Source organism: Streptomyces sp. NPDC093586 (assembly GCF_044764905.1).
Taxonomy (GTDB): domain Bacteria; phylum Actinomycetota; class Actinomycetes; order Streptomycetales; family Streptomycetaceae; genus Streptomyces.
The window spans coordinates 1-56,480 of record NZ_JBIWJA010000046.1 but is presented as its reverse complement, the minus strand read 5'-3'; the positions used below and the strand labels follow the sequence as shown (position 1 = coordinate 56,480).

The window sequence follows — 56,480 nt, the reverse complement described above, 5'->3', positions numbered from 1 at the left end:
AACGTCCTCTACCCGATGAAGGACGCGCTGCGCGCCCGGGCGACGGTGGGCGAGGTGTGCAACGCGCTGCGCGAGGTGTGGGGGACGTACGTGCCCTCGGACGCCTTCTGAGCGAGTCCCCGACCGCCCGTCGGACGCGCCGCGCGGGCTCTTGACCACCCGTCGGACGCGCCGCGCGGGCGTCCGTGCCGACGGCTGGAACGCCGGGGCGGAGTGTCGCACTCCCGTGCGACACTCCCTCCATGTTCGGCGTCATCGACCTCCCCACCTACCTGGCGGGCCTGGCCCTCATCGTCCTGCTGCCCGGCCCCAACTCCCTCTACGTCCTCTCCGTGGCCGCCCGCCGGGGCGTACGCGCCGGGTACACGGCCGCCGCCGGGGTCTGGTGCGGGGACACGGTGCTGATGACCCTGTCGGCCGCCGGGGTGGCCTCGCTGCTCCAGGCCAACGCCGTGCTGTTCGGGATCGTGAAGTACGCCGGCGCCGGATACCTCACCTGGCTCGCGGTCGGGATGATGCGGGCCGCGTGGACGATGTGGCGGACGCGGCGGGAACAGGCGGCGCCGGACGCCGCCGCCCCCGTGGCCGGGGACGAACGGCCCTTCCGCCGGGCGCTGGTCGTCAGCCTCTTCAACCCGAAGGCGATCCTCTTCTTCGTCGCCTTCTTCGTGCAGTTCGTCGACCCGGGCTACGCCTACCCCGCCCTGTCCTTCGTCGTCCTCGGCGCCTTCGCCCAGTTCTTCAGCTTCCTCTACCTCAGCGCGCTGATCTTCAGCGGCACCAGGCTGGCCGCCGCCTTCCGCCGCCGCAAGCGGCTGTCGGCGGGGGCCACCTCGGCGGCGGGCGCGCTGTTCCTGGGCTTCGCGGTGAAGCTGTCGGTGGCGAGCGCGTAGCCGGCGCCCGTCAGCGCAGGCCGATGCGGGACAGGTACTCCGCGAAGCCGTCCGCGGTCCCGGCCGCCCATCCGACGTAGCCGTCCGGCCGGACCAGGAAAGCCCCCGTCCCGTACGCCCCGTGGGCCGGTCCGCGCACGACCCGTACCGCTCCGAGGTCCTCGGCCGGGGCGTCCGTGCCCAGCGCCAGCAGCGTCCAGTGCGGCCCCCGGAACGCGTCGAAGAGCCGTACGCCGGCCACCCTCCCGTCGGGCGCGCGGTCACCGGCCCGCAGCGCACCCTCGTCGACGGCGCCCCGCGTCTCCACCGTCAGCGACGAGTCCCGGTACCCGATCCCCAGCTGCCGGGTCGCCGCGCCGCGCCGCACCTCGCCGCGGTGGACGGCGGTCGACAGGGCGAGCATCTCCGCGGCGACGGGGCGCCGTTCCTCCTCGTAGCTGTCCAGGAGCGTGGCCGGGGCGCTGCCCGTCAGCACCGCGTCCAGCTTCCAGCCCAGGTTGTAGGCGTCCTGGACGCTGGTGTTCAGCCCCTGACCGCCCGCGGGCGAGTGCACGTGCGCCGCGTCGCCGGCGAGGAAGACCCGGCCCGAGCGGAAACGGTCGGCCAGGGCCGCCCGCGGCCGGAAGTCGGAGGTCCAGCGGACCTCGGTCACGTCCTCGGCGGCGATGTGCGAGCGCTCCGCGACGACCTCGCGGACGCCGTCCGGGGAGGTGTCCACGTCCGCGCCCTCCGGGAACCGCGCCATCACCTGGAAGTCCTCGGTGCCGGCCAGGGGGCAGACGGCGAGGAGGTCGTCGCCTTCGCGCGGCGGGAAGACGTGCCAGTTGTCCCGGTCCAGGCCGTTGATCCGGACGTCCGCCACCAGCGTCGGGCCCGGGTCGACGGTCTCGCCGGTCATGCCGACGCCCAGCGCGCGGCGCACCGCCGACCGGCCGCCGTCCGCCGCGACCAGGTAGCGGGCGCGCACCGTCCGGCCCGAGGCGAGGTGCGCGGTGACGCTCTCGTCGTCCTGCGAGACACCGACGACCTCGTGGTCGAAGGCGACCTCGCCGCCCAGTTCCGCGAGCCGTGCCGCCAGGATCTCCTGCGTGCGCCACTGCGGCACCATCCACGCCCTGTTGTACGGCGAGTCCTCGCTCGGCTCGGCCGGGTCGAACATGTGGTGCTCGCCGACCCGCTCGCCGTTCTTCCAGATCATGCCGATCGGGTAGGTGCCGCCCGCCGCGTGGATCGCGTCGACGACGCCGAGGTCGTCGAAGACCTCCATCGTGCGGGGCTGGAAGCCCTTGCCGCGCGAGCCGGGGAAGAGCGCCTGCGCGCGCTCCACGACCAGCGCGTCCACTCCGCGCCGGGCCAGGTCGATGCCGAGGGTCAGGCCGGCGGGGCCCGCGCCGACGATCAGAACGTCCGTGTCCATCACGCTCTCCTTAACGCCGTTAAGTGGCTGTCGCGCCCGAGCATCCCCTTAACGTTGTTAAGCTGTCAAGCTGTCTCCCGTGAGAACGGAACGACGCGCCCCCCTCGACCGTCGGCGGGTCGCGGACACGGCGCTGAAACTGCTGAACGAGGTGGGCCTGGACGGCCTCACCCTGCGCGCCATCGCCAAGGAGCTGGACGTGAAGGCGCCCGCCCTGTACTGGCACTTCAAGGACAAGCGGGCCCTGCTCGACGAGATGGCGACCGAGATGTACCGCCGTATGGTCGCCGGCGCCGCGCTCGATCCGGACGACACCTGGCGGGAGCGGCTGCTCAAGGCCAACCGGGGCCTGCGCACGGCGCTGCTCGGCTACCGCGACGGCGCGAAGGTGTTCAGCGGATCACGCTTCACCGGCGCGGACCACGCCGAGCAGCTGGAGGACAACCTGCGCCTGTTCACCGCCGCGGGCCTCAGCCTCGCCCAGGCGGTCCGGGCGTTCACGACGGCGTACCTCTTCACCCTCGGCTTCGTCACCGAGGAACAGGGCGCCCGGCCCCTGCCCGACGAGCACCGCGAGGGCTTCGACCTGGTGGCGGAACGCGCCCGCCGACTGGCCGGCTACCCGCTGACGGCGGCGGCGGGCACGGAGCTCTTCACGGACTACGACCGGCACTTCGAGGAGGGGCTGGCACTGGTGATCGCGGGCATCGGGGCGCGCTACGGCCTCGACTGAGCCGCCCCGCCCGCCTTCGCCCGGCGCACCGCCCGGTGCCGGCGCACCGTCCGGGTGACCACCGGCGGCAGCGGGTCCAGGGCGAGCGGGCGGCCCCGGCCGGAAACGGCGCCGCCGAACGGGCCACCGGGGAAATTCCCCGGAAATGCCGGACGGCGGAACGACGGCGGCCGTCCCTCCCGCGCGGCCCGCTTTCCCGTCGTCCGGCATCACCTCAGCGTCCGACCGAGCGCCGAATGGCCCGCGCCCGCCGCACCACCTTCCGCGCGGCGGAATTGTGCGGCAGAAAGGCCAGCCGTTCCGGAATTCCGCCGGGCAGTCCCAGCGAGGTGAGCCGACGTTTCTTGAAATACCGCCGGGTGTGAGTGTTCAGGTTCCCGCGCAGGAATTCCTCCGCGTCCGGCCGCAGGCCGGTCAGGATCTTCGGCTGCATCGCGAAACCCACGGCCCGCACCAGGGCGCCGAGGGTCTCCGTGTCCAGGCCCCGGCGCCGCCCGGTGACGGCCGCCGCGTCGTCCGGCTCGGGCAGCAGCGCGTCGACGATCGTCACGGGCACCCGGTTGCTGTTCTCGTACGGCGTCAGCCGGTCCAGCAGCGTCCCGGTGCCGACCCGGGCGACCGGCAGCCCGTACAGCGCGGACGCGGTGAGCAGCGCCGTGGAGAAGCAGCCGATCACCAGCGCCGGGCGCGTCCGCTGGTACAGCACCTCGGCGAGCACCGGCGTGTCCACCACCGTGAGGGCGACGCCGAGCCGCTCCGCCTCCTCCTCCAGGGTGCGGGTGAAGCGGGCCGGGGCCGTGGGGTGCGGCTTGAACACCACCCGGGTGTGCCCGAGGCCGACGGCGCCGGTGAGCATCCGCACGTGCAGCGCCTCCTCCTCCTCGGCGGAGAGGATGCCCAGCGCCGACAGGTACTGGCCGAGCAGCAGCGCGGGCCCTTCGACGTCCGGCACACCGGCGCCGGTGTCCGCCAGCTCGGCCAGCACCTTCGTGAACGCCGGGGTCGGCACCAGCTCCGGTTCCACCCCGAACTCGGTCAGCAGCAACGGGGTGAGTCCCGGCACCAGGTCCAGGTGGAGCAGCCGTTCCACGCGGGTGCCGACCAGCGGATCCAGCTTGTTGCGGGTCGGTCCGTAGCTCATCAGGCCGTCCGCGTACACGGTCAGGGGCGCGTCCGGGAACATCTGCGCCACCCCCAGCGCCGGCTGCACCTGGATCGACTCCACGGCCAGCGCCACGTCGTCGTCCCCCAGCCCCCAGGCCAGCCGCAGGTACCGCTCCCACATCGGGGCGTCGTCCACGCGCGGCGCCCAGCCGCCCGGGTGGAACGGGAAGACCGCCTCGTTCCACGACACCACGTCGTCGAACCGGTCCCGCAGCCGCTCGAACCCCGGCATCGCGTCCAGGGACGGCGTCGTCTCGGGCGTCGCCGCGTTGTTGGACACCAGCAGGATCCGCCGGTCGGCCGCGTCGAAGCAGCCCGCGTCCAGGGCGGCGGCCAGCGTGGCCGTGCCGTACAGCGTCGACGCCAGGAAGATCTGCGTGCTCACGCCGCCACCTCCGCGGCCGGCACCGGACGGCGGCGCAGCCGGCGCAGCCGCGTCGCCCGCTCGGCGTCCATCGAGGCGAGCACCTCGTCGAGCGCGTCCTTCGGCATCCGCCGCAGCGCGGCGGCGCTCATCGCCTTCAGCCTACGGGCCACGGCCGGCTCGAACCTCTCGATGGAACCCAGGTGGTGGGAGATGATCGCGCAGTACGTGCGCACCGCCTTCGGCAGCAGCCGCGCCGCGTCCGTGTCGGCGGCCGTCTCGGCGACGACCTGGTCGAAGGCGCGGATGAAGTCCAGCTGGCGCACGTCCCCGATCTGGGTGAGCGAGGACGCCACCCCGCGCCGGTAGAACACGCCGAGCAGCCCGGTCACCGCGAAGGACTCCGCCTCCCGGTGCAGCCTCCAGATCCACGGCCGGTCCTCGGCCGTGCGCAGCCCGTCGGTGAAGTGCAGCAGACCCCGGTCGGCCAGCCGGCGGTGGTAGATCCCGGCCCAGGCGTACGCGTAGTCGACCGAGGTGGAACGGTGCGCGGGCAGGATCGCGTCGCGCGGACGCAGCGAGACGTTCCTGAGGCCGTGCGGCACCCGGAACACCGTCCGGGACCTGGCCGTGCACTGCACGTGGTCGGTGCGTACGAAGTCGCAGCCCAGGCCCTCGATCGCGGCGACCAGGCGGCCGTAGTGGCCGGGGGCCAGCCAGTCGTCGCCGTCCAGGAAGGTCAGGTACTCGCCGCGCGCCCGGTCGATGCCGGTGTTGCGGGCGGTCGCCAGACCGCCGTTGCGCTCATGACGGACCAGCACCGCCCCCGGCAGCTCGTCCTCCGCGCGCGCGAGGAGGTCCGCGGTGCCGTCGGACGAACAGTCGTCGACGAGAATGAATTCGAAGTCGTCCCGCGCGTTCGCGCGCAGACTCCGCAGGGTGTCGGGTGCGTATTGCCGCACGTTGTAGAACGGCACGATGACGGAGAGCTTGGGCACGTCCGCGACATTAGGCGCCGTGCCCGGCATACGGATTTTCCGGTGCCTTGATGCGGGGTGAACGAGGCGTGGCGAATCCGTGACGCGGACGGTGTTCCCGGCGCCCGGCGGCCTGTTCCACCATCCGGCGATGTGCTGTTCACCGTTCGTTGCCTTCCGATTGGGCGGTTCCTAGAAATGGCTCCCTAGCGTCCTCGGCGTGCCAGCAAGTGCAACGAAAGCCCGGCGAGTCGCCGTCCTCGCGGATTCCGACACCCGGTGGAAATGGGGTGCGCTCACCGCGGCCCGCATCTCCCCGGGCGGTGCGGACGCCCACCTGGACGGCTACCTCCTGCGGGGCCGAGCCACTCCCACCGCCCGCCAGTTGGCGGAGGTCGGCGCCGACGCGGACTCGCTCCGCGAGGTGACCGCCGCCGAGTTCCTGCGCACCATGGCCGGGGAGCCGTACGACGTGCTCGTCCTCGCCCTGGTCGGCGGCGGCGTCCAGGCCATGCTGCACGGCCTGGGACGCGTGTGGGAAGGCCGCACCGACCGGCCCGTCGTCGTCACCGGCTACGTCGGCGTCGTCTACGAGAAGCTCACCGACGGCCTGCTGCTGCGCCACGGCGCCGACCTCGTCCTCGCCAACTCCCGCCAGGACGCCGACCGTTTCCGCGCCGTGTACGAGGGGGTCGGCGCCGACGCCGCCGCGGTGACCGAGGTCGCGCTGCCCTTCCTGGGCGGGGCGGAACGCACCGGCGGGCACGGCCACCCGTACACGGTGGTCTTCGCCGCCCAGCCCTCCGTCCCCGACGGCCGCCGGGACCGTACGTACCTCCTCGACCGGCTCATCGGGCACGCCCGCCGGCACCCCGACCGCGACGTGCTGCTCAAGCTGCGCTCCAAGCCCGGCGAACACACCACGCACATCGAGGAACTGCCCTACCAGAAGCTGGTGCAGAAGGCCGACCCACCGCCCAACTTCCGCCTGGTCTACGGGCACATGGGAGACGTCCTCGACCGCACCGACCTGCTGGTCACCGTCAGCTCCACGGCCGCCCTGGAGGCCCTGCACCGCCGCATCCCGACGGCCGTGCTGACCGACCTCGGGGTGCGCGAGGCCCTCGGCAACCACCACTTCGTCGGCTCCGGCTGCCTCGCTTCCTGGGACCAGCTCGACGACGGCCACCGGCCCGTGCCGGACGAGGAGTGGGTGGCCCGGCAGGGCGTCGCGGCGGACGGGGGGTACGCGAGGGCGTTCGACACCGCCCGCGAGCGCATCACCCAGCTGCTCGGCCGGCCCGGCGGCCTGCCCCCGCTCGCCCCGTACTACACACCCGTCACCGCCCCCGGCTACCTGCCCGGCGTCCTCGCCCGCCACCACCTCGCCCCGGACGGCACCCCGCTGCCCGGCGCCCCCGCCGCCGACCGCCCGCCCGGCCCCGTCCGGCAGCTCGTGCGCCGCGCCGCACGCGGCGCCTACCGGCACGGCGTCCAGCGCGTCGCCCCGGTGATCCGGCGGGTGGGGGAGCTGTGACCGGCCCGCGCCCCGCCGAGCCCAGTCCCGAGTTCCCGTCCAAGGAGCCCCACCCATGACCCAGCCGGACGACCCGCGAGCGGGCCGCGACGCCTCGGTGCGCCGCGTGCTCGCCGTCATCCCCGCGCGCGGCGGCTCCAAGGGCGTGCCCGCGAAGAACCTCGCCCCGGTCGGCGGTGTCCCCCTCGTCACCCGTGCCGTCCGCGAGTGCCGGGCCACCCGCCTGGTGACGGACGTCGTGGTCTCCACCGACGACCGGGCCATCGCCGCGGCGGCCCGGGAGGCCGGCGCCGAGGTCGTGCTGCGCCCCGCCGCCATCGCCGGGGACACGGCCACCTCCGAGGCCGCGGTGCTGCACGCCATGGACACCCACGAGGCCCTGCACGGCGCCGCCGTCGACGTGGTGCTGCTCGTGCAGTGCACCAGCCCCTTCCTCGTCCGCGAGGACGTCGACGCGGTGGCCGCCGCGGTCGCCGAGGACGGTGCCGACACCGCGGTGACCGTCGCCCCCTTCCACGGCTTCGTCTGGCGGGACGGTGAGGGCGAGGGCGACGGCGGCCACGGCGTCAACCACGACAAGGCGTACCGCCCCCGCCGCCAGGACCGCCCCCAGGACCTGCTGGAGACCGGCGCCGCCTACGCCATGGACGCGGCGGGCTTCCGCGAGCACGGCCACCGCTTCTTCGGCCGCACCGAACTGGTCCGCACCGACCCGGCCCGCGTCCTGGAGATCGACGACCCGCACGACCTGGCCCGCGCCCGCGCCCTCGCGCCCCTCCTCGACGGCGCCCGGCCCAGCGCCCTCCCGACCGCCGAGGACATCGACGCGGTCGTCCTCGACTTCGACGGCACCCAGACCGACGACCGGGTGCTGATCGACTCCGACGGACGGGAGTTCGTCTCCGTGCACCGCGGCGACGGACTCGGCATCGCCGCCCTGCGCCGCAGCGGCCTGCGGATGCTGATCCTGTCCACCGAGGCGAACCCGGTCGTCGCCGCCCGCGCCCGCAAGCTCCGGCTTCCCGTGCTGCACGGCATCGACCGCAAGGACCTCGCGCTCAAGCAGTGGTGCGAGGAACAGGGCATCGCCCCCGAGCGCGTGCTCTACGCCGGCAACGACGTCAACGACCTCCCGTGCTTCGCCCTCGTCGGCTGGCCCGTGGCCGTCGCCGACGCCCACGACGCCGTCCGCGGCGCCGCCCGCGCCGTCACCACCGTCCCCGGCGGCGAGGGCGCGATCCGCGAGATCGCGAGCTGGCTCCTCGGCCCCTCCCTCGACGTACCCGACCCCCTCTGATCCCCCACGCCCACCCGGCCCACGTAAGGAACCCCCTGCCATGAGCACCGACTCCCGCATCCGCACCTTCGGCACCCGCGAGGCCGGCCCCGGCCGCCCCGTCTACATCACCGGCGAGATCGGCATCAACCACAACGGCGACATCGAGAACGCCTTCCGGCTGATCGACGCCGCCGCCGAGGCCGGCTGCGACGCCGTCAAGTTCCAGAAGCGCACCCCCGAGATCTGCACCCCGCGCGACCAGTGGGACATCGAGCGCGACACCCCCTGGGGCCGGATGACGTACATCGACTACCGCCACCGCGTCGAGTTCGGCGAGGAGGAGTACCGCCAGATCGACGACTACTGCAGGAGCCGGAACATCGACTGGTTCGCCTCCCCGTGGGACACCGAGGCCGTCGCCTTCCTGGAGAAGTTCGACGTCCCCGCCCACAAGGTCGCCTCCGCCTCCCTGACCGACGACGAGCTGCTGCGCGCCCTGCGCGCCACGGGCCGCACGATCATCCTGTCCACGGGCATGTCCACCCCCCGGCAGATCCGCCACGCGGTCGAGGTCCTCGGCAGCGACAACATCCTGCTCTGCCACGCGACGTCCACCTATCCGGCGAAGGCCGAGGAGCTGAACCTCCGCGTGATCAACACCCTCCAGCAGGAGTACCCGAACGTCCCGATCGGCTACTCCGGCCACGAGACCGGTCTGCAGACCACCCTCGCCGCCGTCGCCCTCGGCGCCACCTTCGTCGAGCGCCACATCACCCTCGACCGTGCCATGTGGGGCTCCGACCAGGCCGCCTCCGTCGAGCCGCAGGGCCTGACCCGCCTCGTCCGCGACATCCGCACCATCGAGGCCTCCCTCGGCGACGGCGTCAAGAAGGTCTACGACTCCGAGCTCGGCCCCATGAAGAAGCTGCGCCGCGTCACCGGCGTCGTCGCCGAGGCGGAGATCGCCGCGGCGGCCGGCGAGCCGGTCACGGTCTGACCTCACCCCCACCCCCACCACGACGGGACGGTCGCACGCCGATGAGCCCCCGTGCCGGGAACACCGGCCCCCGCACCCTCGCCTTCGTCGAGAGCCCGGTGCAACTGCTGAACGTGCTGGAGTGGGCACACACCCGTGCACCCGGCGCGGAGCTCACCCTCGTCGTCCTGTCCCCGCTGGACCCGATGACCCGCGGCCAGCTGCGCCGCATGGCGGAACTGGCCCGTCGCGAGGGCCATGAGGTCCGCTGGGAGGAGGCCCGGGACGGCGCCACGGCCCCCTTGCGCACCGTGGGGAGCCTGACGACGCCCCTGTGCCGCGCGGACCGCGTCGTCATGGGCGACCCCTTCTCCCGCTACGTCCAACTGCTCCTGACCATCACCCGCGCCCGCGACCTGGTCGTCGTCGACGACGGCACGGCCACCATGGAGTTCGTCACCCAGATCGCCCGCGGTGAACGCCTGGTCCGCTGGCACCGCAAGGGCAGCCGTCCCGGCCCCCGCGACCTCCTCCTCGCCCCCGTGTCCGGGATCGCCCGGCGCCGACTGACCCCGGCCGGGGGCCGCGCCGTGGAGGTCTTCTCCGCCATGCCCGTGGCGGAGACTCCGGACGGCGTCACCGTCACCCCCAACGCCTTCGCCTGGACCCGCGCCCGCTTCGGCCCGCCCCGCATCACCAAGGGCGCCGACCTGGTCGGCACCTCCCTGGTGGAGACGGGCGTCGTGGACGCCGGCCACTACCTGGACGCCGTACGCTCCCTGGCGAAGACCCACGGGGCGACCCGCTACTTCGCCCACCGCCGCGAGAGCGTGGACAAGCTCCACCGCCTGGCCGTCGAGACCGGCCTGGAGATCGTCCGCCCCGACCTCCCCCTGGAACTGATCGCCCGCCGCGGCCCCATCGGCCGCACGGTCCTCAGCTTCCCGTCCACGGTCGTCCACACCCTGCCGCTGGCCCTCGCCGGCACGGACGTCCGCGTCGCCGTCTGCGACATCGACCCCGCCTGGCTCACCCGCTCCGCCTCACCCCGGGCGAGCGGCTTCCTCTCCGGCGTCACGGGGACGGCCAGGGGGGTGCACCGGCTGTCGGCGGTGGCGGGATAGGAAGGAGCGGCCACCCGGGCGGATCGCGCGACGGCGCTCCCACGGGACGTGCCGTCCGGCCGGGCCCGAGGCTTGTTCCCGCCTGAGTACAGATACTCAGACGCTGTGGTGCACGAGACAGGTGGGCTCCCGGCGACGAGACGATAGCGTTCGTCTCGATCATGTGCAGCACCGCCGGCGTACACACGTGTCCGCATGCCGGCGTACGCCAGGGAACCGGGGAGGAACCACGCATGGCGTGGGACGAGTGGGAGCAGCTCAAGGCCGCGGCAGCCGAGCGGCAGTCCGCACACATGCAGCTCAACCAGCTGCCGGCCGACCAGGGGGGAACGGGCGGCGGCGGTACCTATGGTCCCCCGTCGGGCAGGCTGAGGTCGGACAAGTCCGCATGGTCCAAGGCGGGGGAGGGCCTCGGCGAGCTGAAGACCGCCATCGGCAAGGCGTTGACGAAGCTGGAGGAGTCCCAGACCGGTCTCGGCGAGGGTTCCGCGTTTCTGACCGCCGCTGCGCAGAAGGGGGTCTTCGACTCGTGGGCGCGCCGCGTGAAGGACATCGACGAGTGGTGCGACGGGCTCGCCGGTGTCCTGGAGAAGACGGGGAACGACCAGCTGAGGACGGACCAGGCGATCGAGGCCGAGATCGCCGCGCTGAGCGTCGGTTCCCAGGACGCGTCCGCCGGCCACGGCAAGGGCCGGTGACCGGTCGTGGACATCAAGACCCTCAAGGCGCTCAAGCCGGCCGAGTACGCGGAAGCCGCGGACGGATACCGCGCGGTGAGCGATGCGGCCGACGCGTCCAAGGAACGCATCGACAAGCAGATCACCAAGGCCATGGACGAGGCCAACGAGGGAAAGGCCGCGGACGCCGCGCAGAAACAGCTGAAGAAGCTCTCGGAGAACCTCCACTACACCCAGGTGGAGTGCGGCCTGGTCAGCGGGGCGCTCAACGGCTTCTCGTCCGAGATCGCCGCCCCCAGACGCCGCCTGATCGAGGCGTTGGACGACGCGGCGGCTCTGGGATACCCGGTCAGCGCGAACGGTGACGTCACCTTCCCCGCCGGCGGAGAGAGCAAGCTGACCGGGGAACCGGTCCCCGGCGGCACGGCCGTGGGTAACAACGGCATGCTGGCCCCCAGCAACAGGGCCCTGTACGGCCCCGGAAGCAACGGGCTGTACTCGCCGGACGCGGGAATCAGCGGTATCAACCCCTACCTGGAAAATCCGCACCACGCGAAGGCCCAGGACATCGCCGACCGCATCGCCCACGCCCTGCGGGAAGCCACGGAGATCGACGAGCGCTACAGCGAGGCCCTGGGCAAGCTCAAGGCGGCGCCAGGACTGAGCGTCACCACGAAGACGTGGGCGGACGTGGCCCACGACGTGGACGCTGTCAGCTCGGCCGCGCGCGATTACCTACAGGACACCATCCCTTTCGACAAGTCCCCCGCCGACCGAAAAGAGTGGTGGGACACCCTCACCGACGAACAGCGCGAAGAATACAAGATCGCATTCCCTGAGATCATCGGAAGCCTGGACGGAATTCCGGCCGCGGTACGTGATGAAGTGAACCGCGAGAATCTGCATGTACTCATCGCCAAACTCGAAGGGCAGCACGACGAAATTTCCAAGGCGCAACTGGAGGGCATGAAAGGAATTCAGGAGAAACTGGCCGGTCCCAGTCAACCACCCATGTTGCTGCTCGGCATCGGGGACGAAGGAAATGGTCGTGCAATCGTAAGCTACGGGAACCCGGACACTTCAAGGAACGTATCCGCTTACGCTCCAGGACTGGGGACAGCGCTTGACGGTGACTTCGCAGACGACACGGTCCGGCGAGCATTTCAGACCGCAAAAGGGGCATACAAGTACGACCACTCCACCGCTTCCATCGTCTGGTTGGGTTATGACGCTCCCGGTTTCACCGAAGTGACGTCCACAACTCTCGCCGACAGGGGCGCTCCCGCTTACCGAAGCTTCATGGAAGGTATACAGGCCACCAACGAGAACGCCGATCCGCACGTCACAGCCATTGGCCATTCCTATGGCTCACTCTTGGTGGGAACGGCGGCAAGAGAGCAGGGCGGTATACCCGGAGTCGACGACATCGTACTCCTGGGCAGCCCCGGCACCGGCGCGCAGACCGCCGACGAACTCAACGTCGGGAAAGGTCACGTATTCGCCGCATCAGCCGGAAATGATCCAGTTTCCTGGCTCCCGGCCCCCAGCAGCCTTATCGGCCCCGTACCTGCCATCGTCAACGCACTCGACGACGAACGCTGGTTCGGCAGGGACCCCGTCAGCGAGAGTTTTGGCGCCACGCGCATACAATCGGGCGACGGCCCACTGCCTCTTTGGCTCTCCGGTGAGGGCCCGACCCCGGCCCACTCGGGGTACTTCGATTCCGAGAGGAATCCGTCCGCTGCAAACAATATCGCCAAGATTGTCTCCGGAAGAGCAGATCTAGTCACGACAGAAGAGTCACGATGAAAAGGTTTCCCATCGGAGTGATCGGAATCTCATTCGCACTCCTCGCCGTCGTCGGTTGCGGCGGTGACCATGGACGTTCGGAAGGCGCGCGGAAGGGTTTGAATGTGAACATGCAGGAGGCGGCGGACAAGGCCGACGCGCTTGTTTACGAAACTTTCTCGACGGTGAAGCCTCCCATCGAGTGGACACACGACGTGTCGGATCACGGCAGCTGTGGTGGAGAGTCGACCGGGCTGGGGGACGTTACGCGCCGCGCGGTTGTCATGACGAAGGTTTCGAAAGAGAGGAGGGGTGCCCTGCTCGGCATCATCGAGCGTCATTGGAAGAAGAACGGAAGCAAAATCACCGACGTCAAGCCGAGTGTCGATTTCCCGGAAATGTACGCCGAAAGCGGTGACGGACTGCTACGCATGAGCTTGGTGGTCGGCGGGGAGGGCCAGTTCTTTCTGGACGTCCAAACCTCCTGTGTCAAGGAGTCGAGTGTGGCCCCGCCGGCGACAAAAGTGAACGGCCGCAGTTACTACGGTGAGGCGATTCCGAGGCCCAACGTGGAAGACGCCTTCTGGTCGTCCAGCGAACCCCTCTCATAGACGTCTTCGGGTTGAGAAACCAGACCGCCTTCTGAAGGCCGACCTGCGCGCTCGGACCGACGACGAGCCGAAGTTCCCGTACTGCGCTGCGCGCCGAGTACGACCATGGCTTTCTCGTGGGATGTCATGCCGAGCTACTGCGGTTATATCCGTCGCACTGCTCCTCACAGTGGGGTGCGGCGCTCCTTGGCTACGGGGAGGGAGACGCCGAGATGGGCATGCAAAAGGCATGCTGAGCATGCCGACGAGATCCTCGACGATACGCTCGCCGCTGTCGAGCCCTCTGTTCGCCGGACTCACGGGAAAACCACTGTGGAGCACCCGGTCGCGCGCCCGACGCCCCGCTGTACGGAGAAGCGCGGCATGGTCAGCGGTCGGCGGTGCCGGGGGGAACGACCCATTCGGTGGGCTGGCCCGTGAGGGAGGCGATCATGTCGAAGTCGCCGTCATAGTGGAGGACCGTCAGCCGGTTCAGCTCCGCGGTGGCGGCGATGAGGAGATCGGGTAGGGAGAGCGCGTGGTGGAAGCCCGCGTTGAGCGCGTGACGCTGGACTTCCAGAGCGCGGACGAAGGCGTCGTCGTCGGTGCGCAGATAGTCGAAGGCGTGGAGCCACGTGCTGATGCGCACCGCCTCCGCGCCGTCCCGCGCGGAGTGGACCATCTCGTACTCGGTCGGTTGGCACACCGCGAGCAGGCAGCGCTCGTGGAGGGGCTTGAGGACTTCCCTCACACCGGGCTTCGTCCAGCGCGCCAGGGCGGACTTGTCGATCAGATAGCGGTCCTGCATCAGGCGGCGCGGCCGTCGTCGTGGCCGTTGCCGCGCTTGAGGGAGCCGTCGGCGTTCCGCGGGCCGGTGGTCTCGACGATCTCGCTGAAGTCGAGTTCTCCGGAGTCCATGGCGTCGAAGAACTCCTGCCGCAGGTGACGCTTGACAGCGTCCTCCATGGCGAGACGTACAGCCTTGGCCTTGGTCCTGGTGCCGAAGATGCGCATGGCCTCGGCGACCATGTCCTCGTCGAGGTCGATGACGGTCCTGGCCATGTGAATGCTCCTTCGGCGATGCTCCCGCTCCGTAAACGATATCGGATTTGTCATACGGGCGATATCGTTTTGGTGGTGGGAGTGGTGCCGTACCCGCGAGGCCGTTGTCGTGGCTGAGCGGGTGGAGACGCGTGGGCTCCACGGAGCGTGGTATCCGTGGAGGGAGCAAGGAAAGCAAGGAAAGCAAGGAAGCGGAGACGGGTACGGCGGTCAAAGTGGGAGAGCTTACCCACCTCCGTCGGCCCCTATGCGCCGTACGGCCAACTTTTCTTCCCCTAACGGGTTGAACTTTTGTTGATCGCAGGACAGTTGGCCGTCTCGGCGTCCTACCCTTCAAAGGGTGAAGCAATTGACGTCCCGAGAGTCCGAGGTCGATCCGTCCGGGGAAGCGCTGCTTCCCGGCACCCTGCCCGAGGCGCTGCGCGCTGAGTTCGTGGCCTTCCGCCGCGACCTGCACATGCATCCCGAGCTGGGCAATCAGGAGTTCCGCACCACCGCAGCGATCAAGGAGCGGCTCGAACGGGCCGGTCTGAAGCCCCGGGTGCTTCCCGTCGGCACCGGACTCGTCTGCGACATCGGCACCGACTCGGGACAGTGGGCCGGCGGACCGCGCATGCTCGCGCTGCGGGCCGACATCGACGCGCTGCCCATCCCGGACACCAAGAGCGAGTGCCCGTACCGCTCGATCGTCCCGGACCGCGCCCACGCCTGCGGACACGACGTGCACACCACCGTCGTCCTCGGCGCCGGCCTCGTGCTCGCCGCCCTGCACGAGCAGGGCCTGCTGCCCCGGCCCGTGCGGCTGATCTTCCAGCCCGCCGAGGAGGTGCTGCCCGGCGGCGCCGCCGACGCCATCGAGGGTGGCGCGCTCGACGGGGTGCGCCGGATCCTGGCCGTGCACTGCGACCCCCGGGTGGACGCCGGGAGGGTCGGGCTGCGGGTGGGCCCCATCACCTCCGCCTGCGACCGGCTGGAGATCTCCCTGAACGGGCCCGGCGGGCACACCGCCCGGCCGCACCTGACGACCGACCTGGTCACCGCCGCCGCCCGCGTCGTCGTCGACGTGCCCGCGATCGTCGCCCGGCGGGTGGACAGCCGCAGCGGCCTCGCCATGACCTGGGGCCGGATCGACTGCGGCCACGCCCCGAACGTCATCCCGCAGCACGCCGAGCTCGCGGGCACCGTGCGCTGCCTCGACCTCGACGCCTGGCGGCAGGCGCCCGACCTCGTGGTCGGTGCCATCGACGAGGTCGCCAACCTGCACCGGGCCAAGTCCGAGATCACCTACGTCCGGGGCGTGCCCCCCGTCGTCAACGAGGTGACGAGCACCGAACTGCTCCAGGCCGCCATGGCCGCCCGGCGCGGCACGGACGCCATCGAGAGCACCGAGCAGAGCCTCGGCGGAGAGGACTTCTCCTGGTACCTGGAGCACGTGCCCGGCGCGATGGCCCGGCTCGGCGTCCGGCCGCCCGGCGAGCGCACGGTGCGGGACCTGCACCAGGGCGACTTCGACGTGGACGAGCACGCCATCACCGTCGGCGTGGAGATGTTCACCGCGGCGGCGCTCATCGACGCCGTCCAGTAGCCCGCTTCGGCATGGTCGGGTCGCGTTCGGCCCGGTGGTTCACCGGGCTGTGACCGGCCAGCGGCACGAATGGGTAACGGCCCCGCGGAACCCCGTTCCCAGGAGTTTCTACGCGCGTTAATGTGCGCCGAACCGAGCGCCCGCTGCGGGGCTTTGGAGAATGGGGAACTTCAGATGCGTCGGATATCGAGACTGACCCGCGTCGCGGTGGGGGTCGCGTCGCTCGCGCTCGCCGCCACGGCCTGCGGAAGCACCAGCAGCGAAAGCGACAGCGGAAGTGGCAGCGGCGGCGCCAAGGCCACCAAGGGCCTCGCCATCGCGTACGACATCGGCGGCAAGGGCGACCAGTCCTTCAACGACGCCGCGTACGCGGGCCTGGAGCAGGCGAAGAAGGAGTTCGGCTACGAGACGGCCGACATCGAGCCCACCGAGGGCGAGACCGACGCCGACAAGGAGCAGCGCCTGGCGTCGCTGGCGAAGCAGGGCTACAACCCGGTCATCGGCGTCGGCTTCGCCTACGGCCCGGCGATGAAGGCCGTCGCCGAGAAGTACCCGAACACCACCTTCGGCATCGTGGACTCCGTGGTCGAGGGCAAGAACGTGGCGTCCCTCGTCTTCGCCGAGAACGAGGCCTCCTACCTCGCCGGCGTCGCCGCCGCCAAGGCCACCAAGACCAACACGGTCGGCTTCGTGGGCGGCGTGGACGTCCCGCTGATCCACAAGTTCGAGGCGGGCTACAAGCAGGGCGTCACGGACACCAACCCCAAGGTCAAGGTCATCTCGCAGTACCTGACGCAGACCGCGGAGGAGGGCGGCTTCTCCAGCCCCGACAAGGGCCGGGCCGCCGCCGAGGGCCAGATCGAGAAGAAGGCCGACGTCGTCTACCAGGCGGCCGGTCTGTCCGGTCAGGGCGTGATCGAGGCCGCCGCGAAGGCGAAGGTCTGGGCCATCGGCGTCGACTCCGACCAGTACCGGCAGGAAGCCCTCGCCGCGTACAAGGACCACATCCTGACCTCCGCCCTCAAGGACATCGACGGCGCGGTCTTCGCCCTGGCCAAGTCGGTGAAGGACGGCAAGCCGCTGACCGGCGTCCAGACCTTCGACCTGAAGTCCGACGGCGTGGGCCTGTCCGACAGCAACCCGAAGTTCGCCGAGGTCCCGGGCGCCAAGGACGCCGTGGCCGAGGCCAAGAAAGGCATCGTCAGCGGTTCGATCAAGGTCAAGACCGAGTAGGCACCGCCGGTACGGAGCCCCGGAGCGGGCGGGCGCCCCCAGCGCCCGCCCGCTCCGGCGTTCTCCTCCTCGCCCACGTTCGTACGTCACCCTCCGCCACCCCGCGTTCGCGCCCGGCAAGCCCCGTGCCGCCGTTCGCGTCACCTTGCTCACGGGCGGATAACAAGGTGGACAGAAGGGGTTTTCAGGCAGGTCTACGCGCGTTAATCTGCGGCGAAGCCAGCGCCGAAGCCGAACCGTACGGCGCTTGTACGACAGGAGCTCCACAATGCGCCGGATTTCCCGGATCACGGTCGCAGGCGCGGCGACCGCCTCCCTGGCCCTCGCCCTCGCCGCCTGCGGTGGTACCTCGACCTCTTCCGGGTCGTCGGAATCGAAGGGCGACAAGGGTCTCGCCATCGCGTACGACGTCGGCGGCAAGGGCGACCAGTCCTTCAACGACGCCGCGTTCGCGGGCCTGGAGCAGGCGAAGAAGGAGTTCGGCTACGAGACGGCCGACATCGAGCCCACCGAGGGCGAGACCGACGCCGACAAGGAGCAGCGCCTGGCGTCGCTGGCGAAGCAGGGCTACAACCCGGTCATCGGCGTCGGCTACGCGTACGCCTCCGCCATGAAGAACGCCGCCGAGAAGTACCCGAACACCACCTTCGGCATCGTGGACGACGCCACGATCAACGCGAAGAACGTGGCGGACCTGGTCTTCAACGAGGAGGAGGCCTCCTACCTCGCCGGTGTCGCCGCCGCCAAGAGCACCAAGACCAACACGGTCGGCTTCGTGGGCGGCGTGGACGTCCCGCTGATCCACAAGTTCCAGGCCGGCTTCGCGCAGGGCGTCACGGACACCAACCCGAAGGTCAAGGTGCTGTCGCAGTACCTGACGCAGACGGCGGAGGAGGGCGGCTTCTCCAGCCCGGACAAGGGCAAGACCGCCGCCGAGGGCCAGATCGAGAAGAAGGCCGACGTCGTCTACGCCGCCGCCGGTCTGTCCGGCCAGGGCGTGATCGAGGCCGCCGCGGCCCACAAGGTCTGGGCGATCGGCGTCGACTCCGACCAGTACAAGCAGGAAGCCCTCGCCAAGTACAAGGACTACATCCTGACTTCGGCCACCAAGGACGTCGCCAAGGCGGTGTACAACCTCGCGAAGTCGGTCAAGGACGGCAAGCCGGCGACCGGTATCGTCAAGGGCGATCTGAAGTCCGGCGAGGTCGGCCTGTCGGTCTCCAACCCGAAGTTCGCGGGCGACGCCGAGCTCCAGGCAGCCATCAGGACGGCCAAGGAGAAGATCGTCAACGGCGAGATCAAGGTCAAGAGCAGCTGAGTACCGGCACCACCTCGAACAGCGTGTAACCGCGCGCCGGTCGCGCCGCTCGGCGGGGTACGGGGAGGGACTCCTTCAGGGCACCTCCCCGTACCCCGTCGTGTCGGTGTGCCGCCGCCGCTTTCAGATGCCGTAGGGGCGCTACGCGCGTAGACGACCCCCGTCCCCAGGAGAGTGCGCCATCAACGCGTCCAGCAGCCCTCCGGCCGGAGCGGCGGTCAACGAATCGGTGACCGCCGTCGAACTCGCCGGGATCACCAAGCGTTTCCCCGGTGTCGTGGCCAACCACGACATCCACCTCACCGTCCGCAAGGGCACCGTCCACGCCCTCGTCGGCGAGAACGGCGCCGGCAAGTCGACGCTGATGAAGATCCTCTACGGCATGCAGAAGCCGGACGAGGGCACCATCGCGATCGACGGCGAGCAGGTCTCCTTCTCGTCGCCCGCCGACGCCATCGTCCGCGGCATCGGCATGGTCCACCAGCACTTCATGCTCGCCGACAACCTCACGGTCCTCGAGAACGTGGTCCTCGGCAGCGAGAAGCTCCACGGCATCGGCGGCAAGGCCCGCCGCAGGATCAAGGAGATCTCCGAGCGGTACGGCCTCGACGTGGAGCCCGACCGCCTGGTCGAGGAGCTCGGCGTCGCCGCCCGCCAGCGCGTGGAGATCCTCAAGGTCCTCTACCGCGGCGCCCGCACGCTGATCCTGGACGAGCCGACGGCCGTCCTGGTGCCGCAGGAGGTGGACGCCCTCTTCGACAACCTGCGCGAGCTGAAGGCCGAGGGGCTGTCCGTCATCTTCATCTCCCACAAGCTGGGCGAGGTCCTCTCCGTCGCGGACGACATCACCGTCATCCGCCGCGGCACGACGGTCGGCACCGCCGTCCCGTCCGAGACCACCCCGCGCCAGCTCGCCGAGCTGATGGTCGGCAGCGAGCTGCCCACCCCGGAGACGGCCGAGTCCACGGTCACCGACCGCGCGGTCCTCACCGTCGACAAGCTGCGTCTCGCGGCCCCCGGCGGCAAGGCCCTGCTGGACGACATCACCTTCACCATCCACGCCGGCGAGGTCCTCGGCATCGCCGGTGTCGAGGGCAACGGCCAGACCGAACTGGTCGACGCGCTCATCGGCCTGCGCCACGCCGACTCCGGCAGCATCCGCTTCCTCGGTGAGGACATCACCTCCCTGCCCACCCGCAAGCGCCGCGAGCAGGGCGTCGGCTACATCCCCGAGGACCGCCACCGGCACGGCCTCCTCCTGGAGTCCCCCCTCTGGGAGAACCGCATCCTCGGCCACGTCACCGAGAAGCCCAACAGCAAGGGCTTCTGGCTGGACCCGAAGGGCTCCCAGGAGGACACCCGCCGCATCGTCGAGGCGTACGACGTCCGCACCCCCGGCATCGACGTCACCGCCGCCTCGCTGTCCGGCGGCAACCAGCAGAAGCTGATCGTCGGCCGCGAGATGAGCCACAACCCGCGCTTCCTGATCGCCGCCCACCCCACGCGCGGCGTGGACGTCGGCGCGCAGGCCGCGATCTGGGACCACATCCGCGAGGCCCGCCGCGAGGGCCTGGCCGTGCTGCTGATCTCCGCCGACCTGGACGAGCTGATCGGCCTGTCCGACACCCTCCGGGTGATCTACGACGGCAGGCTGGTCGCGGACGCCGACCCGGCCACCATCACCCCCGAGGAGCTCGGCTCGGCGATGACCGGCGCCGCCTCGGGCCACCTGGAACACGACGAGACCCCCGAGATCCGCAAGTCTCCCGAGTCTCCGGAAGACGAGGCCCGCTGATGAAGAAGTTCGACAAGGAGCGCGTGCTCCTCGCGGTGGCCGGGCCGGTCATCGCGCTCGCCGTGGCCTTCGTGCTCAGCGCGATCGTGCTGATCGCCTCGGGCAAGAACCCGGTCGAGCCGTTCGCCCTGATGTTCGAGCAGGCCGGTTTCTCCGACATCCAGGTCCTGATCATCAACCAGGCGTCGATGTACTACATCGCGGCCCTCGCGGTCGCCATCGGCTTCCGGATGAACCTGTTCAACATCGGCGTCGACGGCCAGTACCAGCTCGCCGCCTTCATGGCCGCCGTCGTCGGCGCCCACGCGAACCTGCCGGCGTTCCTCCAGGTCCCGCTGCTGCTGCTGACCGCCGTCCTCACCGGCGCCTTCTGGTCCGGCATCGCCGGTGTCCTCAAGGTCACCCGCGGGGTCAGCGAGGTCGTCGCCACGATCATGCTCAACGCCATCGCCACCTCGCTGATCGTCTACATGTGGCGGCCGGACGTCTTCGGCGTCAAGATCGGCAACAACAACACCACCGGCGAGATGCACGAGTCCGGCTGGATCCCCGGCATCGACATGGGCGCGGCCGGCGAGGTCTACGGCCTGGTGATCCTCGCCGTCCTGCTCGGCATCGGCTACTGGATCGTCCTCAACCGCACCCGCTTCGGCTTCGACCTGCGCGCCTCCGGCGCCTCCGAGTCCGCCGCCGCGGCCAGCGGTGTCGACCCCAAGCGCATGGTGCTCACCGCGATGCTCATCTCCGGCGGCCTCGCCGGTCTCGCGGGCCTGCCGATCCTGCTCGGCGACACCCACACCTACAGCCTCAACTTCCCCACCGGCATCGGCTTCCTCGGCATCGGCATCGCCCTGCTCGGCCGCAACAGCCCGGTCGGCATCGCCTTCGCCGCCCTGCTGTGGGCCTGGCTCGACAAGGCCTCGCCCGAGCTGGACTTCCACGGCTACGACAAGGAGATCGCGGTCATCATGCAGGGCCTGATCGTCCTGTCCGTCGTCGTCTCCTACGAGGCCGTCCGCGAGTGGGGCCTGCGCCGCCAGCAGCGCCGCGTCGGCGCGGAGCTGGCCGCCGGTCACGTCCTCGGCGCCACCGACAACACCAAGAAGGAGGTGGCTGGCCGATGACCACCGCGACCGACCTCAACCAGCCCACGCTGCAGCCCGCGGCGCCGACCGGCCGCCGCATGCCGTGGCCCGTACTGCTCCTGGTCGTCGTCGGCGCCCTGGCGCTGACCTCGATCGTCCGGCTCATCACCGGCGCCGACGGCATCACCAACGTCAGCCAGATGTCCACCGCCCTCCAGCTCGCCGTGCCGATCGGCCTCGCCGGCCTCGGCGGCCTGTGGGCCGAACGCGCGGGCGTCGTCAACATCGGCCTCGAGGGCATGATGATCCTCGGCACCTGGTTCGGTGCCTGGGCCGGCTTCCAGTGGGGCCCGTGGACCGGTGTCCTCGTCGGCATCGTCGGCGGCGCGATCGGCGGGCTGCTGCACGCGATCGTCACCGTCACCTTCAACGTCAACCACATCGTCTCCGGCGTGGCCATCAACATCCTCGCCCTGGGCGCCACCCGCTACCTGGCCCCGCTCGCCTTCGAGGGCCACCAGGGCGGCTCGGCCAAGCAGTCCCCGCCGGTCGACTCCCTCGGCCACTTCACGGTGCCCGGACTGTCCGACGGCCTCCAGACCCTCAACGACAAGGGCTGGTTCCTGGTCTCGGACGTCGCCGGCCTGCTCGGCGGCCTGGTCACGAACGTCTCCTGGCTGACCCTGATCGCCGTCGCCCTGATCCCCGCCACCTGGTGGATCCTGTGGCGCACGCCGTTCGGCCTGCGCCTGCGCTCCTGCGGCGAGAACCCGGTCGCCGCCGAGTCCCTCGGCGTCAACGTCTACAAGTACAAGTACCTCGCCGTGATCATCTCCGGCGCCCTGGCCGGCCTCGGCGGTGTCTTCCTCTCCATCGTGGCCAACCCCTTCTACCTGGAGGGCCAGACCAGCGGCCGCGGCTACATCGGCCTCGCGGCGATGATCTTCGGCAACTGGATGCCGGGCGGCCTCGCCATCGGCGCCGGCCTCTTCGGCTACACCGACAGCCTCAACCTGCGCGGCGGCTCCGCCAACGTGCACGCCCTGCTGCTGCTCGGCGCACTCCTGCTGGTCGCCGGCGCCATCTGGCTGGCGGTCCGCAAGAAGTACGTCAACGCCGTGGTCACGCTGGTCGTCGGCGCGCTGGTCTTCGCCTGGTACGCGGGCACCGACGAGGTCCCGAACCAGGTCGTCTCCGCCACCCCGTACGTCGTCACCCTCGTCGTCCTCGCCCTGTCCGCACAGCGGCTGCGGATGCCCAAGGCGGACGGCATGCAGTACCGGAAGGGGCAGGGCAAGTGACCGACATCGACTGGGAGGCACTGCGCACGGCGGCCCGGGTCGCGATGACCCGGGCGTACGTCCCCTACTCCGGCTACCCGGTCGGCGTCGCCGCGCTGGTCGACGACGGCCGCATGGTTACCGGCTGCAACGTGGAGAACGCCAGCTACGGCATCGGCCTGTGCGCCGAGTGCGGCCTGGTCTCCCAGCTGCAGCTGACCGGCGGCGGGCGGCTGACGCACTTCGTCTGCGTCGACGGCCACGGCGAGACCCTGGTGCCGTGCGGGCGCTGCCGTCAGCTGCTGTACGAGTTCGGCGGCCCGGAGCTGCTGCTGGAGACCCCGGCGGGGATCCTTCCCCTGTCGGAGATGCTCCCGCAGGCCTTCGGCCCCGACCACCTCACGAAGTAAGGAGAGCCAGCATGGCCATGGACGTCATCTCCGTCATCCGCACCAAGCGGGACCGCGGCGAACTCAGCGGTGAGCAGATCGACTGGGTCATCGACGCGTACACCCGCGGCGAGGTGGCCGACGAGCAGATGTCGGCCCTCGCCATGGCGATCCTGCTCAACGGCATGAACCGCGGCGAGATCGCCCGCTGGACGGCCGCGATGATCGCCTCGGGCGAGCGCATGGACTTCTCGTCCCTGTCCCGCCCGACCGCCGACAAGCACTCCACGGGCGGCGTCGGCGACAAGATCACCCTCCCGCTGGCGCCCCTGGTGGCGGCCTGCGGCGCGGCCGTCCCGCAGCTGTCCGGCCGGGGTCTCGGCCACACCGGCGGCACCCTGGACAAGCTGGAGTCGATCCCCGGCTGGCGCGCGCTGCTGTCCAACGAGGAGATGCTGAACGTCCTGGACGGCGTCGGCGCGGTGATCTGCGCGGCGGGCGACGGCCTCGCGCCCGCCGACAAGAAGCTCTACGCCCTGCGCGACGTGACCGGCACGGTCGAGGCGATCCCGCTGATCGCGTCCTCCATCATGTCGAAGAAGATCGCCGAGGGCACCGGCTCCCTGGTCCTGGACGTGAAGGTGGGCTCGGGCGCCTTCATGAAGACCATCGAGGACGCCCGCGAGCTGGCCGCCACGATGGTCGGCCTCGGCACCGACCACGGCGTGAAGACGGTCGCGCTGCTCACCGACATGGCCACGCCCCTCGGCCTGACCGCGGGCAACGCCCTGGAGGTCCGCGAGTCCGTCGAGGTCCTGGCCGGCGGCGGTCCCTCCGACGTGGTCGAGCTGACCCTGGCCCTGGCCCGCGAGATGCTCGACGCGGCCGGTCTGCCGGACGCCGACCCGGCGAAGGCCCTGGCCGACGGCTCGGCGATGGACGTCTGGCGCCGCATGATCGCGGCCCAGGGCGGCGACCCGGACGCGGCCCTGCCCACGTCGAAGGAGCAGCACGTGGTGAAGGCCGCCTCCTCGGGCGTCCTGACCCGCCTCGACGCCTACGACATCGGCGTCGCCGCCTGGCGCCTGGGCGCGGGCCGCGCCCGCAAGGAGGACCCGGTGCAGGCCGCCGCGGGTGTCGAACTCCACGCCAAGCCCGGCGACACGGTCACCGAGGGCCAGCCCCTGCTGACCCTCCACACGGACACCCCGGACCGTTTCGCGTACGCGCTCGCGGCGGTGGAGGGCTCGTACGACATCGCCCCGGCGGGCACGGCCTTCACGGCCTCGCCGGTGGTGCTGGAGCGCATCGCCTGACCTGCGCTTTCCTCTTTCGGGTGAACGGGATCGGTAGACCACTGCCGGTCCCGTTCGGCATGCTGGGATCGGTGACGCACCGAATAGGAGAACCGCCATGAGCGCACTCACCGTGAGCCAGGAGCCCGACCAGAACTGGGACGACCTCGTCCGGTTCTGGGAGGAGATGGAATGGCCCGAGGGCAGCAAGGTGGAGATCATCGAGGGAATCATCACCGTGTCACCTGCTCCGGGACTGCCTCACAACGACATCACCGAACGAATCCAGCGCCGTTTGTATTCGGTGATCCCCAGCCATTGGGGGATCTATCAGACGCTTGCGCTCTCGGTGCCGTCCCGCCTCGGAATGCTGATCCCGGATCTCGTGGTGACACAGCTGCCGGAACACACCGAGTCGGACACCCACATCCCCGCCGCCCTCGCGGAACTCGTCGTCGAGGTCACTTCCAAGTCCAACGCCCGGCACGACCGCATCAGCAAGCCCGCCGCCTACGCCACCGCCGGCATCCCGCTCTACCTCCTCATCGACCGTTGGGCTCCCGGCGGCCCCACGGCGACGCTCTACGGTGAACCGAAGGGCGACGTCTACCGCGTGCTGAGCGCCGCCAAGTTCGGCGATCCCCTCACCCTCCCCGCCCCCTTCGACCTGACCATCGACACCGGCGAGTTCCCCGAAGCCTGACTCACCCCAGCACCGCGGCCACCCCCACCAGCACCGGCACGGACACCACCGTCGACACCAGGACCGCGTCCCGCGCCAGCCGCTCGCCCACCCCGTACGTCGACGCGTACGTGTACAGGTTCTGCGCGGCGGGCAGTGCCGACGTCACCACCACGTCCAGCAACTGGGCGCCCCGCAGCCCGAACACACCCGACGCCAGCGCCCACGCCACGGCCGGCTGCCCCACCGCCTTCAACGCCACCGCCAGCAGCACCGGCTGCCGGTCCGTGCCCCGCATGGGCATCGTGGAGCCGCACAGCGAGATGCCGAAGGCCAGCAGCACCGCCGGGACGGACATGTTGCCGATCAGGGTGACGGGGTCCATGACCGCGTCCGGCACCCGCAGCCCGCTCGCGGCGACCGCCACCCCGGCGAGCGAGCCCAGCGCTATCGGATTGCGCAGCGGCGTCAGCAGCACCCGCCACAGAGGCCCCTTGCCACCCCCACCCGACAGGTCCAGGACCGTCACCGCCACCGGCGTCACCAGCACCAGCTGGAACAGCAGCACCGGCGCCACCAGCGAGGCGTCGCCCAGGACGTACACGGCGATGGGGATGCCGAGGTTGCCGGAGTTGACGTAGCCGGAGCACAGCGCGCCGATCGTCGTACGGCCCACGCCCCACCCCCGTACGGCACCCACCGCGACGAAGACCCCGGCCACCGCGGCCGTGGACAGCGCCGTCACCAGCAGCCGCCTGGAGAAGACCACCGACAGGTCGGCCCCCGCGAGCGTGGTGAACAGCAGCGCCGGGGACGCCACGTGGAAGGCGAGCTTCGTCAGCACCTCGCGTCCCTGGTCGCCGAGGTGCCCGCGCAGCCCCAGCACATAACCGACGCCGATCACCACCGCGATCACCGCGAAGCCGCTCAGCACCCCCTGCACGGCGACGCCTCCCCGGGGACGAGGAGGCGGAGGGCGTCGGGCGGCGCGGCAGGCGGAGGTATGGGGGGCACGGGGTCAACCCTCCGGCGCGGGCCGCGCCGAGGTCAACGTGATCTTCGACGGACCCGGCGCCGATGAGTTCCACCGGCGTCCCCGGTCTACCGCACGTGGACGCCGTGACACCCGCCGTACTCGTGCTGCCGGGGCCCGTCTCCCGAGGGGAGACGCCCCGGCTCTGTGCCGAGGTGCGCGCGCTGCTGGAAGCCACCCGGACCGGCGTGGTCGTCTGCGACGTCGGCGGGCTGGGACCGCCCGGACTCGCCGTCGTCGACCTGCTGGCCCGGCTGCAGCTCGCCGCCCGCCGGGCCGGGGGCCGGATACGCCTGCGCGACCCCGACCCCGCCCTGCACGCCCTACTCGGTCTGGTCGGCCTCCGCTTCGAGACGGAGGGGCAGGTCGAACAGCGGGAACCACCGCTTGGTGTCCAGGAAGAAGTGGAACCCGGTGATGCGGCCGTCTGAGATCTCCAGCACCTGGACCGCCCACGGCGCGAAGCCACCGGCCTCCGGGTCGGGCTTGTAGTGCGCGAAGGCCGGCAGCCCGTTGGCCTGGACCGGCACCAGACGCGAGCCCGCGCACCCGGCGCCGAACGTCGTCATGAAACCGGTGATGTCCGCCGGGCCGGTCAGCCACAGGTCGAACGGCGGCATCGTCATGACCGCGTCCTCGTGCAACAGCGCCGTCAGCGCCGTCATGTCATAGCCCTCGAAGGCCGCGACATAGCGCTCCAGGAGCTTCTGCTGCTCCTCGTCCAGCGGGTCGGACACCGCCGCACCCGCCCCCCGGTCCGCCCGCTCGGCGAGCGTCGCCCGGGCCCGCTGGAGGGCGCTGTTGACGGACGCGACCGTCGTGCCGAGCAGCTCGGCGACCTCGCTCGCCCGCCACGCCAGCACCTCGCGCAGGATCAGCACCGCCCGCTGCTTGGGCGGCAGTTGCTGCAGCGCCGCCATGAAGGCGAGCCGCACCGACTCCTTGGCGACCGCGGCCTCCGCCGGATCGGCCGTCGTCGGCAGCACGCGGGCGTCCGGCATCGGCTCCAGCCAGGTGTTGTCCGGGCGGGGCGACAGGGCGGCCCGGGCCAGCGGCGTCGAGTCCGTCAGGTCCATCGGGCGGGCCCGCTTGTTGCCCGCGGACAGCATGTCCAGGCAGACGTTGGTCGCGATGCGGTACAGCCAGGAACGGAGGCTGGAGCGGCCCTCGAACTTGTCGTAGCTGCGCCAGGCGCGGACCAGGGTGTCCTGCACCGCGTCCTCGGCCTCGAAGGAGGAACCGAGCATCCGGTAGCAGTACCCCGTCAGCTCGGACCGGTGTTTCTCCAGCACGGAGTCCAGCTCCGGCATCACGGTGCCGTTGGTCATCGTCCACCCACCCCTGGGCCGTCCCGTCATGCGCGTCGTCGCGCCTCGCACTTCGGAAGCTACCGCAGCGGACTGACAATGGCCCACGGAGCCGGAAAGACGCACGTCAACGCGTGGCGTGCAGACCCCGCGCCGGGACGCCCGCGCCCTGGCGGCGGGCCGCCAGCGTCCCGAGGGCCGTGATCGCCACGACGCCCAGCACCGCCAGCAGCCCGACCCCGACGGTCCCGGCCCAGCCACCGGAGTGGAAGGCCACCGCGCCCACCGTGCTGCCCGCGCTGGAGCCGATGTAGTAGGCGGACTGGTACAGCGCCGACGCCTGGGCGCGGCCGTGCGTGGCCGTCCTGCCGACCGCCGACGAGGCCACCGCGTGCCCGGCGAAGAAGCCCGCCGTGATCAGCACCAGCCCCAGCAGGACCAGCGGCAGCCGGGGCGCGAGGGACAGCAGCAGGCCCGCCGCCGTCGTGCCGCCGCTCAGGTACAGGGCCCCACGGCGCCCGAGCCGGCCCACCAGCCGGCCCGCCGTGGACGCCGAGACCGTACCGACCAGGTACACCAGGAAGATCGAGCCGATGACGCCCTGCGGCAGGGAGAACGGAGCCTCGGTCAGGCGGTAGCCGATCACCGTGTAGACGCCGCCGAACACCGTCATGAACAGCGCGCCGATCGCGTACAGGCGGCGCAGCAGCGGGTCGGAGAGGTGGTCGCGGACCGTGCGGACCAGGACCCGCGGGCGCAGCGAGCCCGCCGTGAAGTGCCGCGGCGCCGGCAGCAGCAGCCGGAAGGCCACCGCGCACGCCACCGCGACCAGGCCGATCACCCCGACGGCGACCCGCCAGCCCCACTCCTGCGCGACCCAGCCGGTGATGACCCGGCCGCTCATGCCGCCGACGCTGTTGCCCGCCACGAACAGGCCGATCGCGGTGACCAGCGCCCGCGGCCGCACCTCCTCCGCGAGGTACGCCGTCGCCGAGGCCGGCAGCCCGGCCAGCGCCGCGCCCTGCACCGCGCGCAGCGCGACCAGCGCCGGCAGCGACGGGGCGAAGGGCACCAGCAGCCCGACGGTCACCGCGACCGCCAGCGACGCCGTCATGACCGTACGCCGGCCGAACCGCTCCGACAGGGCGCTCATCGGCAGGACGAACACCGCCAGACCGCCCGTCGCGGCGGCCACCGTCCAGCTCGCGTCGCTCGCCGTCACCCCGAGGTCGCCGGAGATCAGCGGCAGCAGGGCCTGAGTGGAGTAGAGGAGCGCGAAGGTCGCGACGCCCGCCAGGAACAGGGCGAGACTCATCCGGCGGTAACCGGGGCCGCCCGGCGTCATGCGCGAGTCGCCGGAGTCGGGGGCGGAGGCGGCGGAAGAGGCGGAGGGGCCGGCGGGGACGGAGACGGCAGACGCGGCGCCCACGGTGGTGGACGCCCCGGTATCGGCGGGAGTCATGCTGCGAAGGTAAGGAGTCCGGGACTCATCCGTCCAATGCATGGAATCGTCATAATCGTTCCCATGGCGCATCAGCAGAGCTCACAGGCCCGGCTGTCACCGTCCGGTGACACAGAAGACATCGTCACGCTGCTCGCGCCACGCCTCGCGCACTTCGCCGGCGTGGCCCGCACCGAGCACGTCACCCGGGCCGCGCAGGAGATGAACGTCCCGCAGTCGACCCTCTCCCGCGCCCTCGCCCGCATCGAGGCCGACCTCGGGGTGGACCTGTTCGTCCGCCGGGGCCGCACCCTCGCCCTGACCCCCGCCGGGCACACCTTCCTCGGCTCCGTCGAACGCGCCCTCGCCGAGATCGAGCGCGCTGCCGAGGAGGTGCGCGCGGACGTCGACCCGGCCACCGGCAAGGTCGCCTTCGGCTTCCTGCACACCATGGGCGCCGAAACCGTTCCCGGCCTGCTGCACGCCTTCCGCGCCGACCACCCCCGGGTCCGCTTCAGCCTCGTCCAGAACTACGGCGAGGCCATGCTGGAGCGGCTGCGGGCCGGCGATCTCGACCTCTGCCTGACCTCCCCGGTCCCCGACGCCCCCGACCTGGTCGCCCGCCGCCTGGACGAGCAGAAACTGCGCCTCGTCGTCCCGGCCGACCATCCGCTGGCCGCCCGCCGGCGCATCCGCCTCGCCGAGGCGGCCGACGAGAACTTCGTGACCCTGGAGCCCGGTTACGGACTGCGCCGCATCACCGACGACCTGTGCGGCGAGGCCGGCTTCCGGCCCCGGGTGGCCTTCGAGGGCGAGGAGGCCGAGACGCTGCGCGGCCTGGTCGCCGCGGGCCTCGGCGTGGCGCTGCTGCCGCCGCCCGCCGTGCCCCGCCCCGGCGTGGTCGAACTGTCGGTCACGGCACCGCGCGCGGTCCGCGAGATCGGCGTCGCCTGGCTGGCGGGCCGCACGGACACGCCCCCGGTGGCGGCCTTCAAGAAGTTCCTGCTGTCGCGGCGGGGCCGCCTGCTTCCCGGCTGAACCGTTCCTACCGGCGCAGCGACTTCCCGAACCCCGCCGCCAGCGGCATCCGCAGCCCCAGCGGCGGTGGCGCGGCCAGCGCGTCCTCCACCGGCCGCGAGAAGGGCCGCCCGAACAGCGCGCCCATCACGAAGTCCTCCGCCAGCGCGACGACTTCGTCCCGGTAGTGCCGCAACCCGTGCCCGTCGGAGTGCGCTTCGAACCGGCACACGGCACGGTTGGCCTTCTTCGCCCGGGACGCCAGCCGGAACGACCGCTCCGGGTCGCTGCGTCTGTCGTGCGTGCCGTGCACGATCAGCACCTGGCGTCCGACGAGCTGCTTCACCGGTTCGGGTTCCGCCGTCGTGTCCTCGTCGGGCAGCCAGGGGGCGATCGCCAGTACGCAGCCGACGGCCTCGTGCCCGCCCGCGCGCAGCGCGGCCCGGCCGCCCATGCCGACGCCGGCCAGGCAGACCGGGACGTCGCCGTAGCGCCGCACGGCCTCGGCGGCGGCCCAGTCGGCGTCCCGGGCGAGGTGCGCCTCGGCGCCGTTCCAGCCCCGGTGGCGGTAGTGCACGACGTGCGTGGCCAGGCCCTCGTCCCGGCCCGCGCGTGCCAGCCGGCGCCCCAGCGCGCGTACCGGCGCGGCCGGCGGCAGCGGGGACGGCCTGCGGCCGGAGACCTCGTCGCCACCGGGGAGCAGCAGCACCACACCGCTGACCGCGGTCCCCTCCGGGCCGAGCGCTCTCCCCAGCCGGGCCCGACGGACCGGCGTCGCTTGCTGTGCCATGGCAGAACATTCTCAGAAGACGAGGTGGACGAGACCCGTCCTCGCGGGCACCGTTACATTTCGGCGGTCGCGTACACCGGATCGCCGGGAGGTTTCCCCGCACGCGGACACGTCTGTCCCTACTCGCCCGTACTCCTGCTGCTCTACGCGCGTAGGGGCTAGAGTGCGCGGATGACGAGCCAGAACACCGCGAAGGCCGGCGCGAAGAACGCCGGGAGGACCCCGACGCCGGACCAGATCCGCCGGGCGCCGAAGGTTCTGCTGCACGACCATCTCGACGGCGGACTGCGTCCCGGCACGGTCGTCGACCTCGCCCGCGCCACCGGCTACGGGGATCTCCCCGAGACCGATCCCGGCAGGCTCGGCGCCTGGTTCCGGGAGGCCGCCGACTCCGGGTCCCTGGAGCGGTACCTGGAGACCTTCTCCCACACCGTCGGGGTCATGCAGACCCGCGACGCCCTCGTCCGCGTCGCCGCCGAGTGCGTCGAGGACCTCGCCGAGGACGGGGTCGTCTACGCCGAGGTCCGCTATGCCCCCGAGCAGCACCTGGAGGCCGGGCTGAGCCTCGAGGAGGTCGTCGAGGCCGTCAACGAGGGCTTCCGCGAGGGCGAGCGCCGGGCGCGGGAGAACGGCCACCGCGTCCGCGTCGGCGCCCTGCTCACCGCCATGCGGCACGCCGCCCGCTCGCTGGAGATCGCCGAACTCGCCAACCGCTACCGCGATCTGGGCGTCGTCGGGTTCGACATCGCGGGCGCCGAGGCCGGTCACCCGCCCACCCGGCACCTCGACGCCTTCGAGTACCTCAAGCGGGAGAACAACCACTTCACCATCCACGCCGGCGAGGCCTTCGGGCTGCCGTCCATCTGGCAGGCCCTGCAGTGGTGCGGTGCCGACCGGCTCGGACACGGGGTGCGGATCATCGACGACATCCAGGTCCACGAGGACGGCACGGTCGAGCTCGGCCGGCTCGCCTCCTACGTACGGGACAAGCGGATCCCGCTGGAGCTGTGCCCCAGCTCCAACCTCCAGACCGGGGCGGCGGACTCGTACGCCGAGCACCCCATCGGCCTGCTGCGCCGGCTGCACTTCCGCGTCACCGTCAACACGGACAACAGGCTGATGTCCCACACGGGTATGAGCCGGGAATTCGAGCACCTTGTCGACGCGTTCGGTTACACGCTCGACGACATGCAATGGTTCTCCGTCAATGCGATGAAATCAGCGTTCATTCCTTTCGATGAACGACTGGCCATGATCAATGACGTCATCAAGCCTGGATATGCAGAACTGAAGTCCGAATGGCTGTTTCAGCAGACCGCCCCCACCAGCGGTTCTTCCGGAGAAGAGGGCTGAGGGGGAGGTGGCGGAACACGGAAATGTGGACGGGCTTTCACCGGCCGTCCGCATTTCTGGGTTTGCCGCGGGCGGTCCCGCATGTTTACGGTCGAGAACCGCTCACATCCCCGACATCCCATTTCGAGGACGTATTTCATGAAGCAGTCTGCTGCCAAGACCCTCGGCGTCGCCGCCCTCGGTGCCGCCTTCGCCGCCGTCGGCGCGGGCGCCGCCAACGCCGCCCCGGTCGCACCGGGCTCCGTCCACACCCTGGACCAGGTCACCCGGACGCTCCCCGCGGAGAACGTCACCGGCGCGCTGCCGGCCGCGGGCAACACGCGGGGGCAGGGCCCGGCCGACCAGATCACCGGTCTGCTCGGCGGAATGCCGGCGAAGAACCTGCCCACGCGGAGCGTTCAGGTGAACGGCATGCCGCTCGGCTGACCCGCACCCGTCACGACGCGCCGATGGGGCGCACCCGGTCCACCGGGTGCGCCCCATCGGCGTATGCCGCTACCAGGCCGTCCGCGCCGCCTTCTCCTCCGACGGCAGGAGGATCCACAGGGCGATGTAGAGCAGGAACTGCGGGCCGGGCAGCAGGCAGGAGAGGACGAAGATCACCCGCATCGTGGTGTGCGAGGTGCCGAAGCGCCGTGCCAGCGCGGCGCACACTCCGCCGATCATGCGGCCGTGGGTGGGGCGGGCGAGGCGGGACATCGCGGCTCCTTCGTGAGCGTGTGGCGGGGGCTGCCGGCCGGCCGCCCCTCATCTGCCTTCCACGCTACGGAGACGAACGGAACAAAGCGTCGCTCTACGGTGCGATACCGACCCTGGGAATCGTCGGGGTCCGACCCTGAGCCGGCTCCTCCTGGAGAACGTCCTCCCCGTGTCCGCGCTCGGGCCTGCGGCGGAGCCGTGCCCGGCCCGCGGGGACGACGGCGAGGTGGGCGAGGGCCACGCCCAGGGTGTTCAGCAGCACCGAGTCGACGTCCACGACCTGACCGGGCACCCCGGTCTGCAACAGCTCGATGCCCAGCGACAACAGTGCGCCCGCGGCCATGGTGCGCAGCAGGGACGCCGCCGGCGACACGGTCAGCCGCCCGTTCGCCATCGGCAGCAGCACCCCCAGCGGCGCCAGCAGGGCCAGCGCCCCGCCGAGGGAGCGGGCCGCCGCCGGCCAGCCCAGCGCCAGGTCGGCGCGGATACCGGCGAGCGGGTGCACATTGGGCGGCAGGACCCAGGGCACGTCCAGGGGCCGCAGGGTGTACCAGGCGACGAACGCGAGGTGTGCGACGAGGAGGACACCTCCCGTCACACGGATGCGATGCGCGGCGTTGCCGCCGATGAACCCTTGACGCTGCACGCCCCCCTAGACGCGGCCGCCGGCTCGGTCGGTTCCGGCCCCTCCCGCGCAAGGGTGAGGCTTGCGCCACATGGCCCCCGGAGCCGGCGTCATCCGCCGGTGACCGCCCGCGACGGCGGCTCGTTGCCGCCGGGCCGGGCGCGGACCTCGTCCGTGCAGGTGTAGCGGCGCGGGACCCGGTCGCCGGGCCCGGCCAGGACCACGGAACCGTCGCCCGCGGCCGCGGCCGAGCCGGAGAAGGTGCAGACCACCTGGGCGAGGGCGTACGAGGTGAGGTCGCCGGGCGCGGTGCCGAGCCGCAGGGTCTCCTCGGGGTCGCCCGGGCGGGGCCCCTTCACGGTGATGCCGGAGCGCACGTCCGTGGTGTACCCGGCCTCCTTCTCCGCGGTCGACGGCGGCACGGCGAGCTGCTCCAGCAGCCCCTGGGCGACCAGCACCCGCCGCGCGGAGCCGGCGGCGCCGCCCGGGTCCCGTACCGCCCGGTCCACGCCCACCAGCGACGAGCCGCACAGCAGGAACACCCGCACCGGGATGCCGGACGCTGCCTCCTCCGGCCCGGCGGGCGAGCAGCGCACCCGCGAGGGCGCGGGACCGTAGTCCGTGGGCACCTCGGTGGCGCGGATCCCGCACCCGGCGAGCAGCAGGGCCACCACGGGGAGCACGGAGAGTGCCGGCAGGCGGCGTACGGTCATCAGGCCTGTCCCTTCGCGTCCTTGCCCTGGTCCCGGCCCGCGTCCCCGCTCCCGTCGCCCGCCACCGCGTCCGCGGGGTCCTCCTCGACGGGCACCGACGCGTCCTGCGGCAGCCGCAGCGTGAACACCGCACCGCCCTCGGGGGAGTTCTCCGCGGTGATGTCGCCGCCGTGGATGTGGGCGTTCTCCAGGGCGATGGACAGGCCGAGTCCGCTGCCCTCGGAGCGGGGCCGGGAGGCGCTCGCCTTGTAGAAGCGGTCGAAGACGTGCGGCAGGACGTCCTCGGGGATGCCGGGTCCGTGGTCGCGCACCCGGATGACGACCTCGTCGTCCGCCCGCGTCACCGACACCCGCACCGGCGACCCGCCGTGCTTGAGCGCGTTGCCGACGAGGTTGGCCAGGATGACGTCCAGGCGGCGCGGGTCGAGGCGGGCGTGGATGCCGCGCTCGGCGTCCAGGTCGACGGCGTCCAGCCAGGCGCGGGCGTCGATGCAGGCGGTGATCTGGTCGGCGACGTCGACGTCGTCCAGGACCAGCCGGGCGGTGCCCGCGTCGAAGCGGGTGACCTCCATCAGGTTCTCCACCAGGTCGTTCAGCCGCCGCGTCTCGCTCACCACCAGCCGCACGGCCGGTTCGATCATCGGGTCGATGCCGCCGCCCTCGAACTCCAGCTCGTCCTCCAGCACCTCCGTGACGGCGGTGATGGCCGTCAGCGGCGTACGCAGCTCATGGCTCATGTCCGCCACGAAGCGCCGCGAGGCCTGCTCCCGGTCGGCCATGTCCGCGACCCGCTTCTCCAGCGCCTCCGCGGCGCTGTTGAACGTCCGGGACAGGTCGGCCAGTTCGTCGGTGCCGGACACGCGCAGCCGGGTGTCCAGCCTGCCCTCGCCGAGCCGCCGCGCCGCGACCCCGAGCCGGTGCACCGGCTTCAGCACGGTCGTCGCCAGGGCCTGGGCGAGCAGCGCGGAGCCGAGCAGCGCGAGAGCGGTCGCGATCCCCAGCGACCAGGCCAGCGAGTTCAGGTCCTTGGCCTCGGGCTCCAGCGACTTGACCATGTAACCGGTCGGCCCGCCGCCGATCACCTTCGAACCCGCCACGAGATAGGGCGTGCCGTCCTCGACGACCCGCTGCCAGTACAGGTGGTACGGGTACTTGTTGGCCGAGGAGACCTTCTGCTCCTTGTTCACCGCGGTGCGCAGCGACTCGGGCACGTCGGCCGGCGAGAAGCCGCCGAGACCGCCCGAACTGCCGTACACGGTCCTGCCGTCGGCGTCCTGGGCGACGAGCAGCACGCCGAATCGCTGGCTGCTGTTGGCCATCTGCCCCGCGGTGTGCTGCAACTCGTCCCGCGTGGGCCGCGCGGGCAGCGCACCCGCACGGTTCTGCATCTCCTGCTCGAAGTCACGCAGCACGGCGTCCTGGGTGCGGGTGAGCACCGCCTCGCGGTTCAGCCAGTACGCGATGCCGGACGCCGACACGGCGGCGGTGAGCGCGACCAGACCGAAGACGACGACCAGCCGAAGGCGCAGGCTGGTGAGGCGCAGCCGGGACCGGACTCCCTTGCGCGTCGCGGCCCAGCCGCGCGAACCCCCCTGGTGTTCCTGTGTCACTGAGGCGGATCCAGCCGGTAGCCCACGCCCCGCACCGTACGGATCAGGGTCGGCGACGACGGCACGTCCTCGACCTTGGCGCGCAGCCGCTGCACACAGGCGTCCACGAGCCGCGAGTCGCCGAGGTAGTCGTGCTCCCACACCAGCCGCAGCAACTGCTGCCGCGACAGCGCCTGCCCCGGCCGCCGGCTCAGCTCCAGCAGCAGCCGCAGCTCGGTCGGCGTGAGCTGCAGGTCCTCGCCGTTCTTCGTCACGGTCATCGCCGACCGGTCGATGACCAGGCTGCCGAAGCTCGCCGAGTCGCTCGACTCCCGCTCCCCGCGCCGCAGCACGGCCCGGATCCGGGCGTCCAGCACCCGGCCCTGCACGGGCTTGACGACGTAGTCGTCGGCGCCCGACTCCAGGCCGACGACCACGTCGATGTCGTCGTTGCGCGCGGTCAGCAGGATGATCGGCAGCTGGTCGGTGCGCCGGATGCGCCGGCACACCTCGAAACCGTCGATGCCGGGCAGCATCACGTCCAGCACGATCAGATCCGGCCGCTGCTCGCGCAGCAGCTTCAGACCGTCCTCACCACTGGCAGCGGTCGCCACGCGGTGGCCCTGGCGCGTCAGTGAGAGCTCCAGGGCCGTCCGGATGGCGTCGTCGTCCTCGATCAGCAACAGGGAAGGCACGGGCTCATTCTGGCCCATGGAGGGCCCGGGGTTCGACCCGCGGGCCGGGACGGACTCCCGACCCGCCGACGGGCCCTGTGAAAGATCCGTGACGCAACTGTGGCCGACCCCTGTGACAGGTCTGTGACAGTCGGCGGACACGGTCATGAAGTCGGCGCGGCAGGCTTTTCGACACAGGCAGAACAGCACGTCGCACCACAGCAACACAGCGACACAGCAGTCCGAACACCGGAAGTCCACGACGGGGGGCGCGAGATGAACACGCTGAAGGGCACCAGCACCAGCGCAGTGGTCACGCGTCTGCACGACGTGCACGCACACCGGGGTTCCGAGAAGTCCGGTGCCGTGGTGAGCGGGCGGGGGTGCGCTCGCGGCACCGGGCGTCAGCACACCGCCTACATGACGGTGGTCGACGCACGCACGGGGGACACGGGGAACCGGGGGGAAACGCACGGGGGACCGGCGTACGGGGAGGCATCGGGGGAGCGGAACTCGCTGTCGGAGGCGGAGTTCACCGCCTACGTCCAGGAGCGCCGCGCCTCCCTGTACGCCACCGCCTACCACCTCACCGGCGACCGCTTCGAGGCCGAGGACCTGCTGCAGAGCGCGCTGTTCTCGACCTACCGGGCGTGGGACCGGATCAGTGACAAGGCGGCTGTCGGCGGATACCTCCGCCGCACCATGACCAACCTGCACATCAGCGCCTGGCGGCGTCGCAAGCTCAACGAGTACCCGACCGAGGAACTGCCGGAGACGCCCGGCGACACGGACGCCATGCGCGGCACCGAACTGCGCACGGTCCTGTGGCAGGCGCTGGCCCGGCTCCCCGAACTCCAGCGCACCATGCTGGTCCTGCGCTACTACGAGGGCCGCACGGACCCGGAGATCGCGGACATCCTCGGCATCAGCGTCGGCACGGTGAAGTCCAGCATCTGGCGCTCGCTGCGCCGGCTGCGCGAGGACGAGGTCCTCAGCTTCGGCCGTGACCGGGAGGACGCCTTCGGCGACCTGGTCGCCTGAAGGTCCGGGGGGACCTGTGGGGGGGACCCCGAAAAAAGTTGGAGCCCGGGTGTATCACGGGGGTGATCCCGGGCTCTTACTCACGGGGAAGCACCACGGGGGACACGGGGGAACAACGGGGGAAGCGGGGGGAACGGGGGACACGGGGGAGTCACAAGGAAGCGGGGCTGGAGGGCCGGGGGGTCCGTCCAGCCCCGCTCTCTTTGCGTACGCGCCCGCGTACGCCCGTCACACCGCCGTACGCGTCGTACGTGCCGTGGGGCGACGCCCCGCCGCCGCGGCGGCCAGGCGGCCCATGGCCTCGTCCCGGTCGCAGACGTGGGCGCCCAGGGCCGTCTGCCGGGCGATGATCGCCCGTTCCCGGCGCATCAGCCGCCAACCGCGGCGCAACAGGAACGGCACGGACTTGCGGCCCTCCCGCAGATCCCGCAGGAAGCGCCGGCGGAAGGTCGTCAGCGGCCCCCGGCTCAGACACAACGCGTCGGCCAGGACGTCCAGTTCACGGCAGCGCGAGACGATCTCGGCGGCGAAGACGCCCTCGGCGAGGAACAGCGGGGTGCGTCCGATGTCGACCGCGTCCTCGCCGGTGCGGGCGCTGAGCGCGATGTCGTAGACGGGGACCCGCGTACGGCCCGACCGGCACAGCTCCGTGATCGCGGCGACGGCCGCGTCCGCGTCCCACGAGCCGGGGTGGTCCCAGTCGATGTCGGAACTCCCCGACACCAGCGGCAGCGTCGGGTCGGTGCCCTCCTTGTAGAAGTCGTCGAGCCGCAGCACCGGGAGACCGGAGCGGGCGGCGAGGAGGGACTTGCCGGAGCCGGAGGGGCCGCAGAGCAGCACGACTCGCGTCGGTATGGGTGGATGGGAGGTCACGGGACACCAGTGTGCGGCATCGGCCGGTCACCGTACGAGCCCGCGGACCGGCTTTGCAGCGCGCGTCACACTCCGGCCACGCCACGCGGTGACACGGTCGCCCTCCGTGGTGCCGACGCGGTGGTCCGGTGCACGGCGTGCCCTGTTGTCAGGGCGGTCCGCGGCGATCCGCACCAAGAGGCGGCAGCGGCGATGGCCCGACACGCGTCGCTGGGCGGCACCGACCCGCCGGACGACGGCGTCGGCACCGAGGTCGCCGACTTCCAGCCGCTGACCTCGACGGCCCTGACGGGGGCGGTCGCCCAGGCTCGGTCGCCGGGCGCCGTGCCGGTGGTGGGGCGGGCGACGGAGCTGCTGCACTGGCGCAGTCCGCGCACCTCGGGCCGCGATTCCTTCGGGAGCGAGGCCGCGGCCCTTCTGCCGACGCGGGTGGTTCGGGCCGTCCGGACGAGGTGGGTGACCCGGACGAGGTGGGTGACGACGATACGGATCGCGTCGCCCCCGAGGACGTACAGAACCCGGTAGTCGCCGACGTGGAGGCGCCGCACGTCGGGTGATCCGTACGGGACGGAAACCCCGTGGGCACGGCTGCGTGCTCAGCGCGTCTTCGAGATCCTCTGCCACCCGGGGCGACACGGGCAGGGCGGCGACGTGCCCGTGAGTTCGGTGAGTGCGATGGTCTCGCGGCCGTGCGCGGCACGGCGCACGAGGTTGCCGGGCCGGGAGCGGGCGGCGCAACCGGGAGCGGCGTGTCACGCTGGTTCGCCGTGTCTGTTCGTCGCGCGGATTCCGCAGGGCGGCCGTCTAACCTGTGGGGATCCACGTTTCGCGCAAGAGGCGCAAGGGGGCCGGGTGCACAACGACGACGGATTCGACAAGGCTGACGGCGGCACTGACGGACCCCCCGAGGATCGACGGCCGGTTGACCACCCCGGGATGCCCGGCTCGGGCGCGGCGCGGGAGCGGACGGGGGTCCCCTCCCACGGTGGTCCTTCCGTCCCCCACATCGTGATCGAGGGCCGCTACGAGCTGCTGGAGCCCATCGGCAGCGGCGGGATGGGCGAGGTCTGGAAGGCCCACGACAGGCGGCTGCGCCGGTTCGTCGCCGTGAAGGGGCTCCTCGACCGCAGGGCCATGACCCCGGACACGCAGAAGGCGGCGTTGCAGCGGGCCCGTCGCGAGGCGGAGGCCCTCGCCAAGATCGAGCACCAGAACGTGGTGACGGTCCACGACCAGATCGAGACCGCCGACCAGGTCTGGATCGTGATGAAGCTGCTGGAAGGGCGTTCGCTGGCCGACTTGTTGGGCCGTGACGGGGCCCTCGGCGTGCCCAGGGCCGCGGACATCGGTCTCCAGATGGCCCAGGGCCTGCGGGCGGTCCACGAGGCGTCGGTCCTGCATCGCGACGTCAAGCCGGGCAACGTACTGGTGCGGGACGGCGGCCAGGTGGTCCTGGTGGATTTCGGCATCGCCACCTTCGAGGGCGCGGACCGGGTCACCCGGCACGGCGGAATCATCGGCACACCCCCCTACCTGGCGCCCGAACTCTTCGCCCCCGCCACCCCCGGCCCCACGCGCGCCTCCGACCTGTGGGCGCTGGGAGTCACCCTGTACGAGATGGTCGAAGGACGCCTGCCCTTCGGTGGCAACGAGGTCTGGGAGGTGCAGGCGAACATCCGGCAGTCGCCCGACCCCGTCCTCCGGTACGCAGGCCCCCTCGGCCCCGTCATCCGGGGTTTGTTGGCCACGGACCCGGACAGTCGCCTGGACGCGGCTTCGGCGGAGGAGATGCTCCGGGAAGTCCTCGCGGACCCGGGCGCACCGGCCCCGGCCCGGGCCGCCGCACTCGCACCCCCGCCCACGGCCCGACCCACGCCGCCCGCCTCAGGACCCGCGCCGGCGGTGGCCGTAGCGGCACCCGCCGCGTCCTCCTCCGAAGCCGTCCCTTCCGAGTCGTCGCGGGCGGCGTCCCGCGGCGGCCGCGGCCGGTTCCGGGGCTGGAAGGCCGCGGCGGCCGCGGCGTGTGTCGTTCTGCTGGCGGGAGGAGGCTGGGTCCTCTCGCAGGGTGACTCCGGAGGCAAGCAGGACGACGCCTCCGGGCAACGGGGCGAGGGATCCGCCGGGGGCGACACGGAGAAGGCGTGGGAGCAGTGGAAGAACGCCAGGAAAAGGCTGACGATCGGTGCCAAGGAAGATCAGCCCGGACTGAGCTTCTACAACAAGGACACCGGCGTGTGGAGCGGATTCGATATCGACATCGCCTACTCCCTCGCCCGTAAATTGGGCTACGAAAGGGGGCAGGTGGATTTCTACGGGGTGACCACGGCCAACCGGGCGAGCAAGCTGAAGAACGGGGAAGTGGACCTGGTCGTCGCCTCGTACAGCATGACACCCGCCCGCGAGAAGCGGGACGGCATCAATTTCGTCGGCCCCTACTACAATGCGGGCAGCAGCCTCCTCGTTCGCAAGAACTCCGCGAAATACGACCTCAACGAAGCCGTCGACGTGAAGAAGAACCATGTCGAGGTGTGCACGGCGCGGGACTCCACGTACGCGGACAATTTGAAAAAGGACGGCTACACCACGGGGAAGTGGCAGCCCGACACCTACAAGGAGTGCGTGGAAAGGCTGCTGGACAAGCGCTCGAGCGTGTACGCGGTGGCCTCGGACGACGTTCTTCTCGCCGGGTACGCCCAGAATGATCCGGCGAATTTGAAATTGCTGCCCAGCGGCGCCGGAACGGAACCCTACGGGGTGGCGATGCGGAAGGACGACCCTCTCCTGAAGAGCAAGGTGTGCTCGGGGCTCCAGGAGATCCTGGCCGGAGAGGAGTGGTCGGAAATGTATATGAAGGACCTGTCCCCACTGACGGGACGGAAGACTGCGCCGGGCAGGCCGGAGCTGAGGCCGTGCTCGGACGAGTGAGGCGAATGGTCGAAGTGGCTGCCGGCCGGGGGCGCGTGGCACGGGGGTGCGACCCGGGCCGCGTCGTGGCAGCGGCCGGCAGCACCTCGTGGAGAAGGCCGCGGCTCCTCCGGACGGAGAGGAACCGCGGCCGTCGGCGTCGGGTGACGGTGGGGTCGGTCAGTACGACGAACCCGACGCGCCCAGCGCGCCCGTCGGGTGCCAGACCGTCTTCGTCTCCAGGAACGCCGTCATGCGCTCGGTGCCCGGGGTCGCCGACCAGTCGGCGTTGTCCACAGGCTGTGGGCGCAGAACGCGCTTGAGGTTGTCCGCCGCCGCGACCTCCAGCTCCTTCGCCAGCGCCTCGTCGGCGCCCGCGAGGTCGATCGCGTTGACGTCCTGGTGGGCGGCCAGGGGCGCGGCGATCTCCGCCGTACGGCCGGAGAGGATGTTGACCACGCCGCCGGGGAGGTCGGAGGTGGCCAGGACCTCGCCGAGGGAGAGGGCCGGCAGCGGGGACTTCTCGCTCGCGATCACGACCGCCGTGTTGCCGGTGGCGATGACCGGGGCGACGACCGAGACCAGGCCCAGGAAGGACGACTCCTGCGGGGCCAGGACGGCGACCACGCCGGTCGGCTCCGGGGAGGAGAGGTTGAAGAACGGGCCCGCGACCGGGTTGCCGCCGCCGACCACCTGGGCGATCTTGTCGGTCCAGCCCGCGTACCAGACCCAGCGGTCGATCGCGGCGTCCACCTGTGCCGCCGCCTTCGACTTCGACAGGCCCTCCGCTTCGGCGACCTCCGCGACGTACTGGTCCCGGCGGCCCTCCAGCATCTCGGCGATGCGGTAGAGGATCTGGCCGCGGTTGTACGCCGTCGCGCCGGACCAGCCGCCGAACGCCTTGCGCGCGGCGACCACCGCGTCACGGGCGTCCTTGCGGGAGGAGAGTGGGGCGTTCGCCAGCCAGTTGTTCTTCGAGTCCGTCACCTCGTACACCCGGCCGCTCTCGGAACGCGGGAACTTCCCGCCGACGTACAGCTTGTAGGTCTTCAGCACGCTGAGTCGCTCAGACATCGAGGTACGCCTCCAGGCCGTGGCGGCCGCCCTCGCGGCCGAAGCCCGACTCCTTGTAGCCGCCGAACGGCGAGGTCGGGTCGAACTTGTTGAATGTGTTGGACCAGACGACGCCCGCGCGGAGCTTGTTCGCGACCGCCAGGATGCGCGAGCCCTTCTCCGTCCAGATGCCCGCCGACAGGCCGTACGGGGTGTTGTTGGCCTTGGCGACCGCCTCGTCCGGCGTGCGGAAGGTCAGCACGGACAGGACCGGGCCGAAGATCTCGTCGCGGGCGATGGTGTGCGCCTGGGTGACGTTCGTGAAGAGCGTCGGGGCGAACCAGTAGCCGGAGGAGGGAAGTTCGCAGGCCGGGGACCAGCGCTCGGCGCCCTCCGCCTCGCCCTGGTCGGCGAGGGCGGTGATCCGGGCCAGCTGTTCGGCGGAGTTGATCGCGCCGATGTCGGTGTTCTTGTCCAGCGGGTCGCCCAGGCGCAGCGTGGACAGGCGGCGCTTGAGGGAGTCCAGGAGTTCGTCGTGGATCGACTCCTGGACCAGGAGACGGCTGCCCGCGCAGCAGACCTGGCCCTGGTTGAAGAAGATGCCGTTGACGATGCCCTCCACGGCCTGGTCGATCGGGGCGTCGTCGAAGACGATGTTGGCGCCCTTGCCGCCCAGCTCCAGGGTGAGCTTCTTGCGGGTGCCCGCCACCGTGCGCGCGATCTCCTTGCCGACGGCCGTGGAGCCGGTGAAGGCGACCTTGTCCACGTCGGGGTGGGCGATCAGCGCGGCGCCGGCGCGGCCGTCGCCGGTGACGATGTTGACGACGCCCCTGGGCAGGCCCGCCTGGCGGCAGACGTCCGCGAAGAACAGGGCGGAGAGGGGGGTCGTCTCGGCGGGCTTCAGGACCACCGTGTTGCCGGTCGCCAGCGCCGGGGCGATCTTCCACGCCAGCATCAGGAGCGGGAAGTTCCACGGGATGACCTGGCCCGCGACGCCGAGCGGGCGGGGGGTCGCGCCGAAGCCGGCGTGCTCCAGCTTGTCGGCCCAGCCCGCGTAGTAGAAGAAGTGCGCGGCGACCAGGGGGAGGTCCGAGTCGCGGGTCTCCCTGATCGGCTTGCCGTTGTCCAGGGTCTCCAGCACGGCCAGCTCGCGGCTGCGCTCCTGGACGATCCGGGCGATGCGGAACAGGTACTTCGCGCGCTCGGAACCCGGGAGCGCCGACCACTTCTCGAACGCCTTGCGGGCGGCCCTCACCGCGCGGTCGACGTCCGCCTCACCGGCCTCGGCGACCTCGGAGAGGACCTCCTCGGTGGCGGGGGACACGGTCTTGAAGACCTTGCCGTCGGCCGCCTCGGTGAACTCGCCGTCGATGAACAGGCCGTACGACGGGGCGATGTCGACGACCGAGCGGGACTCGGGCGCCGGCGCGTACTCGAACGCGGATGTCTGCTTTTCCATGGCCATGGTGATCAGTCCACCGTCACGTAGTCGGGGCCGGAGTAGCGGCCGGTGGCCAGCTTCTGGCGCTGCATCAGCAGGTCGTTCAGGAGCGAGGAGGCGCCGAAGCGGAACCAGTGGTTGTCCAGCCAGTCCTCGCCCGCGGTCTCGTTGACCAGGACCAGGAACTTGATCGCGTCCTTCGCGGTGCGGATGCCGCCGGCCGGCTTCACGCCGACCTGGACGCCCGTCTGCGCGCGGAAGTCGCGGACCGCCTCCAGCATCAGGAGGGTGTTGGACGGGGTCGCGTTGACGGCGACCTTGCCGGTGGACGTCTTGATGAAGTCGGCGCCCGCCAGCATGCCGAGCCAGCTCGCGCGGCGGATGTTGTCGTACGTCGACAGCTCGCCGGTCTCGAAGATGACCTTCAGGCGGGCGGACGTCCCGCACGCCTCCTTCACGGCGACGATCTCGTCGTACACCTTCAGGTACTTCCCCGCGAGGAAGGCCCCGCGGTCGATGACCATGTCGACCTCGTCGGCGCCCGCCGCGACGGCCTCGCGCACGTCGGCCAGCTTGACGGCCAGCGAGGCGCGGCCCGCCGGGAACGCCGTGGCGACCGAGGCGACCTTGACGTCCGAGCCGGCGACGGCCTCCTTGGCGACGGCCACCATGTCGGGATAGACGCAGACGGCCGCCGTGGCGGGGCTCGTCCGGTCCGTCGGATCGGGGCGGATCGCCTTGGCGCCGAGCGCCCGGACCTTGCCCGGGGTGTCCGCGCCTTCCAGCGTCGTCAGGTCGACCATGGAGATGGCCAGGTCGAGCGCGTACGCCTTCGCGGTGGTCTTGATGGAACGGGTGCCGAGCGAGGCGGCGCGCGCCTCCAGGCCGACCGCGTCGACGCCGGGCAGCCCGTGGAGGAAGCGGCGCAGCGTGCTGTCGGACGCGGTGACGTCCGTGAGTCCGTGGGGGGACGCAGCGGATGCAACGGGTGCAGCGGATGCAGTGGTGGGCATGGTCACCAGCCGAGCATATCTACGCGCGTAGCGGCTGTACAGTCCCCGGCACCTGCCCCACCGGCCGGTACCGCGGCCGAAGGGCGTCCGGCCCGTCGGGCACAATCGGCAGCATGACGACCCCGGACTCCCAGTCATCCTCGTCCCAGTCCTCGGTACCCGTGCCCAAGGACCGGGTCTACCGCTCGCCCGCGGGCATCCTCGGCGGCGTCCTGCTGCTCGCCCTCGTCGCCTGGCTCGGCATCGACGCGGTGGTCACGGGCGAGGGGAGCACCCCGTGGAAGGCGCTCGCCGCGATGCTGCTCATCGTGCCGCTCGTCGCCGCCTACACGGTGCGGCCCGCCGTCTTCGCGAGCGAGGAACGGCTGCGCGTCCGCAACCCCCTCCGCGTCGTCGTGCTGCCCTGGGACCAGGTCGCCTCGCTGCGGTCCGGTTACTCCAACGAGGTCTACGACCGGTCCGGCACCAAGTACCAGCTGTGGGCCGTCCCCGTCTCGCTGCGTGCCCGCAAGAAGGCGGCACAGCGGGAGAACCGGCGCCTCGCCGGGGACACCCGCGGACGCGGTGGCTTCGGCGGTCTCGGCGGCCTGACCGGCGGCGGCCGGGACGCCGGGCCCGGGGCTGTCGCCGACGGGCCGGTGCGGGCCGAGGGCGACCGGATCATGGACGAGCTGCGGGAACTGTGCGAGGCGCGCGAGCTGCGGGCCCCTGAGCAGGCCGGCACCGCGCCGGGCGAGGTCACCGTCCGCTGGGCCTACGAGATCGTCGCGCCGGCGGCGGCGGGCGTCGTACTGCTGGCGGTACTGCTGGGTCTGGGGTGACGGTGCTTCCGGCCTTCGGGTGACCCGGTCGGCCGCCCCGAGCCGTCCCGCTACGGCGCGGCCGGCCGGACCAGGAGCAGCCGTACTGCTGGCGGTACTGCTGGGTCTGGGGTGACGGTGCTTTCGGCCTTCGGGTGACCCGGTCGGCCGCCCCGAGCCGTCCCGCTACGGCGCGGCCGGCCGGACCAGGAGCAGCGGGAAGCCCGGCAGCAGGAAGCGAGCCCTGGGAAGCAGACCCCGCGCTGCCCAGGACGATCACCAGCAGGACGCCGGTGAAGACCAGCAGCGGCAGCGGCTTGGCGGTCCCGCGCCGACAGACCGAACAGCACCACCGACACCACCGCCGCGATCAGCGTGAGGGGCACCCACACCAGGAACGGCCGCGGCATCGGGTCGCGCCACAGCAGCCGGCGCACCTGGTGCAGCGTCCACAGGCCGCCGTCCAGCTCGTTGTGCCACAGCCGCTGCACCGCGAAGCAGCCGTCCCGGCGGCCCGGCCGCAGGCCCACCCAGCCGATGTACGCGCACCAGCCGAGCGGTGCCGGCACCGCGGAGGCGGAGGGCGCGGTGGCGGAGGGCGCGGTGGCGGACGAGGTGCACCAGCGCCGTCACGGTGGCCGCCGCTGGGTGGGGGTGCCGCCGGGTGGGAGTGCCGTTCTGCGCGGGCGGGCCTGGGGCGCCCCTGGGAGCGCGCCGGGTGGTGCCCCCAGGGGTGCGCCTGGGGGTGCGTCGGACAAAGGCCGCGGGTGGTGCCCCGGGTGAGGCCGGGGCACCAGGGCGTGTCAGATGCCCGCCGCCGAGGAGAGGTCCCGCTTCAGTGCCGTCAGCAGCTCCGTCGCCTTCGCGCGGGCCTCGGGGAGACCGGCGTGCCCGGCGACCGGGACGACCACCTCCAGGTAGCACTTCAGCTTGGGCTCCGTGCCGCTCGGGCGGACGATCACCCGGGCGCCGTCGAGCGTGTAGCGCAGGCCGTCCGTGGGCGGCAGCGTGTCCGTGCCCCGCGTGAGGTCCTCGGCCCGCGTGACCGTCAGACCGGCGAGGCGGGCGGGGGGCTGCTCGCGCAGGCGGTGCATCGCGGCGGCGATCAGGGAGAGGTCCTCGACGCGGACCGAGAGCTGGTCGGTGGCGTGCAGGCCGTGCTCCACGGCGAGGTCGTCGAGGAGGTCGAGGAGGGTACGACCCTCCGCCTTGAGGGCCGAGGCGAGCTCCGTGATCAGCAGCGCCGCGGTGATGCCGTCCTTGTCGCGGACGCCCTCCGGGTCGACGCAGTAGCCGAGGGCCTCCTCGTAGCCGTAGCGCAGACCCTCCACGCGGGCGATCCACTTGAAGCCCGTGAGGGTCTCCTCGTACGGCAGGCCCGCCTTCCCGGCGATACGGCCGAGGAGGGAGGACGAGACGATCGACTCGGCGAACGTGCCGTGCGCTCCGCGGGCGACCAGGTGGGCGGCGAGGAGGGCGCCGACCTCGTCGCCGCGGAGCATGCGCCAGTCGGCGCCGTCGTGGACCGCGACGGCGCAGCGGTCGGCGTCCGGGTCGTTGGCGACGACCAGGTCCGGGCCGGTCTCGCGGGCCTTCGCGAAGGCCAGGTCCATCGCGCCGGGCTCTTCCGGGTTGGGGAAGGCGACGGTGGGGAAGTCCGGGTCGAGGTCGGCCTGCTCGGCGACGAGGACCGGCTCCGGGAAACCGGCGCGGGCGAAGGCGGCGAGGAGGGTGTCCTTGCCGACGCCGTGCATCGCCGTGTAGACGGTGCGGGCGGTGCGGGGGGAGCCCTCGGCGAGGACCGCGTCCGTGCGGGCGAGGTAGGCGTCCAGGACGGAGTCGTCCAGGGTCTGCCAGCCGGACTCGGGGCGGGGGACGTCGTGGAGGCTGCGTACGGCGGCGATCTCCGCGGCGATCTCCGCGTCGGCGGGGGGCACGATCTGGGAGCCGTCGCCGAGGTAGACCTTGTAGCCGTTGTCGCGGGGCGGGTTGTGGCTGGCGGTGACCTCGACCCCGGCGACCGCGCCGAGGTGCCGGATGGCGAACGCCAGGACGGGGGTGGGGAGGGGGCGGGGGAGGACGGCCGCCCTCAGGCCGGCGCCGGTCATGACGGCGGCGGTGTCGCGGGCGAAGTCCGCGGACTTGTGGCGGGCGTCGTAGCCGATGACGACGAGGCCGGCCGTGTCGTCCCCGTGGGGGGTTCCCTGCTTCTTCAGGTACGCGGCGAGGCCGGCGGCGGCCCGGATGACGACGGAGCGGTTCATGCGCATCGGGCCGGCGCCCAGTTCGCCGCGCAGACCCGCGGTGCCGAACTGGAGGGTGCCGGCGAAGCGCGAGGTCAGCTCGGCGTGGTCCTCGGCGTCGATGAGCTTGGCGAGTTCCGCGCGGGTGTCCGCGTCGGGGTCCTCGGCCAGCCATGCCCTGGCCCGTGCGAGGAGGTCGTCGTGCACGTCGGTCAGCCTCTCGTGTGGTGGGTGGGTCTCGGTCGTATGTCGGCCTGCGGCGCGTGGGCGGGTGTGCCTGCGGCGGCCTGTGCGGGGTGGGTGGGGGTGCCTGCGGCGCCTGTGCGGGTGGGGGGTGCCTGCGGGTGCCTGCGGCGGCCTGTGCGGGTTCGGTGGGGTGCGGGTGGCGCGTTGGGTGGTCTTGTGGGTCGGGGCCGCGCCGGGGGGTGTCCGTCCTCGGAACGGCGCGGAATCGGGTACTGACCGACAGGCGGGGCGCGGACGCGCCAACCGCTGCGGGCGGACACCCCCCGACACGTCCCCTTCCCGCCGTACGCGACTGACCCCCGTCACCCACTCGGCTGCGGGCAGTCGTGCCGCTGGGAGTACCCCCTCCGGGGGGAGGCACCCCGCAGCGCCGGGCCACGTGGCCCACCCCCGCCGGTTACAGACGCCCCAGCACCTGCGCCAGCAGCGCGCCCATCCGCGTCGCGGAGTCGCGGCCCGCCTGCAGGACCTCCTCGTGGTTGAGGGGCTCGCCCGTCATGCCCGCCGCCAGGTTGGTCACCAGCGAGATGCCCAGCACCTCCGCGCCGGCCTCGCGGGCGGCGATCGCCTCCAGGACCGTCGACATGCCCACCAGGTCGGCCCCGATGATGCGTGCCATGCGGACCTCCGCCGGCGTCTCGTAGTGCGGGCCGGGGAACTGGGCGTAGACGCCCTCCTCCAGCGTGGGGTCGACCTCCTTGCACAGGGCGCGCAGGCGGGGGGAGTAGAGGTCGGTGAGGTCGACGAAGTTCGCGCCGACGATCGGGGAGGTGGCGGTGAGGTTGATGTGGTCGCTGATCAGGACCGGCTGGCCGGGGCGCATGCCCTCGCGCAGGCCGCCGCAGCCGTTGGTCAGGATGATCGTCTTGGCGCCGGCGGCGACGGCCGTGCGGACGCCGTGGGAGACGGCGGCCACGCCGTGGCCCTCGTAGTAGTGGGTGCGGCCCAGGAAGACCAGCGCGCGCTTGTCGCCGATGGAGTACGAGCGGATCCTGCCGCCGTGACCCTCCACTGCGGGCTTGGGGAAGCCCGGCAGGTCGGTGACCTGGAGATCGGCCGCGGGGTCGCCCAGGGCGTCCACGGCCGGTGCCCAGCCGGAGCCCATCACGAGGGCCACGTCGTGGGTCTCGGCGCCGGTGAGTTCGCGCAGGCGGGCCGCGGCGGCGTCGGCGGCGGCCCTCGGGTCAACTGGGGTGGCGCCCTGGATGTCGTCCGGAAGGAGAGATGCGTTCACGCCGACGAGGGTATCCGGTTTACGCCTACGCGCGTAGATGACGGAGCTCACGGGATCGTGATTGTTGCTTTGTCGTTTCCGACGAGGGTGCCGCTCAGCAGGGGCGCTTGCGGAGCTCCATGACGTAGTCGTGGGGCGCGCCCGCCGATTCCGCCGCGTCGGCCACCTCGCCCAGGTAACGGGCGGAGGGCAGACCGCCCTCGTAGGCGTTCAGGACGTACGTCCAGGCGCCCTCCTCGCCGTCCAGGGTGTGGACGCGCACGCGCATGCGGCGGTATATGTCCAGGCCCACGCCCTCCCAGCGGTCGAGTGACTCCTCGTCCATCGGGGCGATGTCGTACAGGGCCACGAAGACCTGGGAGATCGGGTCCTCCACCAGGGTCGCGAGCGCGCCCTCCCAGCCCATGTGCTCGCCCCCGAAGGTCAGCCGCCACCCGTTCAGCCAGCCGGTGGCGCGCAGCGGCGAGTGCGGGGCGCGGCGGGTCATCAACCGCGCGTCGAGGTTGCCGGCGTACGCGGCGTAGAGCGACATGGGGAGAGCGTACGGCAGGCACCCCGGCGTCGCTCTCGTCACAGACGTGCCCCGGGGCGGCCCCGCGCCGAGCGGTGCGGGAGAATGGAGTACGTGACTCGGATCGTGATCATCGGTGGCGGACCCGGCGGATACGAAGCGGCCCTGGTGGCCGCGCAGCTCGGCGCGGAGGTGACCGTCGTCGACTGCGACGGCCTGGGCGGGGCGTCGGTGCTGACCGACTGCGTGCCGTCCAAGACTCTGATCGCCACGGCCGAGGTGATGACCACCTTCGACTCCTCGTACGAGGAGCTGGGGATCATCGTCGCCGACGACACCCCGCCCATGGAGCAGGCCGCCCGGGTGGTCGGCGTGGACCTGGGCAAGGTCAACCGGCGTGTGAAGCGGCTCGCGCTGGCGCAGTCCCACGACATCACCGCCTCCGTGACCCGTGCCGGTGCGCGGGTCGTGCGCGGGCGCGGGCGGCTGGAGGGCATGCAGGCCCTCGACGGGTCGCGGAAGGTCGTGGTGCGGGCCGCCGACGGGAGCGAGGAGACGCTGACCGCGGACGCGGTGCTGATCGCGACCGGCGGCCATCCGCGCGAGCTGCCCGACGCGCGGCCCGACGGCGAGCGGATCCTGAACTGGACCCAGGTCTACGACCTGGAGGAACTGCCGGAGGAACTCATCGTCGTCGGGTCCGGTGTGACCGGCGCCGAGTTCGCCGGTGCCTACCAGGCGCTGGGGTCCAAGGTGACGCTCGTGTCGTCGCGCGACCGCGTGCTGCCCGGCGAGGACCCCGATGCCGCCGCCGTCCTGGAGGACGTGTTCCGGCGGCGCGGGATGAACGTCATGGCGCGCTCGCGGGCCCAGTCCGCCAAGCGCGTCGGGGACCGGGTGGAGGTCACGCTCGCCGACGGGCGTGTCATCACCGGGTCGCACTGCCTGATGGCCGTCGGCGCCATCCCCAACACCGAGGGCATGGGCCTGGAGGAGGCCGGGGTCAAGCTCAAGGACTCCGGGCACATCCGCACCGACCGGGTGTCGAGGACCTCGGCTCCCGGCGTGTACGCCGCCGGTGACGTCACCGGTGTCTTCGCGCTGGCCTCGGTGGCGGCGATGCAGGGACGCATCGCCATGTACCACTTCCTCGGCGACGCGGTCACCCCGCTGAACCTCAAGACCGTCTCCGCCAACGTCTTCACCGACCCCGAGATCGCCACGGTCGGGTACTCGCAGGCCGACGTCGACTCCGGCAGGATCGACGCCCGCGTGGTGAAGCTGCCGCTGCTGCGCAACCCGCGCGCCAAGATGCAGGGCATCCGGGACGGCTTCGTCAAGATCTTCTGCCGGCCCGGCACCGAGATCGTGGTCGGCGGTGTGGTGGTGGCGCCGCGCGCCTCCGAGCTCATCCACCCCATCTCGATCGCGGTCGACAACAACCTGACGGTCGAACAGATCGCGAACGCCTTCACCGTGTATCCCTCCCTTTCGGGATCGATCGCCGAGGTGGCCCGGCAGCTGCACACCCGGAAGGCCAACGGGGAGGGCTGACCCGGCCGGAAACGACTCCCCGCCGGTCACGGGGAGTTGCGGGGCTTGCGGGTGGCATAGGCGTCCGGAGTGGGCGCGTATACCACTTCCGTCCCTGACGTGCGAACAACTTCTGTTATTCAGCGCATACTGCTGAAAGCAGACGGTCGTTGGGGTTACTGTCAGTTTCGTGTTCGCTGCAGAACGTCGCCAATTGATCCTCGAAATGGTGCGAGCGAACGGGGCCGTGTCGCTCCGTGAGCTCGCCCGCGTCGTCCAGACCTCCGAAGTGACCGTACGGCGGGACGTGCGCGCACTGGAGGCAGAAGGACTCCTCGACCGCCGGCACGGCGGTGCGGTACTGCCGGGCGGATTCACGCGAGAATCCGGCTTTCCGCAGAAGTCCCATCTCGCGACCGCCGAGAAGACGGCCATCGCCGACCTCGCCGCGGGTTTCGTCGAAGAGGGCGAGGCCATCGTGGTGGGGGCGGGGACCACCACCCAGGAGCTGGCGCGCCGGCTCGCGCGGGTGCCCGGGCTGACCGTCGTCACCAACTCGCTGCTGGTGGCCCAGGCCCTCGCCCACGCCAACCGCGTCGAGGTCGTCATGACCGGCGGCACGCTGCGGGGGTCCAACTACGCCCTGGTCGGCAGCGGCGCCGAGCAGTCCCTCCAGGGGCTGCGGGTGTCCAAGGCCTTCCTGTCCGGAAGCGGTCTGACGGCGGAGCGGGGCCTGTCGACGTCCAACATGCTGTCGGCGTCCGTCGACCGCGCGCTGGTGCAGGCCGCCGCCGAGGTCGTCGTCCTCGCCGACCACGCCAAGCTGGGCACGGACACCATGTTCCAGACCGTGCCGACGGACCTCATCACCCGCCTGGTGACGGACGAGCCGCCCGGCCACGACGACCGCGCGGCCACCGAGCTGCAGGCCCTGGCCGACCAGGGCGTGCAGATCGCCGTGGCCGGGGCGTCGGGGGGTGCGACCGGCGCGGGAAACCCTCCGGCCGCCGGGGCTGACACCGCCCCGGCACGTCAGCAGCGCCGGGACGTGCCGCTGCCCGGGCCGCGCCGTCAGGTGCCCGGCGCGGGGGCGGCGCTGCGGACGGCCACGGCACTCGGCGGTGAGCAGAGCGCCGGGACCGAACGGGCCCGGGTCGCGGATCTGCGCCGGCGCTGAGGGCCGCACGGTCCGTCGCGTCCCCCGTGAACGGCGGGGCGCCCGGCGGACCGTGGGAGACGGTCCGCCGGGCGCCCCGGTCGTCCTGCTGTCGTGCGGGCGTCAGTCCTTGATCTCGCAGATCGCGGCACCCGAGGTGACGGACGCGCCGACCTCGGCGCCCAGGCCCTTGACGGTGCCGGACTTGTGGGCGTTGAGAGGCTGTTCCATCTTCATGGCCTCCAGGACGACGATCAGGTCGCCCTCCTGGACCTCCTGGCCCTCCTCCACCGCGACCTTCACGATCGTGCCCTGCATCGGGGAGGCGAGCGTGTCGCCGGAGGCCGCGGGGCCGGACTTCTTCGCCGCGCGGCGCTTCGGCTTGGCGCCGGCCGCCAGACCGGTGCGGGCCAGGGACATGCCCAGCGACGACGGGAGGGAGACCTCCAGGCGCTTGCCGCCGACCTCGACGACAACCGTCTCGCGGCCCGCGTCCTCGTCCGCCTCGGCGTCCGCGGGGGCGGTGAACGGCTTGATCTCGTTGACGAACTCCGTCTCGATCCAGCGGGTGTGGACCGTGAACGGGTCGGTCGAGCCGGTCAGCTCGGGCGCGAACGCCGGGTCACGCACGACCGCGCGGTGGAACGGGATCGCGGTGGCCATGCCCTCCACCTGGAACTCCTCCAGCGCGCGGGCGGCGCGCTGCAGGGCCTCCTTGCGGGTGCGGCCGGTGATGACCAGCTTGGCCAGCAGCGAGTCCCAGGCCGGGCCGATGACGCTGCCCGACTCCACGCCCGCGTCCAGGCGGACACCGGGGCCGGAGGGCGGGGCGAAGGTGGTGACGGCGCCCGGGGCCGGCAGGAAGTTGCGGCCCGGGTCCTCGCCGTTGATGCGGAACTCGAAGGAGTGGCCGCGCAGCTCCGGGTCGCCGTAGCCGAGCTCCTCGCCGTCGGCGATGCGGAACATCTCGCGGACCAGGTCGATGCCGGCGACCTCCTCGGTGACCGGGTGCTCCACCTGGAGGCGCGTGTTGACCTCCAGGAAGGAGATCGTGCCGTCCAGGCCGACGAGGAACTCGACGGTGCCGGCGCCGACGTAGCCGGCCTCCTTCAGGATCGCCTTGGAGGCGGAGTACAGCTGGGCGACCTGCTCCTCGGACAGGAACGGGGCCGGGGCCTCCTCCACCAGCTTCTGGTGGCGGCGCTGGAGCGAGCAGTCGCGGGTGGAGACGACGACCACGTTGCCGTGCTGGTCGGCCAGGCACTGGGTCTCCACGTGGCGGGGCTTGTCGAGGTAGCGCTCGACGAAGCACTCGCCGCGGCCGAACGCGGCCACCGCCTCACGGACGGCGGAGTCGTACAGCTCCGGCACCTCTTCGAGGGTGCGGGCGACCTTCAGGCCGCGTCCGCCGCCGCCGAAGGCCGCCTTGATGGCGATCGGCAGGCCGTGCTCCTTCGCGAAGGCCACGACCTCGTCCGCGCCGGAGACGGGGTCCGGGGTGCCGGCGACCAGCGGGGCACCGGCGCGCTGGGCGATGTGCCGGGCGGCGACCTTGTCGCCCAGGTCGCGGATGGCCTGCGGCGGCGGGCCGATCCAGATCAGGCCCGCGTCCAGGACCGCCTGCGCGAACTCGGCGTTCTCCGAGAGGAAGCCGTAGCCGGGGTGGATGGCGTCCGCGCCCGACTCGCTCGCGGCCTTCAGCACCTTGGCGATGTCCAGGTAGCTGGTGGCGGGGGTGTCACCACCCAGGGCGAACGCCTCATCAGCGGCGCGGACATGCAGAGCGTCCCGGTCCGGGTCCGCGTAGACGGCCACGCTCGCGATCCCGGCGTCCCGGCAGGCCCGGGCCACGCGGACAGCGATTTCGCCACGGTTGGCGATGAGCACCTTGCGCACGATTGAGGCTCCCTCCTTGAAACAAGCCGAGTTTAGGGACTGCCGACACGGCACTTCGACCCGTCCCCAATGGTGAGCTTGCCCACACGGAGCGTGATGCGAGGCGCGCTCGACCCGCGAAATCCCTTGCCGCAACGCGATACGCAGGACTCCTCGGGCAAACCCTAGCCCCCTGATGTGGTCAAGGTCTCTGTGAGAGCGTGCCGCGCGCCACTCCGTTTCTTTGTGGAGTCCCTACGAATGGCCCAATGATTCTTTGCCCGCGGCAGACCCCTTGTCGCGAGGTTTACCCGTTAGTAGCGTTCGGGAGGCCTCGAACGTACTCGGGGTAACGGTTGTCCTGGCGGCAGCGGCCGAAAGTGGGTGGGGACCGGTGGCGGTGCGCAGGCCGGTGGCGTGGATCGTGGCGGTCGTGCTCTTCGCGGAGGCGCTCGGCGTCGCCGCGCTGAACTGGTTCCTGGGGATCGTCGTCGACCGGCAGGACATGTCCCTGGCCGGCCTCGACCCGGACACGATGTCCGTGTCCTCGAAGGTCAGCGGGGTCGTCTTCGGGCTCTACTTCGCGCTGTGCGCCCTGGTCGCCCTGCTCGTGGCGCTGCGCGACCGCCCGCCCGCCGGCCTCGGCCGGGTCCTGCTGATGAGCGCGGCCGTGGTGCAGGGGCTGCTCGGCGCCCTCGCCTGGGGGCTGGCGGGCTGGAGTGCCTTCCTGTTCCTGCTCCTCGTGCTCGGCCTCATCGTGCTGCTGCTGATGACCTACGACGACCGTGAGGAGCCGGCCGCCGGACCGGCCGGGGACGGCGAGGGCGACGGCGGCCCCCCGGTCAGTCCTCCGCCGGCGCCCACAGCTCCGTGATGCCGACCCCGAGCTCGGCCAGCAGGCGCCGGACCAGGGGCAGACTGATGCCGATCACGTTCCCGTGGTCGCCCTCGATGCCGTCGATGAACGGCGCCGAGCGGCCGTCCAGGGTGAAGGCCCCGGCGACGTACAGCGGCTCGCCCGAGGCGACGTAGGCGGCGATCTCCTCGTCGGTCGGCTCGCCGAAGCGGACGACGGTGGAGGCGGTGGCCGAGACGTGGCGGCCGGTGGCGGTGTCCCAGACGCAGTGGCCGGTCTGCAGCGTGCCCGCCCGCCCGCGCATCGCCTTCCAGCGGGCGGTGGCCTCCTCGGCGTCCGCGGGCTTGCCGAGAGCCTGCCCGTCCAGGTCCAGCACCGAGTCGCAGCCGATCACCAGCGCGCCCCGCACCTCGGGCCTGGCGGCCACCACGGACGCCTTGGCCTCGGCGAGGGCGAGGGCCAGCTCGGCGGGGGTCGGGGCGGTCACGGCGTCCTCGTCGACGCCGCTGACGATCACCTCGGGGTCGAGCCCGGCCTGGCGCAGCAGCCCGAGCCGGGCGGGGGACTGGGAGGCGAGGACGAGTCGGCGGCGCGGCTGCTGGTCTGTCATACGGCCAGCGTAACGGCGGAGGCCGGGCGGACTACTTGAGACCGACCACGATCATCGCGAACACCATGGCCAGCGCCAGGAACACGCTCAGCCGCCGCAGCATGGCCTGCATGTCGCGCAGTTCCTCGGGCGGCTCGTTCTCGGGGTCGGACCACAGCATGGCACCAGCGTGCGGCCGGGACGGGGGGCGGCGCTTGAGTACGGGTACTCAAGTCGGGGCGCGAGGTTCCGCATCCGTGCGCCCATGCGGCGGAGCCGCACACCGGCACGGCCTCGCGCCCCTGACCCGGCCGTCGCCAGGGCCTGTCGTTCGGATCATGCCGGCGTCGCGGGGCGTGGCACGCACGTCTGCGGCGTCGACGTCGGTTGTCGCCCCCACGCTCGGCTTCGCTCGCGCGGGGGCCCCATCGCGTCGACGCCCTCCTCCGCCTTGCGGCTGCGCGCGCCACGCCCCGTTCGGGTCGGTAGAAAAGCGCCGTTTCCCTCAGCCGACCTGATCCAGACGAAAGGCCCTAGTGACCTGAGTCGGAGATTCGTCGGCAGTAGGCGGCGACTTTGTCGAGGATCTCGTCGGCGGTCTTCGTCCAGACGAACGGCCTGGGGTGCT

Annotated in this window: 54 protein-coding genes; 29 read left to right on the top strand and 25 right to left on the bottom strand. The window is 71.7% G+C overall.

Translation table 11 applies throughout. The features are described 5' to 3' along the window. Positions 1-242 precede the first annotated feature (242 nt). Positions 243-893, top strand: a complete 651-nt coding sequence (gene leuE / locus ACIRFH_RS32015) for a leucine efflux protein LeuE (protein WP_403528594.1) — start codon at positions 243-245, stop codon at positions 891-893. 10 nt (positions 894-903) lie between these two features. Here leuE and ACIRFH_RS32010 read toward each other — a convergent pair whose 3' ends face one another. Further along, positions 904-2,310, bottom strand: coding sequence for an FAD-dependent oxidoreductase (locus tag ACIRFH_RS32010; RefSeq protein WP_403528591.1), 1,407 nt, complete (start codon positions 2,308-2,310; stop codon positions 904-906). A gap of 79 nt (positions 2,311-2,389) precedes the next feature. Between ACIRFH_RS32010 and ACIRFH_RS32005 the strand changes: the two genes are divergently transcribed. Further along, positions 2,390-3,043 (top strand): TetR/AcrR family transcriptional regulator C-terminal domain-containing protein, encoded by a 654-nt coding sequence (locus tag ACIRFH_RS32005; protein ID WP_403528588.1) that lies wholly within the window; start codon positions 2,390-2,392, stop codon positions 3,041-3,043. A gap of 214 nt (positions 3,044-3,257) precedes the next feature. Here ACIRFH_RS32005 and ACIRFH_RS32000 read toward each other — a convergent pair whose 3' ends face one another. Together ACIRFH_RS32000 and ACIRFH_RS31995 are read right to left on the bottom strand one after the other, a co-directional pair. Next, entirely contained in the window at positions 3,258-4,592 is a 1,335-nt protein-coding gene (locus ACIRFH_RS32000) for a polysialyltransferase family glycosyltransferase (protein ID WP_403528585.1), read from the bottom strand. Beyond that, positions 4,589-5,569: a glycosyltransferase family 2 protein gene (locus ACIRFH_RS31995; protein WP_403528582.1), complete on the bottom strand. Its 981-nt coding sequence runs from the start codon at positions 5,567-5,569 to the stop codon at positions 4,589-4,591. Before ACIRFH_RS31995 ends, ACIRFH_RS32000 begins: the two co-directional genes overlap by 4 nt. Positions 5,570-5,768: 199 nt before the next feature. Here ACIRFH_RS31995 and ACIRFH_RS31990 point away from each other — a divergent pair, with 199 nt between their 5' ends. The 7 genes from ACIRFH_RS31990 (at position 5,769) to ACIRFH_RS31960 (ending at position 13,540) form a co-directional block, all read left to right on the top strand. Next, on the top strand, positions 5,769-7,085 hold the full coding sequence (locus ACIRFH_RS31990; RefSeq protein ID WP_403528579.1) for a DUF6716 putative glycosyltransferase: 1,317 nt from the start codon (positions 5,769-5,771) through the stop codon (positions 7,083-7,085). Positions 7,086-7,140: 55 nt separating this feature from the next. Continuing rightward, complete coding sequence (locus ACIRFH_RS31985; RefSeq protein ID WP_403528576.1) at positions 7,141-8,382, top strand: cytidylyltransferase domain-containing protein; 1,242 nt, start codon at positions 7,141-7,143, stop codon at positions 8,380-8,382. 40 nt (positions 8,383-8,422) lie between these two features. Then, the gene (locus ACIRFH_RS31980) at positions 8,423-9,361 is read left to right on the top strand and encodes an N-acetylneuraminate synthase family protein (RefSeq protein ID WP_403528574.1); all 939 of its coding nucleotides are present in this window, start codon (positions 8,423-8,425) and stop codon (positions 9,359-9,361) included. 41 nt (positions 9,362-9,402) lie between these two features. Beyond that, a complete protein-coding gene (locus ACIRFH_RS31975; protein ID WP_403528572.1) occupies positions 9,403-10,464 on the top strand; it encodes a hypothetical protein in 1,062 nt (353 codons plus the stop codon). Positions 10,465-10,697: 233 nt separating this feature from the next. Beyond that, entirely contained in the window at positions 10,698-11,162 is a 465-nt protein-coding gene (locus ACIRFH_RS31970) for a hypothetical protein (protein ID WP_403528569.1), read from the top strand. Positions 11,163-11,168: 6 nt separating this feature from the next. Further along, complete coding sequence (locus tag ACIRFH_RS31965; protein ID WP_403528566.1) at positions 11,169-12,950, top strand: alpha/beta hydrolase; 1,782 nt, start codon at positions 11,169-11,171, stop codon at positions 12,948-12,950. A gap of 17 nt (positions 12,951-12,967) precedes the next feature. After that, complete coding sequence (locus ACIRFH_RS31960) at positions 12,968-13,540, top strand: hypothetical protein (protein WP_403528563.1); 573 nt, start codon at positions 12,968-12,970, stop codon at positions 13,538-13,540. A 367-nt stretch (positions 13,541-13,907) separates the two neighbouring features. Here ACIRFH_RS31960 and ACIRFH_RS31955 read toward each other — a convergent pair whose 3' ends face one another. Together ACIRFH_RS31955 and ACIRFH_RS31950 are read right to left on the bottom strand one after the other, a co-directional pair. Beyond that, positions 13,908-14,327 carry a PIN domain nuclease gene (locus ACIRFH_RS31955; RefSeq protein ID WP_403528560.1) on the bottom strand — a complete coding sequence of 140 codons (420 nt, stop codon included), beginning with the start codon at positions 14,325-14,327 and terminating at the stop codon, positions 13,908-13,910. Further along, the gene (locus tag ACIRFH_RS31950; protein WP_403528557.1) at positions 14,327-14,581 is read right to left on the bottom strand and encodes a type II toxin-antitoxin system VapB family antitoxin; all 255 of its coding nucleotides are present in this window, start codon (positions 14,579-14,581) and stop codon (positions 14,327-14,329) included. The genes ACIRFH_RS31955 and ACIRFH_RS31950 overlap by 1 nt, the downstream gene beginning before the upstream one ends. Before the next feature lie 340 nt (positions 14,582-14,921). Between ACIRFH_RS31950 and ACIRFH_RS31945 the strand changes: the two genes are divergently transcribed. The 9 genes from ACIRFH_RS31945 to ACIRFH_RS31905 all read left to right on the top strand — a co-directional run bounded on the left by ACIRFH_RS31945 (position 14,922) and on the right by ACIRFH_RS31905 (position 25,264). Then, positions 14,922-16,166: a M20 family metallopeptidase gene (locus ACIRFH_RS31945; protein ID WP_403528554.1), complete on the top strand. Its 1,245-nt coding sequence runs from the start codon at positions 14,922-14,924 to the stop codon at positions 16,164-16,166. Positions 16,167-16,340: 174 nt separating this feature from the next. After that, complete coding sequence (locus ACIRFH_RS31940) at positions 16,341-17,399, top strand: BMP family protein (RefSeq protein ID WP_403528551.1); 1,059 nt, start codon at positions 16,341-16,343, stop codon at positions 17,397-17,399. 268 nt (positions 17,400-17,667) lie between these two features. After that, entirely contained in the window at positions 17,668-18,717 is a 1,050-nt protein-coding gene (locus ACIRFH_RS31935) for a BMP family protein (RefSeq protein ID WP_403528548.1), read from the top strand. 229 nt (positions 18,718-18,946) lie between these two features. Continuing rightward, positions 18,947-20,512, top strand: coding sequence for an ABC transporter ATP-binding protein (locus ACIRFH_RS31930; protein ID WP_403528545.1), 1,566 nt, complete (start codon positions 18,947-18,949; stop codon positions 20,510-20,512). Next, complete coding sequence (locus ACIRFH_RS31925) at positions 20,512-21,636, top strand: ABC transporter permease (protein WP_403528542.1); 1,125 nt, start codon at positions 20,512-20,514, stop codon at positions 21,634-21,636. Before ACIRFH_RS31930 ends, ACIRFH_RS31925 begins: the two co-directional genes overlap by 1 nt. Continuing rightward, a complete protein-coding gene (locus ACIRFH_RS31920; RefSeq protein WP_403528539.1) occupies positions 21,633-22,898 on the top strand; it encodes an ABC transporter permease in 1,266 nt (421 codons plus the stop codon). Before ACIRFH_RS31925 ends, ACIRFH_RS31920 begins: the two co-directional genes overlap by 4 nt. Next, positions 22,895-23,287, top strand: a complete 393-nt coding sequence (locus tag ACIRFH_RS31915) for a cytidine deaminase (RefSeq protein ID WP_403528536.1) — start codon at positions 22,895-22,897, stop codon at positions 23,285-23,287. Before ACIRFH_RS31920 ends, ACIRFH_RS31915 begins: the two co-directional genes overlap by 4 nt. An 11-nt stretch (positions 23,288-23,298) precedes the next feature. Beyond that, a complete protein-coding gene (locus ACIRFH_RS31910) occupies positions 23,299-24,582 on the top strand; it encodes a thymidine phosphorylase (RefSeq protein WP_403528533.1) in 1,284 nt (427 codons plus the stop codon). Between the two features lie 97 nt (positions 24,583-24,679). Continuing rightward, positions 24,680-25,264, top strand: a complete 585-nt coding sequence (locus ACIRFH_RS31905; protein ID WP_403528530.1) for a Uma2 family endonuclease — start codon at positions 24,680-24,682, stop codon at positions 25,262-25,264. 1 nt (position 25,265) lies between these two features. On the opposite strand, the gene ACIRFH_RS31900 is transcribed toward ACIRFH_RS31905, so the two are convergent. After that, the gene (locus tag ACIRFH_RS31900) at positions 25,266-26,186 is read right to left on the bottom strand and encodes an AEC family transporter (protein WP_403528527.1); all 921 of its coding nucleotides are present in this window, start codon (positions 26,184-26,186) and stop codon (positions 25,266-25,268) included. Positions 26,187-26,320: 134 nt separating this feature from the next. Between ACIRFH_RS31900 and ACIRFH_RS31895 the strand changes: the two genes are divergently transcribed. Then, complete coding sequence (locus ACIRFH_RS31895) at positions 26,321-26,707, top strand: STAS domain-containing protein (protein ID WP_403528524.1); 387 nt, start codon at positions 26,321-26,323, stop codon at positions 26,705-26,707. Here the strand turns inward: ACIRFH_RS31895 and ACIRFH_RS31890 are convergent. Together ACIRFH_RS31890 and ACIRFH_RS31885 are read right to left on the bottom strand one after the other, a co-directional pair. Beyond that, entirely contained in the window at positions 26,600-27,604 is a 1,005-nt protein-coding gene (locus ACIRFH_RS31890) for a sigma-70 family RNA polymerase sigma factor (RefSeq protein ID WP_403528521.1), read from the bottom strand. The genes ACIRFH_RS31895 and ACIRFH_RS31890 overlap by 108 nt on opposite strands. A 106-nt stretch (positions 27,605-27,710) precedes the next feature. Continuing rightward, a complete protein-coding gene (locus tag ACIRFH_RS31885; protein WP_403528518.1) occupies positions 27,711-29,045 on the bottom strand; it encodes an MFS transporter in 1,335 nt (444 codons plus the stop codon). Positions 29,046-29,108: 63 nt separating this feature from the next. Between ACIRFH_RS31885 and ACIRFH_RS31880 the strand changes: the two genes are divergently transcribed. Next, a complete protein-coding gene (locus tag ACIRFH_RS31880) occupies positions 29,109-30,062 on the top strand; it encodes a LysR substrate-binding domain-containing protein (RefSeq protein WP_403528515.1) in 954 nt (317 codons plus the stop codon). Between the two features lie 7 nt (positions 30,063-30,069). On the opposite strand, the gene ACIRFH_RS31875 is transcribed toward ACIRFH_RS31880, so the two are convergent. Beyond that, positions 30,070-30,831 carry an alpha/beta hydrolase gene (locus ACIRFH_RS31875; protein WP_403528512.1) on the bottom strand — a complete coding sequence of 254 codons (762 nt, stop codon included), beginning with the start codon at positions 30,829-30,831 and terminating at the stop codon, positions 30,070-30,072. Between the two features lie 171 nt (positions 30,832-31,002). Between ACIRFH_RS31875 and ACIRFH_RS31870 the strand changes: the two genes are divergently transcribed. Both ACIRFH_RS31870 and ACIRFH_RS31865 read left to right on the top strand, forming a co-directional pair. Next, complete coding sequence (locus ACIRFH_RS31870) at positions 31,003-32,184, top strand: adenosine deaminase (RefSeq protein WP_403528510.1); 1,182 nt, start codon at positions 31,003-31,005, stop codon at positions 32,182-32,184. A 138-nt stretch (positions 32,185-32,322) separates the two neighbouring features. After that, positions 32,323-32,610, top strand: coding sequence for an ATP-binding protein (locus ACIRFH_RS31865; protein WP_403528507.1), 288 nt, complete (start codon positions 32,323-32,325; stop codon positions 32,608-32,610). A gap of 69 nt (positions 32,611-32,679) precedes the next feature. On the opposite strand, the gene ACIRFH_RS31860 is transcribed toward ACIRFH_RS31865, so the two are convergent. From ACIRFH_RS31860 to afsQ1, 5 genes are all read right to left on the bottom strand, one after another. Then, the gene (locus ACIRFH_RS31860; protein WP_403528504.1) at positions 32,680-32,883 is read right to left on the bottom strand and encodes a PspC domain-containing protein; all 204 of its coding nucleotides are present in this window, start codon (positions 32,881-32,883) and stop codon (positions 32,680-32,682) included. Positions 32,884-32,977: 94 nt separating this feature from the next. Next, positions 32,978-33,529, bottom strand: a complete 552-nt coding sequence (locus tag ACIRFH_RS31855) for a VanZ family protein (RefSeq protein WP_403528501.1) — start codon at positions 33,527-33,529, stop codon at positions 32,978-32,980. 89 nt (positions 33,530-33,618) lie between these two features. Next, positions 33,619-34,221: a hypothetical protein gene (locus ACIRFH_RS31850; protein WP_403528498.1), complete on the bottom strand. Its 603-nt coding sequence runs from the start codon at positions 34,219-34,221 to the stop codon at positions 33,619-33,621. Then, positions 34,221-35,831 (bottom strand): ATP-binding protein, encoded by a 1,611-nt coding sequence (locus tag ACIRFH_RS31845; protein ID WP_403528495.1) that lies wholly within the window; start codon positions 35,829-35,831, stop codon positions 34,221-34,223. The genes ACIRFH_RS31850 and ACIRFH_RS31845 overlap by 1 nt, the downstream gene beginning before the upstream one ends. Continuing rightward, positions 35,828-36,505: a two-component system response regulator AfsQ1 gene (gene afsQ1 / locus ACIRFH_RS31840; RefSeq protein ID WP_029394402.1), complete on the bottom strand. Its 678-nt coding sequence runs from the start codon at positions 36,503-36,505 to the stop codon at positions 35,828-35,830. Before afsQ1 ends, ACIRFH_RS31845 begins: the two co-directional genes overlap by 4 nt. 255 nt (positions 36,506-36,760) lie before the next feature. Between afsQ1 and ACIRFH_RS31835 the strand changes: the two genes are divergently transcribed. Then, the gene (locus tag ACIRFH_RS31835) at positions 36,761-37,525 is read left to right on the top strand and encodes a SigE family RNA polymerase sigma factor (protein ID WP_403528491.1); all 765 of its coding nucleotides are present in this window, start codon (positions 36,761-36,763) and stop codon (positions 37,523-37,525) included. A 228-nt stretch (positions 37,526-37,753) separates the two neighbouring features. On the opposite strand, the gene ACIRFH_RS31830 is transcribed toward ACIRFH_RS31835, so the two are convergent. Then, entirely contained in the window at positions 37,754-38,398 is a 645-nt protein-coding gene (locus ACIRFH_RS31830) for a uridine kinase (protein ID WP_403528488.1), read from the bottom strand. Between the two features lie 192 nt (positions 38,399-38,590). Between ACIRFH_RS31830 and ACIRFH_RS31825 the strand changes: the two genes are divergently transcribed. Next, a complete protein-coding gene (locus ACIRFH_RS31825; protein ID WP_403528597.1) occupies positions 38,591-38,923 on the top strand; it encodes a hypothetical protein in 333 nt (110 codons plus the stop codon). A 327-nt stretch (positions 38,924-39,250) separates the two neighbouring features. Beyond that, the gene (locus ACIRFH_RS31820) at positions 39,251-41,323 is read left to right on the top strand and encodes a bifunctional serine/threonine-protein kinase/glutamate ABC transporter substrate-binding protein (RefSeq protein ID WP_403528485.1); all 2,073 of its coding nucleotides are present in this window, start codon (positions 39,251-39,253) and stop codon (positions 41,321-41,323) included. A gap of 159 nt (positions 41,324-41,482) precedes the next feature. Here the strand turns inward: ACIRFH_RS31820 and ACIRFH_RS31815 are convergent, their stop codons facing one another. From ACIRFH_RS31815 to deoC, 3 genes are read right to left on the bottom strand one after another with little or no spacing between them, the layout of a single operon-like run. After that, entirely contained in the window at positions 41,483-42,376 is an 894-nt protein-coding gene (locus ACIRFH_RS31815) for an aldehyde dehydrogenase family protein (RefSeq protein ID WP_403528482.1), read from the bottom strand. Beyond that, positions 42,369-43,814 carry an aldehyde dehydrogenase family protein gene (locus tag ACIRFH_RS31810; RefSeq protein WP_403528479.1) on the bottom strand — a complete coding sequence of 482 codons (1,446 nt, stop codon included), beginning with the start codon at positions 43,812-43,814 and terminating at the stop codon, positions 42,369-42,371. Before ACIRFH_RS31810 ends, ACIRFH_RS31815 begins: the two co-directional genes overlap by 8 nt. 11 nt (positions 43,815-43,825) lie before the next feature. After that, positions 43,826-44,809, bottom strand: a complete 984-nt coding sequence (gene deoC / locus ACIRFH_RS31805) for a deoxyribose-phosphate aldolase (RefSeq protein ID WP_403528476.1) — start codon at positions 44,807-44,809, stop codon at positions 43,826-43,828. A 113-nt stretch (positions 44,810-44,922) separates the two neighbouring features. Between deoC and ACIRFH_RS31800 the strand changes: the two genes are divergently transcribed. After that, positions 44,923-45,630, top strand: coding sequence for a PH domain-containing protein (locus ACIRFH_RS31800; RefSeq protein ID WP_403528473.1), 708 nt, complete (start codon positions 44,923-44,925; stop codon positions 45,628-45,630). 50 nt (positions 45,631-45,680) lie between these two features. Here ACIRFH_RS31800 and ACIRFH_RS31795 read toward each other — a convergent pair whose 3' ends face one another. The 4 genes from ACIRFH_RS31795 to ACIRFH_RS31780 form a co-directional block, all read right to left on the bottom strand. After that, positions 45,681-46,178, bottom strand: coding sequence for a hypothetical protein (locus ACIRFH_RS31795; protein ID WP_403528470.1), 498 nt, complete (start codon positions 46,176-46,178; stop codon positions 45,681-45,683). A 234-nt stretch (positions 46,179-46,412) separates the two neighbouring features. Next, positions 46,413-48,059, bottom strand: a complete 1,647-nt coding sequence (locus ACIRFH_RS31790) for a phospho-sugar mutase (RefSeq protein ID WP_403528467.1) — start codon at positions 48,057-48,059, stop codon at positions 46,413-46,415. Positions 48,060-48,495: 436 nt separating this feature from the next. Further along, positions 48,496-49,332: a purine-nucleoside phosphorylase gene (locus ACIRFH_RS31785; protein ID WP_403528464.1), complete on the bottom strand. Its 837-nt coding sequence runs from the start codon at positions 49,330-49,332 to the stop codon at positions 48,496-48,498. Between the two features lie 94 nt (positions 49,333-49,426). Then, positions 49,427-49,864 (bottom strand): gamma-glutamylcyclotransferase, encoded by a 438-nt coding sequence (locus tag ACIRFH_RS31780; RefSeq protein WP_403528461.1) that lies wholly within the window; start codon positions 49,862-49,864, stop codon positions 49,427-49,429. Positions 49,865-49,948: 84 nt separating this feature from the next. Between ACIRFH_RS31780 and ACIRFH_RS31775 the strand changes: the two genes are divergently transcribed. Both ACIRFH_RS31775 and ACIRFH_RS31770 read left to right on the top strand, forming a co-directional pair. Further along, positions 49,949-51,397 (top strand): NAD(P)H-quinone dehydrogenase, encoded by a 1,449-nt coding sequence (locus ACIRFH_RS31775; RefSeq protein WP_403528458.1) that lies wholly within the window; start codon positions 49,949-49,951, stop codon positions 51,395-51,397. Positions 51,398-51,566: 169 nt separating this feature from the next. Further along, positions 51,567-52,553 (top strand): DeoR/GlpR family DNA-binding transcription regulator, encoded by a 987-nt coding sequence (locus ACIRFH_RS31770; protein WP_403528455.1) that lies wholly within the window; start codon positions 51,567-51,569, stop codon positions 52,551-52,553. Between the two features lie 102 nt (positions 52,554-52,655). Here the strand turns inward: ACIRFH_RS31770 and ACIRFH_RS31765 are convergent, their stop codons facing one another. Continuing rightward, positions 52,656-54,428, bottom strand: a complete 1,773-nt coding sequence (locus ACIRFH_RS31765) for an acetyl/propionyl/methylcrotonyl-CoA carboxylase subunit alpha (RefSeq protein ID WP_403528452.1) — start codon at positions 54,426-54,428, stop codon at positions 52,656-52,658. Between the two features lie 373 nt (positions 54,429-54,801). Between ACIRFH_RS31765 and ACIRFH_RS31760 the strand changes: the two genes are divergently transcribed. Further along, entirely contained in the window at positions 54,802-55,281 is a 480-nt protein-coding gene (locus ACIRFH_RS31760; protein WP_403528449.1) for a hypothetical protein, read from the top strand. On the opposite strand, the gene ACIRFH_RS31755 is transcribed toward ACIRFH_RS31760, so the two are convergent. Together ACIRFH_RS31755 and mmpB are read right to left on the bottom strand one after the other, a co-directional pair. Further along, positions 55,250-55,873 carry a Maf family protein gene (locus ACIRFH_RS31755; protein WP_403528446.1) on the bottom strand — a complete coding sequence of 208 codons (624 nt, stop codon included), beginning with the start codon at positions 55,871-55,873 and terminating at the stop codon, positions 55,250-55,252. The two genes, ACIRFH_RS31760 and ACIRFH_RS31755, sit on opposite strands and share 32 nt — an antisense overlap. A gap of 31 nt (positions 55,874-55,904) precedes the next feature. After that, positions 55,905-56,033: a morphogenic membrane protein MmpB gene (gene mmpB / locus ACIRFH_RS31750; protein WP_403528443.1), complete on the bottom strand. Its 129-nt coding sequence runs from the start codon at positions 56,031-56,033 to the stop codon at positions 55,905-55,907. Between the last annotated feature and the right edge of the window lie 447 nt (positions 56,034-56,480).

Excerpts from the sequence above, each read along its gene's own strand:
- leuE (WP_403528594.1), top strand. The coding sequence starts at position 243 with ATGTTCGGCGTCATCGACCTCCCCACCTACCTGGCGGGCCTGGCCCTC.
- ACIRFH_RS32010 (WP_403528591.1), bottom strand. The coding sequence starts at position 2,310 with ATGGACACGGACGTTCTGATCGTCGGCGCGGGCCCCGCCGGCCTGACC.
- ACIRFH_RS31985 (WP_403528576.1), top strand. The coding sequence starts at position 7,141 with ATGACCCAGCCGGACGACCCGCGAGCGGGCCGCGACGCCTCGGTGCGC.
- ACIRFH_RS31980 (WP_403528574.1), top strand. The coding sequence starts at position 8,423 with ATGAGCACCGACTCCCGCATCCGCACCTTCGGCACCCGCGAGGCCGGC.
- ACIRFH_RS31975 (WP_403528572.1), top strand. The coding sequence starts at position 9,403 with ATGAGCCCCCGTGCCGGGAACACCGGCCCCCGCACCCTCGCCTTCGTC.
- ACIRFH_RS31970 (WP_403528569.1), top strand. The coding sequence starts at position 10,698 with ATGGCGTGGGACGAGTGGGAGCAGCTCAAGGCCGCGGCAGCCGAGCGG.
- ACIRFH_RS31955 (WP_403528560.1), bottom strand. The coding sequence starts at position 14,327 with ATGCAGGACCGCTATCTGATCGACAAGTCCGCCCTGGCGCGCTGGACG.
- ACIRFH_RS31950 (WP_403528557.1), bottom strand. The coding sequence starts at position 14,581 with ATGGCCAGGACCGTCATCGACCTCGACGAGGACATGGTCGCCGAGGCC.
- ACIRFH_RS31940 (WP_403528551.1), top strand. The coding sequence starts at position 16,341 with ATGCGTCGGATATCGAGACTGACCCGCGTCGCGGTGGGGGTCGCGTCG.
- ACIRFH_RS31935 (WP_403528548.1), top strand. The coding sequence starts at position 17,668 with ATGCGCCGGATTTCCCGGATCACGGTCGCAGGCGCGGCGACCGCCTCC.
- ACIRFH_RS31925 (WP_403528542.1), top strand. The coding sequence starts at position 20,512 with ATGAAGAAGTTCGACAAGGAGCGCGTGCTCCTCGCGGTGGCCGGGCCG.
- ACIRFH_RS31920 (WP_403528539.1), top strand. The coding sequence starts at position 21,633 with ATGACCACCGCGACCGACCTCAACCAGCCCACGCTGCAGCCCGCGGCG.
- ACIRFH_RS31910 (WP_403528533.1), top strand. The coding sequence starts at position 23,299 with ATGGCCATGGACGTCATCTCCGTCATCCGCACCAAGCGGGACCGCGGC.
- ACIRFH_RS31905 (WP_403528530.1), top strand. The coding sequence starts at position 24,680 with ATGAGCGCACTCACCGTGAGCCAGGAGCCCGACCAGAACTGGGACGAC.
- ACIRFH_RS31895 (WP_403528524.1), top strand. The coding sequence starts at position 26,321 with ATGAGTTCCACCGGCGTCCCCGGTCTACCGCACGTGGACGCCGTGACA.
- ACIRFH_RS31890 (WP_403528521.1), bottom strand. The coding sequence starts at position 27,604 with ATGACCAACGGCACCGTGATGCCGGAGCTGGACTCCGTGCTGGAGAAA.
- ACIRFH_RS31885 (WP_403528518.1), bottom strand. The coding sequence starts at position 29,045 with ATGACTCCCGCCGATACCGGGGCGTCCACCACCGTGGGCGCCGCGTCT.
- ACIRFH_RS31880 (WP_403528515.1), top strand. The coding sequence starts at position 29,109 with ATGGCGCATCAGCAGAGCTCACAGGCCCGGCTGTCACCGTCCGGTGAC.
- ACIRFH_RS31875 (WP_403528512.1), bottom strand. The coding sequence starts at position 30,831 with ATGGCACAGCAAGCGACGCCGGTCCGTCGGGCCCGGCTGGGGAGAGCG.
- ACIRFH_RS31870 (WP_403528510.1), top strand. The coding sequence starts at position 31,003 with ATGACGAGCCAGAACACCGCGAAGGCCGGCGCGAAGAACGCCGGGAGG.
- ACIRFH_RS31865 (WP_403528507.1), top strand. The coding sequence starts at position 32,323 with ATGAAGCAGTCTGCTGCCAAGACCCTCGGCGTCGCCGCCCTCGGTGCC.
- ACIRFH_RS31860 (WP_403528504.1), bottom strand. The coding sequence starts at position 32,883 with ATGTCCCGCCTCGCCCGCCCCACCCACGGCCGCATGATCGGCGGAGTG.
- ACIRFH_RS31850 (WP_403528498.1), bottom strand. The coding sequence starts at position 34,221 with ATGACCGTACGCCGCCTGCCGGCACTCTCCGTGCTCCCCGTGGTGGCC.
- ACIRFH_RS31835 (WP_403528491.1), top strand. The coding sequence starts at position 36,761 with ATGAACACGCTGAAGGGCACCAGCACCAGCGCAGTGGTCACGCGTCTG.
- ACIRFH_RS31825 (WP_403528597.1), top strand. The coding sequence starts at position 38,591 with ATGGCCCGACACGCGTCGCTGGGCGGCACCGACCCGCCGGACGACGGC.
- ACIRFH_RS31815 (WP_403528482.1), bottom strand. The coding sequence starts at position 42,376 with ATGTCTGAGCGACTCAGCGTGCTGAAGACCTACAAGCTGTACGTCGGC.
- ACIRFH_RS31810 (WP_403528479.1), bottom strand. The coding sequence starts at position 43,814 with ATGGAAAAGCAGACATCCGCGTTCGAGTACGCGCCGGCGCCCGAGTCC.
- deoC (WP_403528476.1), bottom strand. The coding sequence starts at position 44,809 with ATGCCCACCACTGCATCCGCTGCACCCGTTGCATCCGCTGCGTCCCCC.
- ACIRFH_RS31800 (WP_403528473.1), top strand. The coding sequence starts at position 44,923 with ATGACGACCCCGGACTCCCAGTCATCCTCGTCCCAGTCCTCGGTACCC.
- ACIRFH_RS31780 (WP_403528461.1), bottom strand. The coding sequence starts at position 49,864 with ATGTCGCTCTACGCCGCGTACGCCGGCAACCTCGACGCGCGGTTGATG.
- ACIRFH_RS31775 (WP_403528458.1), top strand. The coding sequence starts at position 49,949 with ATGGAGTACGTGACTCGGATCGTGATCATCGGTGGCGGACCCGGCGGA.
- ACIRFH_RS31755 (WP_403528446.1), bottom strand. The coding sequence starts at position 55,873 with ATGACAGACCAGCAGCCGCGCCGCCGACTCGTCCTCGCCTCCCAGTCC.
- mmpB (WP_403528443.1), bottom strand. The coding sequence starts at position 56,033 with ATGCTGTGGTCCGACCCCGAGAACGAGCCGCCCGAGGAACTGCGCGAC.